Annotated in this window: 51 protein-coding genes (2 of these 51 cut by a window edge); 27 read left to right on the forward strand and 24 right to left on the reverse strand. The window is 59.7% G+C overall.

The features are described from left to right. Together GTQ55_RS00250 and hexR are read right to left on the reverse strand one after the other, a co-directional pair. Positions 1–447 carry the beginning of a multidrug effflux MFS transporter gene (locus GTQ55_RS00250; protein ID WP_161856897.1) on the reverse strand. It extends 801 nt beyond the left edge of the window, so 447 of the gene's 1,248 nt are visible here — the first part of the coding sequence; the start codon lies at positions 445–447; its stop codon lies beyond the left edge, outside the window. Between the two features lie 266 nt (positions 448–713). Beyond that, the gene (gene hexR, locus GTQ55_RS00255; RefSeq protein ID WP_161856898.1) at positions 714–1,568 is read right to left on the reverse strand and encodes a transcriptional regulator HexR; all 855 of its coding nucleotides are present in this window, start codon (positions 1,566–1,568) and stop codon (positions 714–716) included. Between the two features lie 281 nt (positions 1,569–1,849). Here hexR and uvrD point away from each other — a divergent pair, with 281 nt between their 5' ends. From uvrD to pbp4b, 5 genes are all read left to right on the forward strand, one after another. Then, entirely contained in the window at positions 1,850–4,078 is a 2,229-nt protein-coding gene (uvrD, locus tag GTQ55_RS00260) for a DNA helicase II (protein ID WP_161856899.1), read from the forward strand. Positions 4,079–4,144: 66 nt separating this feature from the next. Next, positions 4,145–5,278, forward strand: a complete 1,134-nt coding sequence (locus GTQ55_RS00265) for a TRAP transporter substrate-binding protein (RefSeq protein ID WP_161856900.1) — start codon at positions 4,145–4,147, stop codon at positions 5,276–5,278. A 326-nt stretch (positions 5,279–5,604) separates the two neighbouring features. Then, a complete protein-coding gene (locus tag GTQ55_RS00270; RefSeq protein WP_161856901.1) occupies positions 5,605–6,039 on the forward strand; it encodes a DUF6795 domain-containing protein in 435 nt (144 codons plus the stop codon). Positions 6,040–6,427: 388 nt separating this feature from the next. Next, positions 6,428–7,288 carry a PA4780 family RIO1-like protein kinase gene (locus GTQ55_RS00275; protein ID WP_161856902.1) on the forward strand — a complete coding sequence of 287 codons (861 nt, stop codon included), beginning with the start codon at positions 6,428–6,430 and terminating at the stop codon, positions 7,286–7,288. A gap of 366 nt (positions 7,289–7,654) precedes the next feature. Then, positions 7,655–9,055, forward strand: a complete 1,401-nt coding sequence (gene pbp4b, locus GTQ55_RS00280) for a penicillin binding protein PBP4B (RefSeq protein ID WP_161856903.1) — start codon at positions 7,655–7,657, stop codon at positions 9,053–9,055. Between the two features lie 11 nt (positions 9,056–9,066). On the opposite strand, the gene groL is transcribed toward pbp4b, so the two are convergent. Next, positions 9,067–10,695 carry a chaperonin GroEL gene (groL, locus tag GTQ55_RS00285; protein WP_161856904.1) on the reverse strand — a complete coding sequence of 543 codons (1,629 nt, stop codon included), beginning with the start codon at positions 10,693–10,695 and terminating at the stop codon, positions 9,067–9,069. Continuing rightward, on the reverse strand, positions 10,692–11,012 hold the full coding sequence (gene groES / locus GTQ55_RS00290) for a co-chaperone GroES (protein WP_161856905.1): 321 nt from the start codon (positions 11,010–11,012) through the stop codon (positions 10,692–10,694). Before groES ends, groL begins: the two co-directional genes overlap by 4 nt. Positions 11,013–11,245: 233 nt before the next feature. Here groES and GTQ55_RS00295 point away from each other — a divergent pair, with 233 nt between their 5' ends. Next, positions 11,246–11,842 carry an MLKL N-termimal domain-containing protein gene (locus tag GTQ55_RS00295; protein ID WP_161856906.1) on the forward strand — a complete coding sequence of 199 codons (597 nt, stop codon included), beginning with the start codon at positions 11,246–11,248 and terminating at the stop codon, positions 11,840–11,842. Between the two features lie 40 nt (positions 11,843–11,882). Here GTQ55_RS00295 and GTQ55_RS00300 read toward each other — a convergent pair whose 3' ends face one another. Beyond that, entirely contained in the window at positions 11,883–12,272 is a 390-nt protein-coding gene (locus tag GTQ55_RS00300; RefSeq protein WP_161856907.1) for an acyl-CoA thioesterase, read from the reverse strand. Positions 12,273–12,482: 210 nt separating this feature from the next. Here GTQ55_RS00300 and GTQ55_RS00305 point away from each other — a divergent pair, with 210 nt between their 5' ends. The 4 genes from GTQ55_RS00305 (at position 12,483) to GTQ55_RS00320 (ending at position 18,977) form a co-directional block, all read left to right on the forward strand. Further along, the gene (locus GTQ55_RS00305; RefSeq protein WP_161856908.1) at positions 12,483–12,851 is read left to right on the forward strand and encodes a hypothetical protein; all 369 of its coding nucleotides are present in this window, start codon (positions 12,483–12,485) and stop codon (positions 12,849–12,851) included. Between the two features lie 106 nt (positions 12,852–12,957). Then, complete coding sequence (locus GTQ55_RS00310; RefSeq protein WP_161856909.1) at positions 12,958–14,253, forward strand: TolC family protein; 1,296 nt, start codon at positions 12,958–12,960, stop codon at positions 14,251–14,253. 18 nt (positions 14,254–14,271) lie between these two features. Then, on the forward strand, positions 14,272–15,852 hold the full coding sequence (locus GTQ55_RS00315) for an efflux RND transporter periplasmic adaptor subunit (RefSeq protein ID WP_161856910.1): 1,581 nt from the start codon (positions 14,272–14,274) through the stop codon (positions 15,850–15,852). Next, complete coding sequence (locus GTQ55_RS00320) at positions 15,849–18,977, forward strand: efflux RND transporter permease subunit (protein ID WP_161856911.1); 3,129 nt, start codon at positions 15,849–15,851, stop codon at positions 18,975–18,977. Before GTQ55_RS00315 ends, GTQ55_RS00320 begins: the two co-directional genes overlap by 4 nt. 78 nt (positions 18,978–19,055) lie before the next feature. Here GTQ55_RS00320 and GTQ55_RS00325 read toward each other — a convergent pair whose 3' ends face one another. After that, the gene (locus GTQ55_RS00325) at positions 19,056–20,417 is read right to left on the reverse strand and encodes a TRAP transporter large permease (protein ID WP_161856912.1); all 1,362 of its coding nucleotides are present in this window, start codon (positions 20,415–20,417) and stop codon (positions 19,056–19,058) included. Then, positions 20,414–21,049: a TRAP transporter small permease subunit gene (locus tag GTQ55_RS00330; protein WP_161856913.1), complete on the reverse strand. Its 636-nt coding sequence runs from the start codon at positions 21,047–21,049 to the stop codon at positions 20,414–20,416. The genes GTQ55_RS00325 and GTQ55_RS00330 overlap by 4 nt, the downstream gene beginning before the upstream one ends. 253 nt (positions 21,050–21,302) lie before the next feature. Here GTQ55_RS00330 and GTQ55_RS00335 point away from each other — a divergent pair, with 253 nt between their 5' ends. From GTQ55_RS00335 to GTQ55_RS00360, 6 genes are all read left to right on the forward strand, one after another. Next, positions 21,303–22,370 carry a PstS family phosphate ABC transporter substrate-binding protein gene (locus GTQ55_RS00335; RefSeq protein WP_183946624.1) on the forward strand — a complete coding sequence of 356 codons (1,068 nt, stop codon included), beginning with the start codon at positions 21,303–21,305 and terminating at the stop codon, positions 22,368–22,370. A gap of 173 nt (positions 22,371–22,543) precedes the next feature. Then, positions 22,544–23,923, forward strand: coding sequence for a phosphate ABC transporter permease subunit PstC (gene pstC / locus GTQ55_RS00340; protein WP_161856914.1), 1,380 nt, complete (start codon positions 22,544–22,546; stop codon positions 23,921–23,923). Beyond that, entirely contained in the window at positions 23,916–25,202 is a 1,287-nt protein-coding gene (gene pstA, locus GTQ55_RS00345) for a phosphate ABC transporter permease PstA (RefSeq protein ID WP_161856915.1), read from the forward strand. Before pstC ends, pstA begins: the two co-directional genes overlap by 8 nt. Before the next feature lie 48 nt (positions 25,203–25,250). After that, positions 25,251–26,153, forward strand: a complete 903-nt coding sequence (pstB, locus tag GTQ55_RS00350; RefSeq protein ID WP_375791542.1) for a phosphate ABC transporter ATP-binding protein PstB — start codon at positions 25,251–25,253, stop codon at positions 26,151–26,153. 25 nt (positions 26,154–26,178) lie between these two features. Further along, complete coding sequence (phoU, locus tag GTQ55_RS00355) at positions 26,179–26,874, forward strand: phosphate signaling complex protein PhoU (protein WP_161856916.1); 696 nt, start codon at positions 26,179–26,181, stop codon at positions 26,872–26,874. A 449-nt stretch (positions 26,875–27,323) separates the two neighbouring features. Further along, a complete protein-coding gene (locus GTQ55_RS00360; RefSeq protein ID WP_161856917.1) occupies positions 27,324–28,124 on the forward strand; it encodes a putative porin in 801 nt (266 codons plus the stop codon). 79 nt (positions 28,125–28,203) lie between these two features. Here the strand turns inward: GTQ55_RS00360 and GTQ55_RS00365 are convergent, their stop codons facing one another. Next, positions 28,204–29,496, reverse strand: a complete 1,293-nt coding sequence (locus GTQ55_RS00365; protein WP_161856918.1) for a M48 family metalloprotease — start codon at positions 29,494–29,496, stop codon at positions 28,204–28,206. A gap of 104 nt (positions 29,497–29,600) precedes the next feature. Here GTQ55_RS00365 and GTQ55_RS00370 point away from each other — a divergent pair, with 104 nt between their 5' ends. The 4 genes from GTQ55_RS00370 (at position 29,601) to GTQ55_RS00385 (ending at position 31,919) form a co-directional block, all read left to right on the forward strand. Next, a complete protein-coding gene (locus GTQ55_RS00370; protein ID WP_161856919.1) occupies positions 29,601–30,092 on the forward strand; it encodes a DUF4265 domain-containing protein in 492 nt (163 codons plus the stop codon). A 63-nt stretch (positions 30,093–30,155) separates the two neighbouring features. Then, positions 30,156–30,935 carry a peroxide stress protein YaaA gene (yaaA, locus tag GTQ55_RS00375; RefSeq protein WP_161856920.1) on the forward strand — a complete coding sequence of 260 codons (780 nt, stop codon included), beginning with the start codon at positions 30,156–30,158 and terminating at the stop codon, positions 30,933–30,935. Positions 30,936–30,941: 6 nt separating this feature from the next. Then, the gene (locus tag GTQ55_RS00380; RefSeq protein ID WP_161856921.1) at positions 30,942–31,538 is read left to right on the forward strand and encodes a DUF938 domain-containing protein; all 597 of its coding nucleotides are present in this window, start codon (positions 30,942–30,944) and stop codon (positions 31,536–31,538) included. A 21-nt stretch (positions 31,539–31,559) separates the two neighbouring features. After that, complete coding sequence (locus tag GTQ55_RS00385) at positions 31,560–31,919, forward strand: hypothetical protein (protein WP_161856922.1); 360 nt, start codon at positions 31,560–31,562, stop codon at positions 31,917–31,919. Between the two features lie 67 nt (positions 31,920–31,986). Here the strand turns inward: GTQ55_RS00385 and phoR are convergent, their stop codons facing one another. The 4 genes from phoR to GTQ55_RS00405 all read right to left on the reverse strand — a co-directional run bounded on the left by phoR (position 31,987) and on the right by GTQ55_RS00405 (position 35,771). Beyond that, positions 31,987–33,300 (reverse strand): phosphate regulon sensor histidine kinase PhoR, encoded by a 1,314-nt coding sequence (gene phoR, locus GTQ55_RS00390; RefSeq protein WP_161856923.1) that lies wholly within the window; start codon positions 33,298–33,300, stop codon positions 31,987–31,989. Positions 33,301–33,435: 135 nt separating this feature from the next. Continuing rightward, positions 33,436–34,140, reverse strand: a complete 705-nt coding sequence (gene phoB, locus GTQ55_RS00395; RefSeq protein ID WP_161856924.1) for a phosphate regulon transcriptional regulator PhoB — start codon at positions 34,138–34,140, stop codon at positions 33,436–33,438. 132 nt (positions 34,141–34,272) lie between these two features. Continuing rightward, the gene (gene ubiA / locus GTQ55_RS00400; protein ID WP_161856925.1) at positions 34,273–35,154 is read right to left on the reverse strand and encodes a 4-hydroxybenzoate octaprenyltransferase; all 882 of its coding nucleotides are present in this window, start codon (positions 35,152–35,154) and stop codon (positions 34,273–34,275) included. A gap of 29 nt (positions 35,155–35,183) precedes the next feature. Beyond that, the gene (locus tag GTQ55_RS00405; RefSeq protein WP_161856926.1) at positions 35,184–35,771 is read right to left on the reverse strand and encodes a chorismate--pyruvate lyase family protein; all 588 of its coding nucleotides are present in this window, start codon (positions 35,769–35,771) and stop codon (positions 35,184–35,186) included. A gap of 212 nt (positions 35,772–35,983) precedes the next feature. Between GTQ55_RS00405 and GTQ55_RS00410 the strand changes: the two genes are divergently transcribed. After that, positions 35,984–37,294 (forward strand): dicarboxylate/amino acid:cation symporter, encoded by a 1,311-nt coding sequence (locus GTQ55_RS00410; RefSeq protein ID WP_161856927.1) that lies wholly within the window; start codon positions 35,984–35,986, stop codon positions 37,292–37,294. Between the two features lie 67 nt (positions 37,295–37,361). Here the strand turns inward: GTQ55_RS00410 and GTQ55_RS00415 are convergent, their stop codons facing one another. The 4 genes from GTQ55_RS00415 to GTQ55_RS00430 form a co-directional block, all read right to left on the reverse strand. Continuing rightward, the gene (locus GTQ55_RS00415; RefSeq protein WP_161856928.1) at positions 37,362–38,042 is read right to left on the reverse strand and encodes a chorismate mutase; all 681 of its coding nucleotides are present in this window, start codon (positions 38,040–38,042) and stop codon (positions 37,362–37,364) included. A 294-nt stretch (positions 38,043–38,336) separates the two neighbouring features. After that, entirely contained in the window at positions 38,337–39,011 is a 675-nt protein-coding gene (locus tag GTQ55_RS00420; RefSeq protein WP_161856929.1) for a hypothetical protein, read from the reverse strand. A 280-nt stretch (positions 39,012–39,291) separates the two neighbouring features. Next, positions 39,292–41,397: an ATP-dependent DNA helicase RecG gene (gene recG / locus GTQ55_RS00425; protein WP_161856930.1), complete on the reverse strand. Its 2,106-nt coding sequence runs from the start codon at positions 41,395–41,397 to the stop codon at positions 39,292–39,294. Then, on the reverse strand, positions 41,394–42,317 hold the full coding sequence (locus GTQ55_RS00430) for a hydrogen peroxide-inducible genes activator (RefSeq protein WP_161856931.1): 924 nt from the start codon (positions 42,315–42,317) through the stop codon (positions 41,394–41,396). Before GTQ55_RS00430 ends, recG begins: the two co-directional genes overlap by 4 nt. 235 nt (positions 42,318–42,552) lie before the next feature. On the opposite strand from GTQ55_RS00430, the gene GTQ55_RS00435 reads away from it, so the two are divergent. Both GTQ55_RS00435 and GTQ55_RS00440 read left to right on the forward strand, forming a co-directional pair. After that, on the forward strand, positions 42,553–42,810 hold the full coding sequence (locus tag GTQ55_RS00435; protein ID WP_161856932.1) for a GlsB/YeaQ/YmgE family stress response membrane protein: 258 nt from the start codon (positions 42,553–42,555) through the stop codon (positions 42,808–42,810). A 210-nt stretch (positions 42,811–43,020) separates the two neighbouring features. Then, the gene (locus GTQ55_RS00440; protein WP_161856933.1) at positions 43,021–43,899 is read left to right on the forward strand and encodes an NAD-dependent epimerase/dehydratase family protein; all 879 of its coding nucleotides are present in this window, start codon (positions 43,021–43,023) and stop codon (positions 43,897–43,899) included. A gap of 59 nt (positions 43,900–43,958) precedes the next feature. Here the strand turns inward: GTQ55_RS00440 and GTQ55_RS00445 are convergent, their stop codons facing one another. The 5 genes from GTQ55_RS00445 to GTQ55_RS00465 all read right to left on the reverse strand — a co-directional run bounded on the left by GTQ55_RS00445 (position 43,959) and on the right by GTQ55_RS00465 (position 49,406). After that, positions 43,959–44,342 carry a RidA family protein gene (locus tag GTQ55_RS00445; RefSeq protein WP_161856934.1) on the reverse strand — a complete coding sequence of 128 codons (384 nt, stop codon included), beginning with the start codon at positions 44,340–44,342 and terminating at the stop codon, positions 43,959–43,961. Positions 44,343–44,658: 316 nt separating this feature from the next. Beyond that, positions 44,659–46,776, reverse strand: coding sequence for a RelA/SpoT family protein (locus GTQ55_RS00450; RefSeq protein ID WP_161856935.1), 2,118 nt, complete (start codon positions 46,774–46,776; stop codon positions 44,659–44,661). 69 nt (positions 46,777–46,845) lie between these two features. Further along, positions 46,846–47,109 carry a DNA-directed RNA polymerase subunit omega gene (gene rpoZ, locus GTQ55_RS00455; RefSeq protein ID WP_161856936.1) on the reverse strand — a complete coding sequence of 88 codons (264 nt, stop codon included), beginning with the start codon at positions 47,107–47,109 and terminating at the stop codon, positions 46,846–46,848. 210 nt (positions 47,110–47,319) lie between these two features. Further along, positions 47,320–47,940 carry a guanylate kinase gene (gmk, locus tag GTQ55_RS00460; protein ID WP_161856937.1) on the reverse strand — a complete coding sequence of 207 codons (621 nt, stop codon included), beginning with the start codon at positions 47,938–47,940 and terminating at the stop codon, positions 47,320–47,322. A 221-nt stretch (positions 47,941–48,161) separates the two neighbouring features. Further along, the gene (locus tag GTQ55_RS00465; RefSeq protein WP_161856938.1) at positions 48,162–49,406 is read right to left on the reverse strand and encodes a sterol desaturase family protein; all 1,245 of its coding nucleotides are present in this window, start codon (positions 49,404–49,406) and stop codon (positions 48,162–48,164) included. A gap of 174 nt (positions 49,407–49,580) precedes the next feature. Here GTQ55_RS00465 and ahr point away from each other — a divergent pair, with 174 nt between their 5' ends. From ahr to GTQ55_RS00480, 3 genes are all read left to right on the forward strand, one after another. Further along, a complete protein-coding gene (gene ahr, locus GTQ55_RS00470) occupies positions 49,581–50,588 on the forward strand; it encodes an NADPH-dependent aldehyde reductase Ahr (RefSeq protein ID WP_161856939.1) in 1,008 nt (335 codons plus the stop codon). 144 nt (positions 50,589–50,732) lie between these two features. Next, positions 50,733–52,463, forward strand: coding sequence for a hypothetical protein (locus GTQ55_RS00475; RefSeq protein WP_161856940.1), 1,731 nt, complete (start codon positions 50,733–50,735; stop codon positions 52,461–52,463). Beyond that, positions 52,464–52,832: a hypothetical protein gene (locus GTQ55_RS00480; protein ID WP_161856941.1), complete on the forward strand. Its 369-nt coding sequence runs from the start codon at positions 52,464–52,466 to the stop codon at positions 52,830–52,832. A 124-nt stretch (positions 52,833–52,956) separates the two neighbouring features. Here GTQ55_RS00480 and GTQ55_RS00485 read toward each other — a convergent pair whose 3' ends face one another. Next, positions 52,957–55,038: a S8 family peptidase gene (locus GTQ55_RS00485; RefSeq protein WP_237567754.1), complete on the reverse strand. Its 2,082-nt coding sequence runs from the start codon at positions 55,036–55,038 to the stop codon at positions 52,957–52,959. A gap of 401 nt (positions 55,039–55,439) precedes the next feature. On the opposite strand from GTQ55_RS00485, the gene GTQ55_RS00490 reads away from it, so the two are divergent. Then, positions 55,440–55,982: a DUF805 domain-containing protein gene (locus tag GTQ55_RS00490; RefSeq protein WP_161856942.1), complete on the forward strand. Its 543-nt coding sequence runs from the start codon at positions 55,440–55,442 to the stop codon at positions 55,980–55,982. 71 nt (positions 55,983–56,053) lie between these two features. On the opposite strand, the gene GTQ55_RS00495 is transcribed toward GTQ55_RS00490, so the two are convergent. Together GTQ55_RS00495 and GTQ55_RS00500 are read right to left on the reverse strand one after the other, a co-directional pair. After that, positions 56,054–57,289, reverse strand: coding sequence for a glycosyltransferase (locus GTQ55_RS00495; protein ID WP_161856943.1), 1,236 nt, complete (start codon positions 57,287–57,289; stop codon positions 56,054–56,056). A 6-nt stretch (positions 57,290–57,295) separates the two neighbouring features. After that, positions 57,296–57,671, reverse strand: the 3' portion of a protein-coding gene (locus GTQ55_RS00500; RefSeq protein ID WP_183946622.1) for a YicC/YloC family endoribonuclease. Its footprint extends 494 nt past the window's final position; 376 of the gene's 870 nt are visible here — the last part of the coding sequence; its start codon lies off the right edge, out of view — the gene reads right to left on this strand; it ends in the stop codon at positions 57,296–57,298.

Below are 57,671 nucleotides of genomic sequence, written 5' to 3' on the forward strand. Positions count from 1 at the left end.
CAGCATCATGGTGGCGATCATCGACATGATCCGTGCCGCCTCGCGGCCGTGGTACAGGTCGCGCACGATGGCCCCGCAGATCACCGTGGCAAAGCCGCCACCCACAGCCTGGAAGAATCGCAGTGCCACCAGCAGCTCTACGTTATTGACGAGCAGGATCAGGGCGGTGCTGAGGATGAAGATACTGAGGCCGATGGTGCCGACGAGGATTCGACCCCAGCGATCCGATAGCGGGCCACCGAAGATCTGCCCTACCGCAAAGCCGAGCAGGTAGCTGGACACCGAGTGCTGCACCTGTGCCACGTCGACACCGAGCGCCGCAGCCATGGCCGGAATGGCCGGCAGGTAGGTATCAATGGCAAAGGGTGTCAGCGCTACCAGCGCAGCGAGACAGGGAGCGAGCCAGCGCGGCGGCTTGCCGTTGGCGTCGAAGAAGTTCGGGGGCATATCAGCTCGAATACAGCGGTCAGGACTGGAAAAAATCCGGTGTCGGCCCGTTACAGCATCGCCATTCACCGGTGGGCCGCGGCATGGTAACGGGCCAAGTCGGTAGTTTCCATGAAAGCGGAGATAAAAGCGGTCAGTGGCCTATCGGGCGGGGGCTAATAGACGCCCGTGACCGATCACAGGCTTGGCCAGCGGGAGGGCGATACCCTGTATTTCAGGGACGCTACCGTCCTCCGGCCCCTTCTGCGGTGCGTTTAGGCTCCGGTTTAATGCTTCTCTTCGCGCAGGTTGTACAGGCCCTTCTTCAGCTTGAGCAGGTGTTCCTGCAGCTGGGGCCCCTTGCGCTGGGCGACGCCGATGGCGAGCACATCAATCACCACCAGGTGGGCGATACGGGAAGAAAGCGGGGTGTAGAGTTCGATGTCTTCTTCCACGTCCACTTCCAGGGGGATGCTGGCCTGGCGGGTCATGGGAGAACCGCTGGGGCCGAGGCCGATCACGGTGGCACCCTGCTGTTTGGCCATTTCCATGGAGCGCAGCAGCGATGAGGTGCGGCCGCTCTGGGAGATGGCGACCACCACATCCCCGGGCTGCATGCTCATGGCGGACATGCTCTGCATATGGTGGTCCGAGTGGGCCGCGGTGGCCATCTGCAGGCGAAAGAACTTGTGCTGGGCGTCGGCGGCGACGGCGCCGGAGGCACCGAAGCCGAAGAATTCCACCCGCTTGGATGCCGCGATGGCGGCCACGGCGGCCTCCAGCGCGCGTCCGTCGATCTTGTCGCGCACGTTGAGCAGGGTATCGACGGTAGAGTCGAAGACCTTGCGCTTGTACTCGGCGATGGTGTCGGTTTCGGTGACTGCGATCTGGCCGAAGCTGGGGCTGGAGGCCAGCTGCTGCGCGAGGTTGAGCTTGAATTCCTGGAAGCCGGAGCAGCCCACGGCGCGACAGAAACGCACCACGGTAGGCTCGCTCACCTGGGCTTCGGTGGCGAGATCCACGATCCGCATATGAATGATTTCGCCGGGGTTGGCGAGGATATATTCGGCGACCTTGCGCTCCGATTTTCGCATGGCACTCAGCTGCTCGCTGATCCGCTGCGTGACTTCCGCTGGCTTCACGACACTACCTTCTATGGTTCAAGTTGTGCAGTTTAGCGGCATGGCGGGGTGCTGGCGAGCCTTGGGTTATTTTCGGGACCTTGGCAGTGGCGGCACCGGTGGGCCTATGCGGGACACGCCGTGGACCCATCCATGGGGGCTCGGCTGCGGCCGTCCTGGCCGCAGACGGTCCCGCAAAGCTCTACCCGGTAGCAGGCCCGCCACAGGACGTGGATTGGACGGACCACAAAACCCTGTTTATATACCCAGTTATCCCAAAACCCCTGATACAATCCGCCCCCATGGACGTATCTGAACTCTTAGACCCCCTCAACGACCCCCAACGCGAGGCTGTGGCCGCGCCGCCGGGCAATCAACTGGTTCTCGCCGGTGCCGGCTCGGGCAAGACCCGCGTGCTGGTGCATCGCATCGCCTGGCTGATGCAGGTAGAGGGGGCGTCGCCCTACTCCATCATGGCAGTGACCTTTACCAACAAGGCCGCGCGCGAGATGCGCGGGCGCATTGAGGAGCTGCTGGGGGTAAATACCTTTGGCATGTGGGTGGGCACCTTCCACGGTCTCGCCCACCGCCTGCTGCGCGCCCACTGGCAGGAAGCGAAGCTGCCGCAGAATTTCCAGATCCTCGACAGCGACGATCAGCTGCGCCTGATCAAGCGGGTGCAGAACGGGCTGGGGCTCGACGAGAAGAAGTGGTCCCCGCGGGAGACCCAGTGGTGGATCGGTGCGCAGAAGGATGAGGGCATCCGCCCGCAGTATATCCAGCTAACTGGCGATCCCTGGCTGCAGACCATGGTGCGTATTTACAGCGCCTATGAAGAAGCCTGCCAGCGCGCCGGCGTGGTGGATTTTGGTGAGCTGCTGTTGCGCGCGCACGAGCTGCTGCTGAACAACGACAGCATTCTCGCCCACTACCGCCGCCGCTTTCCGTACATCCTGGTGGACGAGTTCCAGGACACCAACACCATTCAATATGCCTGGCTGCGCCTGCTGGCCGGGGATCAGTGCTGCATCACCGCAGTGGGCGACGACGACCAGTCGATCTATGGCTGGCGCGGTGCCAAGATCGAGAATATCCAGCACTTCGAGGCGGACCTGAAAGATGTGCAGACGGTGCGCCTGGAGCAGAACTACCGTTCCACCAGCACCATCCTGAACGCGGCCAACGCGGTGATCGCGCACAATTCCGGCCGCCTCGGCAAGGAGCTGTGGACCGAGGGCGACAAGGGCGAGCCCATCGCGCTTTACTCCGCGTACAACGAGCAGGACGAAGCGCGCTTTATCGTCGAGCGCATCAAGGACTGGGTGCGCGACGGCAACCGCCGCGACAGCATTGCCATCCTGTACCGCTCCAACGCCCAGTCGCGGGTGCTGGAAGAAGGGCTGCTGCGGGAGCAGGTGCCCTACCGCATCTACGGCGGCCAGCGCTTCTACGAGCGCATGGAGATCAAGAATGCGCTGTCCTACATGCGTCTGATTACCAACCGCCACGATGACACCTCCTTCGAGCGGGTGGTGAACACCCCGACCCGCGGCATCGGTGCGCGCACTGTGGAGCTGGTGCGGGAATTCGCCCGCGAGCACGGCAGCTCCATGTGGGACGCCGCGGCGAAAATGCTGCAGCAGAAAGTCCTCGCGGCCCGCGCCGGCAACGCGCTGGCGAACTTCCTCAGCCTGATCGACGCACTGGACGAAGAGAGCACCGACAAGAGCCTCGATCACATCGCCGAGATGGCCATCGAGCAGACCGGCCTGATCGACTTTCACGGCAAGGAAAAGGGCGAGAAGGGCCAGACCCGGGTGGAAAACCTGCAGGAACTGGTCAGTGCCTGTCGCGCCTTCGACGGCATACCCACGGTCGATGCCGATGGCGAGGCGGTGGACGAGGAAGAAATTCCACTGATTAACCAGTTCCTCGACAGCGCCGCGCTGGACGCCGGCGAGGGCCAGGCGGACGAGTTTGAAGATGCGGTGCAGCTGATGACGCTGCACTCGGCCAAGGGCCTCGAGTTCCCGCTGGTATTTATGGCCGGTGTGGAGGAAAACCTCTTCCCGCACAAGATGTCGGCCCAGGAGCCCGGGCGCATGGAGGAGGAGCGGCGCCTGTGTTACGTGGGTATCACCCGCGCGATGCAGAAGCTGTATATCACCTACGCCGAAAGCCGCCGCCTGTTCGGCAGCGAAACCTACAACAAGCCGTCGCGCTTCGTGAGTGAAATCCCGGTGGAATATATCCACGAGGTACGGCTCAAGAGCGAGATCTCCAAACCCCTGTTCCAGCCGAACTATGGCAAGTTCGGTGGTGGCGCCGGCCAGTTTTCCGACCCGGCCCCCGAGTTCGACGACGACGTGCCACCCCTGGCGCTCGGAGGCCGTGTGGATCACGCCAAATTCGGCGAGGGCACGGTGGTCCAGTTCGAAGGCTCTGGCCCGCGCGCGCGAGTGCAGGTCAACTTCGACGACGCCGGCAGCAAATGGCTGGTAGTATCCATGGCCAAGTTGCAGCCGCTATAAACGTCGACACTGCCATCCCGGCATGCGCCAGGGTGGCGAAATAAAACAATAAAAACTCAAACGGACATGAAAAAAATAAACTGGTATCCCCCTGTCATTCTTGGCTTGCTCGCCCTGCTGGTCGTTACCTTCGGCGCGCTGGTGGTGTCCCGCTCGGACCAGGAGCAGACGGTTACATCGATCGAAAACACTGGCCAGCAGACCTTTGAGTGGAAGCTGGTCACCACCTGGCCGAAAAATTTCCCCGGCCTTGGCAGTGCGCCCGAGCGCTTTGCCAAAAATGTGTCAGAGATGTCCAACGGCCGCCTGAAGATCAAGGTCTACGGTGCCGGAGAGCTGGTGCCGGCCATGGGCGTGTTCGGGGCGGTATCTGATGGCGCTGCACAAGTAGGCCACGGTGCGGCCTATTACTGGAAGGGCAAGGTGCCCGCCGCGCAGTTTTTTACCGCGGTACCGTTTGGATTAAACGCCCAGGAGATGAATGGCTGGCTGCACTATGGCGGCGGCCTGGAACTGTGGGAAGAAATCTATGCGCCGTTTGACCTGATTCCCATGGCCGGCGGCTCCACCGGCGTACAGATGGCGGGCTGGTTCAACAAGGAAATCAACACCGTCGACGACCTCAAGGGGCTCAAGATGCGCATCCCGGGCCTCGGAGGCGAGGTGCTGAACCGCGCCGGTGGTACCGCGGTCACCATCCCCGGTGGCGAACTCTACACCGCCCTGCAGACCGGTGTGATCGACGCTACCGAATGGGTGGGCCCTTACAACGACCTCGCCTTCGGTTTCCACCAGATCGCCAAATACTACTACTACCCGGGCTGGCACGAGCCGGGTTCGATCCTCGAAATCATCATCAACAAAACCGCCTTCGAAAAGCTGCCAAAAGATCTCCAGGCCATCGTGCGCACCGCCGCCCGCGATGCCAACCAGGACATGCTCGATGAATATACCGCGCGCAACAACCGCGCACTGAAAGAGCTGGTGGAAGAGCACGGGGTAGAGCTGCGCCGACTGCCGGACGAGGTCATCGCCCACCTGAAAACGATCAATCAAAACATCATGGAAAAAACCGCGGCGGAGGATCCGCAGTTTCATCGTGTGTACGAGGCGTTCAAGGAATTTGAATCCCAGGTAATTCCCTACCATCGGATCAGTGAAGAGGCGTATTACCAGACGCGCGATGTCGCGCCAGAGTAATCGTTACGAACTTCTTATTCCTTTTAAATTTCTGTGTCGACGTTAAGCCGTTCATGCTTTGCGTCGATGCCCTCCTCTCTTTGGCTTCATCCCCTTTAGCGCCCCGCGAGCTGCCTTCTTATCTGGCACATCTGTACTCAATTTGGAAATTGAGTCTGACACTATTTTATATTTTTGACATTGCCCAGTGGGTTATTAATATGCAGTCCTAGTTTGGCGTGCATAGATTGCACAAGTCAGTTCTTCTCGCACAGGTTCTTATAACAATGCTGCGCAATTTATCACTGTGCGTTTTCTTGGCGTTTATCTCGGGTACAGCGTTCGCTATGTCTATTTTTGATGCAGGTAAGGTTTGCACTTTTTCACCAATTTCCGGTGTCGTTCTATACGAGGGGAAACCCGTCGCCGGCGCCAGGATAGTGAGAACAACGGATTACCAGAAAAAGAGCCAAGACGAGGCGGTGACAGACGGTAACGGGTATTTTGAAATGCCCGGCATCTATGAACGGCATATTGTGAATTTTCTGCCGCAGGAGTTTGTTGTAGGCCAGTTGATCAATGTCTCGTTCAATGACAAGGAATACAAAATCTGGTCCGGTGTAAAGCGCAAATGGGAAGAAAACGCAGAATCGCGTGGTAAACCGTTGGTGGTAACCTGTGAGCTGACGCAGGAAGATGAGGTTATCAACGTAGATCGTCAGCCTTTTATTGCCAAGTGTAAGTGGGATGTAGATCCAAATATCAAGGCAGATATTTTTTAATAATAGAACAAGGATTTTCAGAATTACGCAAGATTTCCCTCGCAATCTGCTACCGAAGCTTTCATCCAGAGTAAACGAAATCAGTAAACCGGCACTGAGCGCAACCCTCGCAGAGGGCCGTGGCGTTTAGCAGGAGGCAGCACCGTCGTGCCGCCGGCGCAGTCGATGCCAACCAGGACACACTCGACAACCCCTCCTGACATATAAGAACCGCGACGCAGCGATACTGGAATAATAATCCAATAATGTTTATTTTCCGGGGACACTGGACTACTGGTGACTGGGTGTCCGAATCATCCCCATATGACTACCGGTGAAAACTGCTTATTTTTCCCGCGATTTTGGTGTCATAATGCCGGCCTGCCCTCCCCCAAATTAGTTGAAGCCCGTGAAACCCCCGAAACGCCTGCAGCCCCTTGTCGACGATGGTCTGATCGATGAAGTGATCAGCCGCCTGATGAGTGGCAAAGAAGCTGATATTTTCATCGTCCGCTGCGGTGACCAACTTCGCTGCGCCAAGGTCTACAAAGATGCGATCAAGCGCAGCTTCAAAAAGGCCGCCCAATACCAGGAGGGTAGAAAAGTACGCAGTGGTCGCCAGGCGCGCGCCATGGAAAAGCGTTCCAACTATGGCCGCAAACAGCAGGAAGAGATTTGGCAAAATGCCGAAGTCGATGCCCTGTCCCGCCTGGCCCGCGCCGGTGTCCGCGTGCCGGAAACCTACGGTTGCATCGATGGTGTATTGTTGATGGAACTGGTTACCAATGAAGCGGGTGATGTCGCTCCGCGACTCGGCGATGTGATCATGTCGGCAGAGCAGGCGATAGAAGATCATGCACTCGTGATGCATTACATCAACCTGATGCTGTGCGCGGGCATTGTCCACGGCGATCTCTCTGAGTTTAACGTGCTGGTGGATGATTACGGCCCGGTGATCATCGACCTGCCGCAGGCGATCAATGCCGCAGCCAACAACAGCGCACAAGAATTGTTCGCTCGCGATGTCAACAATATGCGTCGCTATTATGGTGCATTCGCCCCCGAGCTATTACACACGCAGTACGCCAAAGAAATCTGGGCATTGTTCGCCGAAGGTAACCTGACACCAGACTCGATACTCAGCGGGAAGTTTGAAGATGACAGTGACAGTGACGGTGTCGATGTGGACGGCGTTCTGGAAGAGATCCAAGCGGTGATGCGGGAGGAGCAGGAGCGGCAGCAGCGCGTTCTCGAAGCCGAGGTAGATTAGAATCCTCTCGCCCCCCCGCGTCGGCTTGATTCGGTTGACAAAAAAAGGGGCCTTGCGGCCCCGAAAAGAAAAGCACTGGGGTTGGATTGAGGGAGGGAGAATCAGAAGTCGTAGGCTTCCGCCCCCGCGTCTGATTTTTTCTCCTCGGGCTTGTCCGCCACCATCACTCGTCAAATTCATCCTCAACAAAACGGCGTTTGAAAAACAGCACGAAGACCTTCAGGTGATCGTGCGCATCGCCCCCGCGATGTAGCGCCAGAGTAATCGTCCCGCCCCTCAAGTTCGCTGGCGCAGAAATCGCGCATCTGCAACAATGCTGGCTTGCATTGGATTCTTAATGACGATAAATAGCGAGTGGAGATAGGGATGAGACATCTGGCCAGGAGCGCGATTTACTGGGCATTTGCCTATACCCTGCTGTGCACAGCACTACCGAGCCTCGCTGATTCAGCAGAAGCGATAAACTTCCCCGAATTGCGTGCAGTGACATCGCCGGAAGAAGCCGGGTTTTCCGCGCACAAGCTGAAGGAACTGGATAGCCTGATTTCGCGCGATGTGGCCGCCGGATTCCCTGGTGCAGTCCTGTTGATTATCCGCGATGGGAAAATCGTCAAAAACACCAGTTACGGTTACCGGCAGAAGTTTGCCGGTACCGCGGCCCTCAAAACATTTGTGCCGATGACCACCGGCACGCTGTTTGATCTGGCTTCCAACACCAAAATGTACGCAACCAATTTTGCACTGCAGAAGCTGGTGAGCGAAGGTAGGCTGGATCTAAAGGCACGAGTGCGTGATTACCTGCCGGAATTTCGCGATCACGATAGCGACAGTATTCGCGGGAAAGATGACCTGACCGTGGAGGACGTGCTGCGCCACCGCGCGGGCTTTATGGCCGACCCGCAATATCACAATCAGAAGGTTGCAAAAGGTCTGTACTCTCAGGTGAGAGACCTTACGCATAAAATGATTGTGCAGACGCCGCTGGTGTACCCACCGCGCACCGATAGTATTTACAGTGACGTGGACTATATGTTGCTCGGTCTGATTATCGAGCGGGTTACCGGCCAGAGGCTTGACGAGTACGTCGGGAAAACCATTTATGCCCCGCTGAAATTGACGCAAACCCACTTCAATCCCCTGCAAAAGGGTTTTGAGTCGACTGCGTTCGCCGCCACTGAACTTCAGGGCAATACCCGCGGGGGTATCATCTCATTTCCCAATATCCGCACTGATACGCTGCTGGGCCAGGTGCACGATGAAAAAGCCTACTATTCGATGGCGGGTGTTTCAGGTCATGCGGGGCTTTTTTCCACTACGGGTGATCTGGCGGTACTGCTGCAGGTAATGCTCAATGGCGGTGGCTACGGTGACATCGCCCTGTTCGATGCTGAATCCATCCGTGCGTTCACCGAGCCATCAGAAAAGGATCCAACGTTCGCGCTGGGTTGGCGGACCAATGGTGACGACAGTATGAAGTGGATGTTTGGCGAGCACGCCAGCAACCGCGCTTATGGCCACACCGGTTGGACCGGCACCCTCACCGTGATAGACCCGGAGTATGACCTGGGCATCGTTTTGCTCACCAATAAAAAGCACTCGCCGGTGATCAAGACCGGTAAGAATACCGGCCGGTTTATCGGTGATTTCTTTGCGGTTGGGCGCTACGGTGAAGTGGTGTCCGCGGTATACGCGGCAATGGAACAAAAGCCGATGGAACAAAAAAGGGGCCTTGCGGCCCCGAAAAGAAAAGTACTGGGGTTGGATTGATGGAGGGTGAATCAGAAATCGTAAGCACCTGCCGCCGCTTCTGATTTGTTCTCCTCCGGCTTGTCCGCCACCATCACTTCGGTGGTCAGCATCAGCCCGGCGATAGAGCCCGCGTTCTGCAGCGCGGAACGGGTGACCTTGGCGGGGTCGATGATGCCGAATTCCAGCATATCGCCGTAGTCGCCGGTCTGGGCGTTGTAGCCGTAGTTGGCGCTGTCATTGGCGCGCACCTGGTTCAGCACCACGCTGCCTTCCACACCGGCATTGGCGACGATCTGACGGAAGGGTTCTTCCATCGCGCGCAGGGCGATATTGATACCCACCTGCTGGTCGTCGTTGGTACCTTGCAGGCCGTTCTTGCGCAGGCTGTCGGCCACCCGCACCAGGGTCAGGCCACCGCCGGCAACAACACCTTCTTCTACCGCCGCGCGGGTCGCGTGGAAGGCGTCGTCCACCAGGTCTTTCTTCTCTTTCATTTCCACTTCGGTGGCCGCGCCCACCTTGATCACCGCAACACCGCCGGCCAGCTTGGCCACGCGTTCCTGCAGTTTTTCCTTGTCATAGTCAGAACTGGAGGCTTCGATTTCCGCGCGGATCTGTTTCACGCGGCTGTCGATGGCGCTCTTGTCACCGGCGCCGTCCACCACCACGGTGGTGTCCTTGCTGATGACCACACGCTTGGCACTGCCCAGCTGTTCCAGCTGCACCTTCTCCAGCGTCAGGCCGACCTCTTCGGAGATCACGGTGCCGCCGGTGAGGATAGCGATATCTTCCAGCATGGCTTTGCGGCGGTCGCCGAATCCCGGTGCTTTTACCGCGGCGACCTTGATGGTGCCGCGCAGACTGTTCACCACCAGGGTGGCCAGGGCTTCGCCTTCAATATCCTCGGCAATCAGTACCAGCGGGCGCCCGGCCTTGGCCACGGATTCCAGTAACGGCAGCAGATCGCGGATATTGCTGATCTTTTTGTCGAACAGCAGGATGTAGGGGTTATCCAGCTCCGCCTGCATCTTTTCCTGGTTGGTGATGAAGTACGGAGACAGGTAGCCGCGGTCGAACTGCATGCCTTCCACGACTTCCAGCTCGTTGTTGAGGGACTTGCCCTCTTCCACGGTAATCACCCCGTCGCGGCCAACTTTTTCCATCGCCTCGGCGATAATCTGGCCGATGTCCTCATTCCAGTTGGCTGACACGGTGCCCACCTGGCCGATTGACCTGGTGTCGTCGCAGGGCTTGGCCAGTTTCGCCAGCTCTGCCACCGCCGCCTTTACTGCAGTGTCGATGCCACGTTTGAGGTCCATGGGGTTCATACCGGCGGCGATGGACTTGTGCCCTTCGCGCACCAAGGCCTGGGCCAGCACGGTGGCGGTGGTGGTGCCGTCACCGGCCACGTCGGCGGTCTTGGAGGCCACCTCTTTCACCATCTGCGCGCCCATATTCTGGAATTTGTCCTTGAGCTCGATTTCCTTGGCCACGGACACGCCGTCTTTGGTAATGCGCGGTGCACCGAAGCTTTTGCTCAGCACCACATTGCGGCCTTTGGGGCCGAGGGTGGCTTTCACCGCGTCGGCGAGAATGTTCACGCCCGCCAGCATGCGTTCGCGCGCGTCGTCGGAGAATTTGACTACCTTGGCACTCATGCGGCTTTCTCCTCTGTTTTCTGTTCCGCTGCTTCCAGTACGGCGAGGATGTCGGACTCTTTCACGATCAGATAGGTCTCGCCGTCGTGTTTGATTTCCGTGCCGGCGTACTGGCCAAACAGCACCCGGTCTCCCACCTTGACGGCCAGCGGGCGCAGTTCGCCATTGTCCAGCGGTGAGCCGCTACCGGCGGCAATCACTTCTCCCTGAGTGGGTTTTTCGGCAGCCTTGTCCGGAATGACGATCCCACCCTTGGTGGTGGTCTCGGCGGCAAGACGTTTCACAACCACCCGGTCGTAGAGCGGTTTGATACTCATCGGATTTCCTCCCAATAAGCATTTGGATGTTTCAATGGTTAAAGGTTGGTTTGCCGGGGAGGGTCTGGGTTGCCCTTCCGACAATCGCGAAAATAGGAGCGGCCCGGGGATTTTCAAGGGGGGTAAAAACCCATTTTTTATAAAAAATTTTTATAAAAATCCGGGGTCGAAAAATAGAAGCGGGATAAAGGCGGATTTATAGTTGTAGTGACCGATGTGTAAAGGAGGAGCAGATGCCGTCCGTATCGCAAACCACCTTTGAAAGTACGCTGGCGGACTTTTTCCGCGAGCGTCTGCAGGCCGGTGCCGAAGATCTCGACCCGCGCCCGCAGGAGGAAACCCTCTGGTACCTGGGCAGCCTGCTGGCGCGGTTTGGCGACAGTGGCCAGGTGTTCAGTTTTGATGAGGGCGAGCTCTCCATCCGTCCGCTCGCCTTGCTGTACCGGGACGCGGTGGAAGTGGACAGTCACTACCATCGCTGCCTGATCCTGCGCCAGCTGGGTGACCTGGCCCTGTTTATGGGCGCACTCTTTCCGGAAAACTACAGTCGTCGCGGGATAGGCCGGGATTACTTTATCGGCATGGGCGGCGGCGCCTACGACTATCTGGGGGAAAACGCCCGGCATAACCGGCGCGTATTCAGCGAACTCGCCGACCGCTTCGCCCGCTTGCTGGAACTGGTGGCGGCGGTGTGCGGGCGCGGGCGGGAGATGGATGCGACAGACATTCTGCAGCTGTTCCAGCGCTGGCGGGAATCCGGAGATCCACAACTGGCGGCGCAGTTGCGCAGTTTGGGAGTAGTCCTGCCGGAGATAGGCGGACTGCATTGAGGCTGCGGGCGCAGCCTCACTCAGGCGTGGATTGCGGCGCTCAGGGCAGCGGCCGTGTACGCCCGCGATCGTCTATGGCAACGAACACGAATTCACCTTCGGTGACTTTTACCTGCTCACCGGTATCTACCCGGGTCAGCCACACTTCCACCAGGGTCTTGATCGAGGAGCGGCCCACTTCGAGGGTTTCTGCATAGCAGCTGACGGTTGAGCCCACTGTTACCGGGCGCAGGAAGACCATGCTGCCTACGGCGACGGTGGTAACACGGCCACGGGCAATGCTCTGGGCGAGGATGGCTCCGGCCACGTCCATCTGCGACATCAACCAGCCGGCAAAGACGTCGCCCTGCGGGTTGGTATCCCGTGGCATGGACTGGGTTTGCAGGGTCAGGGTACCGCTGGGTTGCGGTTCTTCATCTATGGCGGACATCGCTGGTGCTCACATTCTTAGATTTATTGATCCGAAGGGGCATCAGAAGGGGGATCAATGGTGCCTCGGTTCGGATGGCGCATTCTAACACAAGCTGGGTACTAATTAGCCAGTATGAGTCGCGCAAATTTTTGTGCTCCTTATGCGTGTTATCCAAGCATTATCCGCGCCAGCTTGTTTGCTTTTCGCGCATCTCCTAAACTGCGCGACATGCGTGCACTGATTCTGACCCTGATGCTGTTGTGTTTTGCCGCCCAGAGCCTGGCTCTGGCGGTGGGCCCTGCCTGCGATCCGGGCGCCGATGCCAGTGGGCACGCGAGCATGTCTATGGCGATGGAGGCAGGGACCCATGCCGAAGCCGACCACAGCAATATGCCCTGCTGTGAGGACTCGGCCGACACCGCCCACCAGGATCTGTGCCAGCTGACCTGTTCGGTCGGCGGCTGTGGTTCTATGGCGCTTGTCGCCCAGGATTGGCAGGTCATCGCCCTGCCGGCCACACCTCCGTTCCAGCCAATCTCCCCCTCTCCCCTCACCGCTTCACAGCGAAACCTGTTGCGCCCGCCCATCGGCGCCTGATGCCAAGCTAATTTGCGCCATCCGCGGCGTATAAATCGACGCTTAATTTTACGATCGCGAATGCTTCTAACGCCGTGATCGAGCATCTGTCATACAGGACTTATCCATGGGAATTGTTGCGCATGCCCTGGGCCGACTGGCCCCGGCGCTGCTGATTGCCACATTCACTGTGCCCGTATGGGCACAGCTCAACCTCGATGGTGCTATCCAGCTGGCCAGCGAACAGGATCCACAGACTGCCGCCGCGCTGGCGGCCGCGGATGCCGCGGCACAGGCCGCGGTGGCGGACAGCCAGTGGGCCGATCCGCAGGTAAAAGTAGGCATCGCCAACCTGCCTACCGACACCTTCGCCTTCGACGACCAGCCGATGACGCAGAAAGTCATCGGCATCAGCCAGAAGCTCCCGCGCGGGAATTCGGCGGCACTGGCCGGCGAGCGCGGCGCGTATACCGCAGAGGCCGGCTATGCCGGTGCCGCGAATACAGAGCTGGCGCTGGCGCGGGATGTGGGGCTCGCCTACCTCAGCGTGGCCGAGCAGTTGCGGGTGCGCGAACTGCTGGCGGAGAACCGGCGCTGGATGCAGGAACTGGTTGGCTACAACCGCGCACGTCTTGCCAGCGCACAGATCCAGTCCCAGCAGTTGCTGCAGTCCCAGCTGGCGCTGGCGAGGCTGGACGACCGCATCGCCGCGGTGGACGGGGAGATCAATCGCGCCCGCGGTACCCTGAGCCGCTGGATCGGCGGCGCTGCCTGGGGCGCGCTGGACACATCGCCGCCGGCCTGGCGAGACACCCGCGACTGGCTGGCAGGACAGACCCTGCCGGTGCCCCTGACCAGCGTTGAGCAGCACCCGGCGGTCGCCGCCAGTAGCGCCCGGGTGGCCGCAGAACGGGCCAATGTGGCACTGGCGCAGGAGGCCTACAAACCCCAGTTCGGGGTCGACTTCAGCTACGGCCAGCGCGATCGTACGCCTATGAGTGACGGCTCGGATTTCGCCAGCGTGATGGTGTCATTCGACCTGCCGCTATTCCGTCACAACCGACAGGACCGGCGCCTCGCCGCCAGCCGTGCGCGCGAGAGTGCCGGCATCCTGCAGCGCCAGAGCCTGTTGCAGCAATTGCACGCGGAACTGAACGGTGCCGTGGCCATGGCCCAGACTCTGGACCGTCGCCGCGCGGAATATCGCGAGGATCTGCTGGCCCAGGCCGAGGCAACCGCCGATGCAGTGCTCAAGGGCTACGCCAGCAATACCGCAGATCTCGAAGCGGTGATTGCTGCGCGTATGGACGCCATTGAGACCCAGATTAGCGCCGCCCGCCTTACCTACGACTACTTCCGCGCCCTGGCGCGCATCCGTTACTTCCGTGCCGTTGATCCGCGCATCGATGCCAACAGCAAATAACCAGCGGTTTCCCAAGTTATGAACAAAGTATTGATTGTTGTCCTTGCCCTTATTGCCCTGGTGGTGGGGATTCTTGTCGGCCGCGGCCTGTCCGGTGGCGACGACTCGGCGCAAAGCGGCGGCGATGAAAAGAAAATTCTCTACTGGGTCGCGCCCATGGATCCCAACTATCGTCGCGAGGGCCCGGGCAAGTCGCCCATGGGCATGGACCTGGTGCCGGTGTATGAAGGCGAGGAAGAAGAATCTGCGCCTGGCACGGTCTCCATCTCGCCGCAGGTGGAGAACAATCTGGGTGTGCGCACCGCCGCTGCGCAGCAAGGCCCGGTGGCCACACAGGTGGACACCGTGGGCCTGGTGCAACTGGACGAGGACAAGCTGCACCATGTGCACACCCGCCTGAGCGGCTGGGTGCACAAAAGCTGGGTAAAGGCCGTGGGCGACCGCGTACGCAAGGGCCAGCCGCTGGTCGAGATCTACTCGCCGGAACTGGTAAAGGCACAGAGCGAACTGGTGGCGGCACTGGAGAGTGGCAACCGCACCCTGATCGAGGCCACCCGCGAACGCCTGAATACCCTCGGGGTGCCCGCGGACCAGGTGCGGGAGGTCAGTCGCACCCGCGAGGTCAGCCAGACCATCACTCTCCACTCGCCCGCCGATGGCTATGTGAACGAGTTCGCGGCCCGCGACGGCATGTACATCACCCCCGCCACCACCCTGATGAGTATTGGTCCGCTGGACACCGTATGGGTCGAAGGCGAGCTGTTCCCGAAACAGGGCGGCCAGGTGCAGGTGGGCGATACCGCTACCCTGCAGGGCGACTTCGCCCCCGGCCGCAGCTGGACCGGCAAACTGGTGCACATCCTGCCGGACCTGGATCCCGAGACCCGTACCCTGCGCGTGCGGGTACTGGTGGAAAACCGGGACAAGTCCCTGCGTCCGGGCATGTTCGTGCGCCTGCAACTGGAGGGCCCCAAAGTGAACACGCTCACCGTGCCGCGCGGCGCGCTGATCCGCACCGGTGACATGGACCGGCTGGTGATTGCCGAGGGCGCGGGGCGCTACCGCTCGGTGCGGGTACGTGTGGGACGCGAGCTGGGCCAGCGGGTGGAAATCCTCGCCGGTATCGCGCCCGGCACACAAGTGGTGACCTCGGCCCAGTTCCTGCTGGACTCCGAGTCCAGTATCAGCGCCGATCTACAGCGAATAGAAGGGAAAAGTGCCGCTAAAACCGGTCAAAAATCGGCAAAATCCGATACCGCCTGGGCCGAAGCCACGGTGCTCAGCATGCCCGACGACAACCACTACGCGCGCCTCGATCACGGCCCGGTGCCGGAATGGGACTGGCCCGGCATGGTGATGGGTTTTTATGTGGCGGAGGCTGCACAGAATGACCTGCGCAAGGCGCTGGAAAGCGGCGCACCGCTGCGGGTGCAGATGCATCAGCGCGAGGACGGTAAATACGAGGTGATCGCCACCCGTGCCGTGGCCGGGGATGCCGGTGGAGACATGGACCATTCGCAGATGGGCCACGGTGACATGGATCACGGGGACACGGAGCCTGAAATGGATCACCACGGGCAGCAGGAGCCGCAGAAATGATCGCGCGCATCATTCAATGGTCCCTGCACAATCGCGCACTGGTGCTGATTGCCGCGGTGGTACTGGCCATTGCCGGACTCTATAGCCTGCGCAACACGCCGGTGGACGCGCTGCCGGACCTGTCTGACGTGCAGGTGATCGTCAAAACCAGCTACCCGGGTCAGGCGCCGCAGGTGGTGGAAGACCAGGTCACCTATCCGCTTACCACCGCCATGCTGAGCGTGCCCGGCGCGCATACCGTGCGCGGTTATTCCTTTTTCGGCGACTCCTACGTTTACGTCATTTTCGACGACGATGTCGACCTTTACTGGGCCAGATCCCGGGTACTGGAATACCTGAGTCAGGTGGCGCCGCGCCTGCCCGCGGCCGCCAGCCCGGAACTGGGCCCGGATGCCACCGGCGTGGGCTGGATCTACAGCTACACCCTGGTGGACCCCACCGGTAAACACGACCTGGCGCAGCTGCGCTCGCTGCAGGACTGGTTCCTGAAATACGAGCTGCAGACCCTGCCCGGTGTGTCCGAGGTAGCGACCGTGGGCGGTATGGTGCGGCAATACCAGGTGCAGGTGGATCCGCTGCGCCTGCGCGCCTACGACCTCACCCTGGCCCAGGTGCAGGATGCCATCGAGCGCGGCAACCGCGAGTCAGGCGCCTCGGTGGTGGAGATGGCCGAAGCCGAATATATGGTGCGCGCCAGCGGCTATATCCAGAGCGTGGAAGACTTGCGCCAGCTACCGCTGCTGGTCAACGACAGCGGCACCCCGCTGTTGCTGCGGGACGTGGCGGATGTCCACCTGGGCCCGCAGATGCGCCGCGGCCTGTCGGAACTCAACGGCGAGGGCGAGGCCGTCGGCGGCGTCATCGTGATGCGCTTTGGCGAAAACGCGCGCGCGGTGATCGATCGCGTGCGCGCGCGCTTGCAGGAACTCCAGCGCAGCCTGCCGGCAGGGGTGGAAATCGTGCCCACCTACGATCGCAGCGAGCTGATCGACAGCGCGGTGGACAACCTGTGGCACAAGCTGTTGCAGGAATTTATCGTGGTGGCGCTGGTGTGCGCGTTGTTCCTGTTTCACCTGCGTTCTTCGCTGGTGATCGCCATCAGCCTGCCGCTCGGTATCATCGGCGCCTTCGTGGTGATGCACCTGCAGGGCATCAACGCCAACATCATGAGCCTGGGCGGTATCGCCATTGCCATCGGCGCCATGGTGGACGGTGCGATCGTGATGATCGAGAACCTGCACAAGCATATGGAGCGCACCCCGCTTACCGAGGAGAATCGGTGGAAGGTGGTCGGCGAGGCCGCCAGCGAGGTGGGGCCACCACTGTTCTTCAGCCTGCTGATCATCACCCTGAGCTTCCTGCCCGTATTCGCTCTGGAGGGCCAGGAGGGCCGCCTGTTCGCACCCTTGGCTTACACCAAGACCTACGCCATGGCGGTGGCCGCCGGCCTTGCCATCACGCTGGTACCGGTGCTGATGGGCTATCTGGTGCGGGGCGAGGTGAAGCCGGAACAGGCCAACCCCATCAACCGCGCCTTTACCGCCGCGTATCGCCCGGCGCTGGAACTGGCGATCCGCTATCCGCTACTCGTGGTCGTTACCGCGCTGGCGTTGCTCGCCAGTGCGCTGTATCCGCTGTCCAGAACCGGCAGCGAATTCATGCCGCCGCTGGACGAGGGCGACCTGATGTATATGCCCAGCACCCATCCCGGCATTTCCATCGGCAAGGCCCGCGAGCTACTGCAGCAGACCGACAAGATGATCATGCAGGTACCCGAAGTGGCGCAGGTGTGGGGCAAGATGGGCCGCGCGGAAACCGCCACCGACCCGGCGCCGCTGACCATGGTGGAGACCATCATCCGCTTCAAGCCCCGCGATCAGTGGCGCGACGGTATGACCCCGGAAAAGCTGCGCGCGGAACTGGATGCGGCGGTACAGCTGCCCGGCGTGACCAACGCCTGGGTGATGCCGATCAAGACCCGCATCGACATGCTCGCCACCGGTATCAAGACTCCTGTCGGCATCAAGATCGCCGGCGCCGACCTGCACCGGATCGAAAAGATCGGCACCCGCCTTGAATCCCTGCTCAAGAACGTGCCCGGCACTGCGTCGGTGTTTGCCGAGCGCGTGGAGGGCGGCCGCTATATCGACATCGATATCGACCGCAGCGCGGCGGCACGCTACGGCCTGAATATTCAGGACGTGCAGACGGTGATCGACACCGCAGTGGGCGGCAAGAAAGTGGGTGAGACGGTCGAGGGACTGGAGCGCTATCCGATCAACGTGCGTTATCCACAGGCCTGGCGTGACTCACCGGAGAACCTGCGCTCCCTGCCGCTGGTGGCTCCCAACGGTACCCATCTGAGCCTCGGCGATGTGGCGACCATCGCGGTCGAGAGCGGCCCGCCGATGATCAAGACCGAGAACGCGCGCCCCAACGGTTGGATCTATATCGACATCGCCAATCGCGACCTGGGCTCCTGGGTGGCGGAGGCACAGCAGCTGGTGGCGAGTGAACTGGCGTTGCCGCCGGGCTACTCGCTGGCGTGGTCTGGGCAGTACGAATACATGGAGCGCGCCCGCGAACGCCTGGGTCTGCTGCTGCCGGTCACCCTCGGCATCATCGTGCTGCTGCTGTATTTCAGTTTCCGCCACTGGGGCGAGGTGCTGGTGATCATGGGCACCCTGCCAATGGCACTGATCGGCGGCCTGTGGCTGCTGTACTGGCTGGACTTCAACCTGTCGGTGGCAGTGGGCGTGGGCTTTATCGCACTGGCCGGGGTGGCAGTGGAGATCGGGGTGATCATGCTGGTGTATCTCAACCAGGCCTGGAAACGGGCGCTGGCGGAGTGCGAAGCCGCCGACCGCAAACCGGCCCTCGATGATCTGCTGGATGCAATCCGCCGCGGTGCCGGTCAGCGCATGCGCCCGGTGCTGATGACCACCGCCACGGTGTTTATCGGCCTGGTGCCGGTGATGATTGGTTCCGGTGTCGGCTCCGAGGTGATGCAACGCATTGCCGCGCCGATGGTGGGGGGCATGGTGAGTGCCATGCTGCTGACCCTGGTGGTGATCCCCTCGGTATATCGCCTGTGGAAAGGTCGGGGGTTGGCGAGCGCTTCGTAACTGGTGTTGTGGCGGCGGAGTACCGGGTGCGCTACCACCACCGGGCCAGCTAAAGAGCGATCCATGGGGTGGATTAGATTAGCTGGCCACGAACCCCGGCAGCCAGGTCGCCAGCGCCGGCCAAACCGCCAGCAGCAACATCACCAGCAACTGAATCGCAATAAACGGCACCACCCCGCTGTAAATAGCGCCGGTAGCCACTTCTGCAGGCGCGACCCCGCGCAGATAGAACAGCGCAAAACCAAAGGGCGGTGTCAGGAAGGAAGTCTGCAGGTTCAGCGCAATCATCACGCCCAGCCACACCGGATCCAGCCCCATCGCCAGCAGTACCGGCCCGACAATCGGCACCACCACAAAAGTGATTTCGATAAAGTCGAGGATAAAGCCCAGCAGGAAGATGATCAGCATCACCAGCAGGGTTGCGCCGACCACGCCACCGGGCAGGCTTTCGAACAAGTGGGTAACCACTTCCTCACCACCAAAACCGCGGAATACCAGCGAGAACAGCGAGGCCCCGATCAGGATGGCGAACACCATCGCGGTGACCTGCAGCGTGCTTTGTCCCACTTCCCCGGCACGGGCCCAGTTCAGTGCGCCGCGGCCCCACGCGAGGATGCCGGCACCGAGCGCACCCACGGCGGCCGCCTCGGTGGGGGTGGCCGCGCCGGTAATGATCGACCCGAGAACCAGCAGCATCAGTGCGATCGGCGGGAACAGGCTTTTCAGGGTCTGCAGCAGATCGACCTCCTCCCCTGAGGTACGCGACACCGCCGGCTCTCGCCGGGCGATGAACAGCAGGTACAGGATATACGCCGCCACCAGCAGCAGACCGGGAATGATTGCGCCCATAAACAGGTCGCCGACGCTTACCGGTTTGGGATTGAAGATCCCCTGCGACAGCTGCGCCTGTTGATAGGCATTGGACAGGGTGTCGCCCAGCAGCACCAGCGCAATAGACGGGGGAATGATCTGCCCGAGGGTGCCGGTGGCACAGATGGTGCCGGTGGCGAGTTTGGGGGAATAGCCGCGCTTCAGCATGGTGGGCAGGGACATCAGGCCCATGGTCACCACGGTGGCGCCCACGATACCGGTGCTGGCGGCGAGCAGTGCGCCGACCACCACCACGGATACCGCCATGCCGGCGGGAATACCGGAAAATACCCGCGCCAGGTTGACCAGCAGCTCCTCGGCGATACGTGCCCGCTCCAGCATCACGCCCATCAACACGAACAGCGGCACCGCCATCAGGGTGCCGTTCTGCATGATGCCGTAGAGGCGATCGGGGAAGGCCCTGAGGAGTTCCGCGTCGAACACACCGCCGACAATACCCAGGCCCGCAGCGATCAGCGCGGTGCCGCCGAGGGTGAAGGCCACCGGATAACCGAACATCAACGCGGCGCACACCGCCACGAACATCAACAGGGGAATCAGCTCCATCATGCGCTGGCCTCCCCGGCGGCTTCGCGCACCAGCGGGTGGGGTTTGCCGGAAGTCTGTTCTGCTGCCGCGGTATCCGGGGCCTTGCTGGGCTCGGCGGTAGCGGAACGGGATTCGACCTGCATCAGGGTGTTAAGCGCACGGGTGAACTGCGAGACACCTTGCAGCGCCAGCGTTGCCGCGGCCAGGGGGATCAGGCTTTTCAGCAGATAGACACCGCCCAGGCCGTCAGCACTGGCGCTCGATTCCAGTACCGTCCAGCTATTGGCGGCAAACTGCCAGCTGCCCACGGCAATGAACGCGCAAATCGGCAGCAGGAAAACAAGGCAGCCCACCGCGTCGACCCAGGCCTTGCCGCGGGCAGACATGGTGCGGTAGAAGACGTCCACCCGCACGTGGGCGCCGGCCTGCAGCGCGTAGGCGAGGCCGAGCATAAACGCGGCGCCGTGCAGGTAGGTGACAGTATCCTGCAGGGCCAGCGAGCCACCATCAAACCCATAGCGCAGGGCCACGATCAGGCTCTGGATGAGCACCATGGCCAGGGTGAGCCAGCCCAGCATGCGGCCGCTAAGGCTGGCAAAGCGGTCCAACCGCGCGGCGGTGCCCAGTAGAAGTGATTGCGGGGGGTACTTCATGGGGAATCTCTCAGATCATCTTTATTCTTGTACTGATGAAAGCAGAGCGTACCTGCTGGTCAAAGTTTGCGCCAGTACTGCCGCTGACCCGCCTGTATCGAGCTTTTCAGGGTGGCTGACCATGGTTTGCCACTTGGTCATTAAGTGCGCCGACGGCTGTAACCTGTTTGTAACTTTTCATTCATAGAATCGTCACCAGTTCGACATAGCATGCGTCGCGTGCAGATAAATCGACCACCTTTTGGAGATACCAATGAACAACCGTTCTGCGAGCAAAACTGTTCTGGCCTCAGCGCTGGCAGCCCTGACCATTGCTGCGTCCAGCGCGGCACTGGCCGCACGCGACCATATCAGCATTGTCGGCTCTTCCACCGTTTACCCGTTTACCACTGTGGTAGCGGAGCGCTTCAGCCGCGCGACCCAGTTCAAGACCCCGGTTGTGGAATCCACCGGCACCGGCGGTGGCATGAAGCTGTTCTGCCAGGGCGTGGGTGAGAATACGGCGGACATCACCGGTGCCTCCCGCCGTATCAAGCAGTCCGAGCTGGAAATGTGTAATGAAAACGGCGTTGACGTGGTGGAAGTCCAGATTGGCTTTGACGGTATCGTACTTGCCAACGCGAAGAGCGATCAGCGCTTTGAGCTGACGCGCAAGGATCTGTTTCTGGCGCTGGCGAAAGACGTGCCCAACCCGGATGGCTCTGAGACACTGGTTGCAAACCCGTACAAGACCTGGAAAGACGTGAACCCGGCGCTCCCTGCACACGAGATCGAAGTGCTGGGCCCGCCCCCGACTTCCGGTACCCGCGACGCCTTTGCCGAGCTGGCGATGGAAGGTGGCTGCAAGAAGTTCGACTGGATCGCGGCCAAGAAGAGCAGTGACAAGAATGCCTTCAAAGCCATCTGCCACAACATCCGTGAAGATGGTGCCTATATCGAAGCTGGTGAGAACGACAACCTGATTGTGAACAAGCTCGCGGCCAACCCGAATGCCCTCGGCATCTTCGGTTTCAGTTTCCTCGACCAGAATGCCGACAAAGTGCAGGGCTCACTGATTGAAGGCCAGGAGCCGACGTTCGACTCCATTGCGGATCAGAAATACCCGGTTTCCCGTCCGCTGTTCATCTATGTGAAAAAAGCGCATGTGGATGTGGTGCCCGGTATCAAGCAGTTCCTGGCGGAGTTCACCAACAACCGGGCCTGGGGCGAAGAAGGTTACCTGGCCGACAAAGGCATGATCCCGCTGCCCAATGCCCAGCGTCAGCAGGTCGCCAACAACGTACGCAAGCTGAATGCCCTGACCAACCTGGCCGCGAAATAAAAACGGCGGGTACTCGAGAGAAACTTCAGGTAGATGGAATTACCGGCCAAGCCCAGAGGGGCTTGGCCGTTTCCGTATAAAGACTGGCGTAATTTTCAGAGCGCCATGCAATTGCGGTCGCAAGTCCTGATAATAGTGGACGCTTCTACCCAAACAGATAACCGAGCAATTTGATGCAGACTCCCACGCTCTTCGCCCTGCTGTTGCTGCTGATACTGGTGGCTTATGGCACCGGCTTCAGTCGCGCCATCGGTACCGCCCGCAGCCGCGGTGGAATCCGAAGCTTGGCGTCACTGCCCAGTTATTACGGTGTGCATACTGCACTGTGGTGTGGCTTGCCCGCCCTGATCATCCTGGGGTGCTGGCTGGCTTTCGACGATTCCATCATCCGCACCCTGGTTCTGGGTGGGCTTGCCGACAAGCCGGAGTCCGTGTCCGGGCAGAACCTGCTGTACTCGCAGATCCAGAACATGGCCGCGGGCAATCTGGTCGGCGAGGCCACGCCGCAGTTGACCGCCGCCGCCGAACACCTGAGCAGCCTGCGCCAGAGTGGCCAGTGGCTGCAGACGGCGCTGATCCTGATCCTGTCGCTGGGTCTCGGCTCTTTTGCGCTGCTGCAGATATCCCCGGAAATGCGCGCGCGGGAAAAAGTGGAAAAGGTACTGCGGGCGATACTGCTGGTGTGTGCCTGCGCGGCCATCTTCACCACCATCGGCATCCTGATGTCGGTACTGCTCGAGTCGCTGCGCTTCTTCCAGGCGGTGCCGGTTAGCGAATTTCTGTTTGGCCTGCACTGGAGTCCGCAGATGGCAATGCGTGACGACCAGGTGGGCTCCAGCGGCGCGTTTGGTGCCGTTCCCCTGTTTACCGGCACCCTGATGGTGTCGGCCATCGCCATGTTGGTGGCGGTTCCGGTCGGGTTGATGTCGGCAATCTATCTGGCGGAATACGCCGGCAACCGGGTGCGCGCTTTTGCCAAGCCGCTGATCGAGATTCTCGCCGGTGTGCCTACCGTGGTTTACGGCTTCTTTGCCGCGCTCACTGTCGCTCCTTTTATCCGTGAACTGGCCGAGTCCATTGGCCTCGAAGCTTCCAGCGAAAGTGCGCTGGCCGCCGGTCTGGTCATGGGGGTGATGATCATCCCGTTTGTATCGTCCCTGTCCGACGACGTGATCAACGCGGTGCCCCAGTCCCTGCGCGACGGCGCCCTCGGCCTCGGCTCCACCAAATCGGAAACCGTGCGCAAGGTAGTGATTCCCGCTGCCCTGCCCGGCATTGTCGGTGGTGTGCTGCTGGCGGTATCGCGCGCGATTGGCGAAACCATGATTGTGGTGATGGCCGCGGGCCTCGCCGCAAACCTTACCGCCAACCCGCTGGAGTCGGTCACCACGGTGACCGTACAGATCGTGACCCTGCTGGTTGGCGACCAGGAATTTGATAGCCCGAAAACCCTCGCTGCTTTCGCCCTCGGTCTGATGCTGTTTATCAGCACGCTGATTCTGAACTTTATCGCCCTGCACGTCGTGAAAAAATACCGGGAACAGTATGACTGATCTGACTCAAACCCAGGTGCGCGAGCGCATTGCCGCGCGCCTTGCCAGCCGCCACCGCAAGGAAAAGCTGTTCCGCGGCCTCGGTATCGCGAGCATTGCGTTTGGCGTGCTGGCGGTGCTGGTGCTGTTTACCGACATCATCAGCAAGGGCGCCAGCGCCTTTGTGCAGGCGGATATCCAGCTACAGGTAACTTACGACCCGGCGGAACTGGGAATTGACAAGGTAGATGACGAGAGCCTGGCCTGGGCCAACTTTGACGGTGTGATCCGCGCAGCGCTGCGCGAGCGCTTTCCCGATGTGAGTGGTCGTCAAGACAAGCGTGAATTGTACTCCCTGGTATCGAACGGCGCCGGGTTTGAATTGCGCGAGCGCCTGCAAAACCACCCGGAACTGCTGGGGCAGACCGAAACCCTGTGGTTCAACGCCGATGACGATGTCGACACTTATGTAAAAAGCCTGTCCAGGACAGAAGAGGGATTCCTCGGGCGCACCTCCGAGCAGAAGGCCCTGTGGATCCAGGAATTACGCACATCCGGTGAACTGAAAAAGCGCTTCAACACCACCTTCTTTACCAACGGCGATTCCCGCGAGCCGGAGCAGGCGGGCATCCGCGCGGCGTTGGTGGGCTCCCTGTTCACTCTGCTGGTCACGCTGGTGTTGTCTTTCCCCATCGGGGTGGCGGCAGCCATTTACCTGGAAGAGTTTGCACCGAAAAACCGCTGGACCGACGTGATCGAGGTAAACATCAACAACCTGGCCGCGGTGCCGTCCATCGTGTTCGGCCTGCTGGGGCTGGCAATTTTCATCAACTTTTTCGAAATGCCGCGCTCGGCACCGCTTGTGGGTGGCCTGGTGCTGACCCTGATGACGTTGCCGACCATCATCATTTCCAGTCGTGCGTCGCTGAAGTCGGTACCGCCATCGATCCGTGAAGCGGCGATGGGCATGGGTGCCTCGCGCATGCAGGTGGTGCTGCACCATGTGTTGCCGCTGGCGATGCCCGGCATGCTCACCGGCGCCATCATCGGCATGGCGCAGGCCCTCGGCGAAACTGCACCGTTGCTGATGATCGGTATGGTGGCGTTTATCGTCGATGTACCCCACGGCATCACCGATCCGTCAACGGTACTCCCGGTGCAGATATTCCTGTGGGCGGACAGTCCCGAGCGCGCGTTTGTCGAGCGCACCTCCGCCGCGATCATGGTGCTGCTGGCTGTGCTGATCACCATGAATACCTGCGCAGTATGGCTGCGCAAGAAACTCGAGCGCCGCTGGTAACGCTCTGTGTTGTCGACGAATGCTAAGATTGCGAACCGAGATAGAGCCATGAACACCATGACCCTGAATGCCGGCGAAGCTGCACCGGCCACCAACGATGCCACCAAAAAGGTAGCGGAGACGACGTCAGTGAAAGCCAGAACCGGCAAACCCAATATCGAAGTGAGCGGTACCGTAGGATCGCCATTTTGTGAAGATGCCAAGTTGCGTATGCGCAACGTGAACGTGTTTTACAGCGAAACCCAGGCGATTCACGATGTCAGCCTGGATATTGGCCGCAACCAGGTGGTGGCCATGATCGGCCCGTCCGGTTGCGGTAAATCCACCTTCCTGCGCTGCCTCAATCGGATGAACGACACCATCGAAGGTTGTCGTGTGGAAGGTGAACTGAGCCTCGACGGAGAAGCCATCTACGGCCCCAAGGTCGACGTGGTACCACTGCGAGCGCGCGTGGGCATGGTGTTCCAGAAACCGAACCCCTTCCCCAAATCCATCTACGACAACGTCGCCTATGGCCCCAAGATTCATGGCATTGCCAGCCGCCGCGCGGAACTGGACGAGATTGTCGAGAACAGCCTGCGCCGCGCCGGCCTGTGGAATGAAGTGAAGGATCGCCTGGACAAGCCGGGCACAGGCCTTTCCGGTGGCCAGCAGCAGCGGCTGTGTATTGCCCGCGCGATCGCGGTCAGCCCGGAAGTGATCCTGATGGACGAGCCCTGCTCTGCGCTCGATCCAATCGCCACCGCACGCATTGAGGAACTGATCGACGAGCTGCGGGAAAATTACACCATCGCCATCGTCACCCACTCCATGCAGCAGGCGGCGCGGGTCAGCCAGCGCACCGCCTACTTTCACCTGGGCAAGCTGGTGGAGGTCAACGATACCGAGACCGTGTTCACCAACCCGGAACACGAGCTGACAGAAGCCTACATCACCGGCCGTTTCGGCTAAGGTTGGGGGGAGCCCACAAAAGATTATGGAAATGCATTTCGATCAACACATCTCCCGCCAGTTCAACGAAGATCTTGAGTCACTCAAGACGGAAATGCTGGAAATGGGTGGTCTTGTCACCCGCCAGGTAGCGGACGCTGTTGAGGCGCTCGCCAGTGCCGACAGCGAGCTTGCGGAAAAAGTCCTCAAAGTGGAAGAGGATATCGACCGCTTTGAAATGGAGGTGGATGAGCACGCGACCCTTATCATCGCCAAGCGCCAGCCCGCCGCGTCCGACCTGCGCATGGTCATGTCGGTTATCCGTATCGCCCGTGACCTGGAGCGTGTTGGTGACGAGGCGAGCAAGATTGCCAAAATGGCAATCGCGCTGACCGACGAAGGCACGGCGCCGCGCGGCTATACCGAGATCCGCCACATTGCCAACGCGGTGCGCAAGATGCTCAATGATTCCCTCGACGCCTACACCCGCTTCGATGTCAAATCCGCCATGGAGACCCTCGCCGAAGATGAGCAGGTGGATATGGACTACCGCAGCGCGGTGCGCGAGATGATCACCTACATGATGGAAGACCCGCGCAGTATTTCGCGGGTAATGAACGTACTCTGGACCCTGCGCTCACTCGAGCGTATCGGCGACCACGCGAAGAATATCTGCGAACAGGTCGTGTATCTGGTGAAGGGTGCGGATATCCGTCACGGCAATGAACAGAATATGCGTTAACAGGAAGAGCGCCTTCGGATTTTTATGAAGATCCCGAAGTAAGTTTTTTACACAAGGCCGCAAGTGCGGCCTTTTTATTGGTACCACATTCAATGGAGAATGCATTACGAAGAAAAAGGCCGGTAGTGATATAGCCAGTCAGTTATTCACCGCGCCTGTTCCATACGCCACTGCCTGGCCGAAACCCACCACACTCGGCGCAAACAGGAGCGTGTAGCACATTCAGTTATTGTTCAGTTCTGCTGAGACACAATGTGCGCGCAATTGTAGTCAAACTACCGAAATCAAACCGTAATTGGGACGGCCGTCACAATTAATTGTTTTCGTTGCACATAACTTTTCCTGCGCTTAGAATCCGCGCCGAATTTGTCCCGCACCCGGTAGGGAAGCATGGGGCAAGTCGGACGGGTACCACGCGTACAGATGTAAATTAAACAGGGAACACTTCCATGAAGTTCAAGTTTGCCGCACTTCCTCTTATGCTGGCCTCTGCCGTTGTTTCCGCAGAGCAGTACAATTCTTTTACCGACGTTGATTACACTGCTGCCGATTACGGCAGTGTCGACGTTGATACGCTGAGCTTTAATTCTCAGTACTATTTTGGCGCTCTGGAGACTCTGGGCCCGCGCAAGGAATTCAACTACATCCTGCCGGTTTCCAATATCTACGGTGGTTTCGATTACATCGATGTGAATGGCAACGATGAAGATGCGCTGACCATCGGTGGTGAATACTACACAGGACAGTGGAAACTGTTTGGCGAGCTGAACGATGTGGACTCCACCAGCGTATACAGCGCCGGTGCCGGCTTCCTGTTTACGCCGAACTTCCTCGCTGAAGTGGAAGCAGTCAAGGTCGAAGATACCGATACTGAGCTGTTCGTTCGCGGTAAATACAACCATCAGCTGAGCGGTACCGACTACATCGGCTTCACCGCTGAAGTGGATGATGATTTTGACTACCGCAGTGTATCCACCAAGTACTTCACTGCGCTGTCTGGTGGCCAGTACCTGTCCGCCCAGCTGGGCCTTGTTGATACCGACAATTCCGACCTGTACTGGGAAGGTGAAGTTGAGTTCTACTTCAACGAAAACACTTCCATCGGCGGTGGCTACTCCGAAGACGAAACCTACTTCCTGGATGCTACCCACTTCTTCAATCGCAATGTCGCCGGCAAGGTTGCCTATGCCTCCAACCGCGACTTTGACGAACTGGATGTATTCAGCATCGGTGTAACCGTACAGCTGTAATTTCTTTCACCGAAATTACACACAAAAAAAGCGGGCGAAGAAATTCGCCCGCTTTTTTGTTTTTTGGCAAGGGTGAAAATCAGCCCTTGTTGCTCAGCGCCTGCACCCGCGCCTGCGCCTTGGTGGCGATATCGCCAGAAGATTTCGCTGCGATCTGATACTGGCTCAGGGCATTTCTGGTATTGCCCTGTTGCTCGTACACCTGACCCAGGTAGTAATGGGCGTGCGGTGTATCGAGATAGCTGGTGGAACGCTGCAGATCGCGTTCGGCGGCGGTGTAGTTTTTCAGCTGGGCATTCAGCATGCCGCGCATCAGCCAGTTGGAAAACAGCGTGGGGTTTTTCTGCACCGCAGTCTCGTAGGACCTAAGTGCCGACTGGTACTGTTTCTTCTGCGCCAGCAGGTCTCCCTCCAGCGCATAGAACGCCGCTTCCTTGGGCTGCTGCTGCTGCGCCCTGCGGGTCAGCGTGAGTGCGCGATCGTACTGTTTGTCTTTCACCGCGGCCATAGCGTCGTCATAGCTCTTGTACGCATCCGCGTCGCGTTTCAATTGGGCGATGGCCTGCAGGTACTGGCTGCGGTTGACGCTGCCCTTGGGTAACTGCTTGGCGTGCTCGATATTCGCGTCCACCCGGGCCTGCGAAGGCGGGTGGCTGGCAAACAGTGCCTCCAGGCCCGCAGCCTGCTTGCCCTTGGACAACTTGACGAATTTTTCCTGCAAACGTACCGCACCGTAAGGGTCGTAGCCGGCGGCCGCCATGTATTTCATGCCGTACTGGTCGGATTCCAGCTCGTTGTCACGACCATATTTGGCGATATAGGCGGAGCCACCAAACTGGCTGCCAAGCGAAATCAGGTCGCCGTAGCCGGTGTCCTTGGTGGTAGCGCCGAGGATGGCGATGCCCGCGCCAAGGATCTGTTGCTGAGACATGGCGGCGGCAGAGTGACGCGCGGCCGCATGCACGATTTCGTGGCCGAGTACCGCGGCGAGCTCCGCTTCGTCTTCCAGTAGCACCAGCAGGCCACGGTTAACCGCGATCTTGCCGCCAGGCAGTGCCCACGCGTTGGGCGTGGAGTTGTTCAGCACCACAAATTCATACGGCAGTTGCGGCTGGTCGGAGACCCTTGCCAGCTTTTGCCCCACGCGGCTCACATAGGTCTGCAGCGATGGGTCCACCAGGTACTCGCCGCCCTGGGTCTGCTGCGCCTGCGGGTACTGTTGTTCTCCCAACGCCACCTCCTGCCCCTGGGACATCAGGGACAGTTCCTTCTTGCCGGTGACCGGGTTGACTGCGCAGCCGGCGATACCGGTGGTCATGGCCGCGGCGATGGCTGCGGCGAGCAGGCGGTTTGAGATTGAACGCGGAATCATAGATCACTCCCTGTATAATGTTCGATTCGAAGCTACCGCGCGGGCGGCAAATGCCTGCGCAGTAACGGATAGCCGCTATTTTACACAGTCCGGAGACCGAGGTTATGACGACCGCACTGCAGATTATCGAACTGTTCGCCGGCACCAATCCGGACGGCGAGCCGGTGGTGGAGCGGATGCAAGTACGGGTCAACGAGGATGACAGTGTGCAGCTGGTGCGTTCGCCAGCGTTTATCAAAGGGATTGCCAGCGGCGATACCATCAAGGTGGACCGTCAGGACCCTGAAAAGCCCAGTTTCGAGTTGATCAAGCGCTCCGGCAACCTGGCGGTGCGTGTGTTCTGCCGCGGCGACAGCACCAAGCTTTCCGATCAGCTTACCCCGCAGCTGGAAAAGCTCGGCGGCGAGCTGGACATGGAGAGCCCGCGCCTGCTGGTATACAGCATTCACGTGAGCTGTGGCTTTGCCGAGATTGAACAGATCCTCAACAGCGTCTGTGACGGTGCCAACAGTGTCTGGTACTACGGTAATGTCTACGATCCGGTGGATGGCCAGACCCCCCTCAACTGGTGGCAGGACATCCTCAAACCGGAATAAAGCTGCTGCGCGTGCGCTTTCTTTAGCCCCGAAAGGCTAGAAAAATTTATTAGAGTGAGCTGTATGCTGATCGTTATCTCCCCCGCCAAAACCCTCGACTACGAGAGCGAGATTCCCGAGCTGGATTCGACCCAACCGGACTTCCTCAAGGAGTCGGCGGCCCTGATCAAGGAACTCAAGGCGTTGAGCCCGCAGGACATCTCCAGCCTGATGAAAATCTCCGACAAGCTGGGTGTGCTCAACTACGACCGCTTCCAAAGCTGGAAGCGTCCCTTCACCGAAAAAAACGCCCGCCCCGCGCTGTTGGCGTTCAAGGGCGACGTATACACCGGGCTTGAGGCAGAAACCCTTGGCAAGCGGGATTTCGCATTTGCGCAAAAGCACCTGCGCATGCTTTCAGGTCTATACGGTCTGTTACGCCCGCTGGATCTGATGCAACCCTATCGGCTGGAGATGGGCACCAAATTCGCCAATGCAGGCGGCAAGAACCTGTATGAATTCTGGGATGGCAAGATCACCGATGCCCTCAACCAGCAGCTCAAGGCACTCAAGAGCCGGGAGCTGGTGAACCTCGCATCCAACGAGTATTTCAAGTCCGTGCAGCCGAAAAACCTTGAGGCGGAGATCATTACCCCGCATTTCAAGGACTGGAAAAACGGCCAGTACAAGATGATCAGCTTCTTTGCCAAGAAGGCGCGCGGCATGATGAGCCGATGGGCCATCGACAACCGGGTGAAAAAGGCCGAGCAGCTGAAAGACTTCGATGTGGCCGGGTACTATTACAGCGCCGAACACTCAACGGGGAATGACTGGGTTTTCCTGCGTGACGAGCAACCGGCCTGACCTGTGATGAGTGAACAACCCTTGCCCGACGCACCGTCCACCGGGCGCAACCGCGGGGCCATCCTCGGCCACCTGCAGCGCCTGCTGGCCGGTCGCCGCCGGGTGCTGGAAATCGGCAGCGGTACCGGCCAGCATGCGGTGTATTTCGCCCCCCGCCTGCCGCACCTGCAATGGCAGACGTCAGAGCGCCGGGAGAATCTGCACGAGGTACAGGCGTGGCTCAAGCAGTGTCCAGCGGACAACCTGCCGCCACCGTTTGAACTGGATGTCACCGGCCCCTGGCCAGCCATTTCGGTCGATACCGTATTTACCGCCAACACCCTGCATATCATGCCCGCTGCGGCGGTAGAGATGCTGTTCCAGCGGTTGCCGCGGGTACTTGCGGAAAACGGGCAATTTATTGTCTACGGCCCGTTCAAGATCGGCGGTGAGTACATAGGTCCGGGCAACGCCGGCTTTGATGATCGGCTCAGGGAGAAGGACGCCTTGCGCGGTATCCGTGACCTGGAGTGGCTGGACCAGCTGGCGGAAGCGCAAGGCCTGCGCAGAACCGAGAACAACTACCTGCCTGCCAACAACCAGTTGCTGGTGTGGCAACGCTAAACCAGAAAACAGGAGTGTCTTATGCCCCCATGGTTTGAAGTTACCGTTTCAATTGCCGCTGCGGTTGCGGCGGTGCTTTTTTTCGCCAAGTACCGCGAGACAGCGGCGGCGCTGCACGAGTCCGAGCGCATGAAACACAAGCTGTCGAAAGAGCTGGACCGCTATCGCGATGTGCCCCAGCTACGCGCCCTGCGCGATGGGCTTATTGGCGAGCGCAATCTGCCGGTGGACGACGAGGGCCGGGAGCACCTGCTGATCCGCAACAGTGCCCGCAAGCTGGTGCACATCACCGTGCAGAAAAACGCGCAGCCGGTGCCGGATGGTGAAGAGGTGAGTTATCGCGCGGGTGGTGAAGAGCGTCGCCTGCAGGAACTAGAGTAGCCGCGCCCTGCCCCCGCCCCCCAAGCCCCACCCGTGGGGCTTTTTGTTATCCGGTCAGGCAACAGGATCAGGCGGAACTGGCGAGGGTTAGCTTCTGGGGGGGGAAATTGAGAGTAAAAGTACTGCCGCGGCCGGGCACGCTGGCCACGCTCATGTTGGCATTGTGGCGAAGCAGCACATGCTTGACGATCGCAAGCCCCAGGCCTGTGCCACCACTTTCCCGCGATCGGCCTGCATCCACCCGGTAAAAGCGCTCCGTCAGCCGCGGGATATGCATCGGGTCAATACCGATTCCCGCGTCCTTCACCGAATAGTGACCGCCGGCAGCATCGGCTTTCCAGCGCAATTCGATGGGCCCGCCATCGGGGCTGTACTTCACTGCGTTGAACGCCAGATTGGCAAACGCGCTGTGCAACTCGCCCGCGTCGCCGGTAAGGATGCAGTCCTCTTCGCAGTGCACTGAAATTTCATGGCGGTCGGCGCTCAGTGAACGCGCTTCCCCGGCCACACGCTCCATCAGCTCCCGCACCGAAACCCGGTCGCGCCCGCTATCGCGCTCTGATGTTTCCAGCCGCGCCAGCAACAGCAGATCGTTTACCAGGCTGGTCATGCGCGCCGTCTGCTCGCTCATCTGTCCCAGCGGCCGGTCCCAGTTTTTTGGCGCCTGGCCACTGGCCTGCAGAGTTTCCAGGTACCCTGCAATCACCGTCAGCGGGGTGCGCAATTCGTGGGAAACGTTCGCCACAAAATCCCGGCGCATCTGCTCCAGATTATGCAGTCGTGTCACATCCCGTACGATCACCAGCGCCTCGTCCTGGCCGAAGCGGGTCACTTCCATTTGCAGTATGCGTGAATCGTCACCCGGCGCCGGCAGCGTAATCGGCTCTTGGTAACGGTCGAGTTGTCCCTGCATGCGTTGGTACATGTGCTCGACAAAGCGCGGGTCGCGCACGAAATTGATCAGTGGCTGGCCCGCATCGTCCGTCTGTAACCGCAGCATCTGCCCTGCCGCCGGATTCCACCACGCCAGGGTGCCTTCGTCTTCCAGCGCCACAATTCCCTCGCGCAGCGCACTGGTACTGTCCTGTACCCGGCGCAGCATGGAGTGCAGCTTCTGCTTTTCCTTGCGGTGGCGGCGCTGCAGGCGATAGAAATCGTCGGAAATATCCCCCCATACCCCGAAGCTGGTCGGTGCGGGACCGCGACGGCCGTTGGCAAGCCAGCGGTCGAACTGGCGTTGTTGCCAGAGCAACCAGAAGAGATAGACGCTGAGGCCGGCACAAAGCGCCAGCCACCAGTGGCCGGTCGAGAAACCGAAAATGGTGGTGCCGAGGGCGATGACGATAAAGCGCGAGAATTCGCCAATACTGCGATCGAGCATGATGGTTGGGCCATCTGTTTAGAGTTGGGAGTTGCGCGCAAAACAGAGCAGGTAATACGCGAAAACCTTAGCGAAGGCGGAGTGCCGGGTGCCTCCGGGCTCTAACGGAGCCCCAGATTCTTTCAGGGATTAGGATTACACCCTTTCCACGGTCTGTACAGAAAAGCGGTAACCGGTGCCGCGCACTGTCTGGATATAGCGTTCGTGACCGTCAATGGTCAGCGCCTTGCGCAGCCGGCGGATGTGCACGTCTACGGTGCGCTCCTCAACGTACACGTTGCCGCCCCACACATGGTCCAGCAACTGCGTGCGTGTATAAGCGCGCTCCTGGTGGGACAGGAAAAAGGTCAGCAGGCGAAACTCGGTGGGGCCCATTTCCACAGGGTTGCCGTTGATCGTCACCCGGTGGCTGACCGGATCCAGAACCAGACCGCCCGCGGTCAGCGGCTCTTCCGGCGTACTCGGGCCCGCACGACGCAATACTGCCTTCAGGCGCGCGACCAGCTCCCGGGGGGAAAATGGCTTGGTGATGTAATCGTCTGCACCCGTCTCCAGCCCCTTGATCTTGTGATCCTCCTCACCCTTCGCCGTCAGCATGATGATTGGCAGTGAAGCGGTCAGCTCATCCCGCTTCAGGCGGCGCGCAAGCTCGACACCGGAGACGTCTGGCAGCATCCAGTCCAGCAGAATCAGGTCCGGCTTCTCATCGATGATCAGGGCGTGGGCCGCCTGGGCATTCTCCGCCTCCAGGCAGCGGTAATCTGCCATCTCGAGGGCTACACGCAACATATCCCGTACCGGGGCTTCGTCGTCGACTATGAGAATCGTCTTGCTGTGCATCGTTCTGCCATACCCTAACTGATGAGTGCGCCATTCAACTGACACTTCCTAGAGTGGCCATTTAACGTCACTTTAATGACAAATATATGACAGGAGGGCGCCGATCACGACCCATCGGGGAACAGGCTCGAATCAGTTCGCCAGAAAGTGGAAAAAAATTCCCATGAAAATGGTTGCCCCAACCCAGTTGTTGTTCAGAAATGCCTTGAAGCAGTCATCCCGTTGCCGCTCCCGCACCAGCCACTGCTGATAGCCAAACAGCCCCGCGGCGACCGCCAGGCCACAGTAATACAGGGCACCCAGCGACTCGCGGCTGCCCAGCATCAACAGTGCCAGAATCACCATCACTTGCAGGCTGGCGGTCATTACCCGGTCCATGTCACCAAACAGGATCGCGGTGGATTTGACCCCGATCTTGAGGTCATCGTCGCGGTCTACCATGGCGTAAAAAGTGTCGTAGGCCACCGTCCACAACAGGTTGGCAGTGAACAACAGCCACGCCACCGCCGGCACCTCGCCGGTGGTCGCGGCAAACGCCATCGGGATTCCCATGCTGAACGCCGAACCGAGAACCACTTGCGGCAGGTGCGTGTAGCGCTTGGCGAAGGGATAACAGAAAGCCAGCGCCAGCGCCGGCAGTGACAGCAGGACGGTGAGCTTGTTGGTGGTGAGTACCAGCAGGAAGGCGAGCAACATGAGGCCGCCGAACAGCATCATCGCGCCTTTCGGGGTGGCTGCTCCGGTGGCGAGCGGGCGCTGGTTGGTGCGCTTTACATGGCCGTCTATGTTGCGGTCGGCAAAGTCGTTGACCGCACAGCCGGCAGCGCGAGTCAGGATCACACCGAGGGTGAAGACAACGAACAGGTGCAAGCCGGGCCAGCCCTTGGCGGCAATCCACAGCGCCCACCAGGTGGGCCACAACAGCAGCAGAGAGCCGATGGGCCGGTCCAGCCTGACGAGCTGCCAGTATGGGAGGGCGGCGGGCCAGCGCTGCTGGATCTGTTGGCTGATCATGGTTTCTCTCTTGTTATTGGCCGTTGTGTTCAGGCCAGGGGTGCTTTGTGGGGATTGAAGCTGCTTAGGAAGGTCTCCGCAACCAGTAGTGGTTTGTCGTGCAGCCAGAACGTGGAGCGGCGTCCCCAGGCCTGGGGCTCCATCGTATCCAGTTCCGCCTGTTGGCAGCGCGGGTTGCGCGCAAGGCGATTGAGGACGATGGGGCCGCGGCGGATGTCAGGCTGGCTAAACAGGAGTTCGCCGAGTGGGCGGTTATCGAGGTTGCGCAGGTAGCGGGATTTGCCGCCGAGGGTGCGTTCCGGGAGTACACTGCGGGCATACACCCACGGCTGTTCGTCGCTGCCGTAGAGGAGCACTTCGCGCACCAGCGCACGGGTTCTCTCTTTCAGGTTGAGGGCGCGGCGCTCTTCGAGGTTGGGTTGCTGCCAGCCCTGACTGAGTATCTGCACGCTAAACTCGCCGTGGCTCAGATGTTTGAGTGCGGCGGTGAGGGAGCCGGGATGCAGCAGCCACGGCAGCAGCTGCTCCGGGGGCGTATGTCCGTGGAGGCTTTCCAGGGGTTGTGGATGCCAGTCACCGATGGCCAGGAAAGGTGACTCGTAGGGGGCGTGGTACAACGCAGACTCCGCGCAGGTTCAAATAACCGCATTGTACCCGACCGGCGCTGCGGGGAAACGGGGGGAACTTTGCCCAGACCGGATGCGACCGATATAGTTGCGCGACTCCTTCGAATAAATTGGGGGCGGTGCCGGTTGCCGCACCTTCGCGTCACGTATAGTGGCCTAATTGAATAATTCCAGTATTTGCTGGAGCAATGACAGGATGGACCATGGGGCTCACCAAAAAAATTGTACTGGCCATGATCGCGGGGATCGCAGTCGGCCTGATCTGCAATGTTCTCAATACCAGCCAGGTGCTGGGGGCCGGGGTGACCGGTTTTATCAATAATTACCTGACCAATGGTCTGTTCGACATTATCGGCCGGATATTCATCGCCTCGTTGAAGCTGATGGTTGTGCCGCTAGTGCTGGTTTCGCTGATCTGTGGTTCCTGCGCCCTTTCGGAAGGTAGCCGTGTGGGGGTACTGGCGGGCAAGACGGTGCTGTTGTATCTGGTAACCACAGCTGCGGCCATTTCGCTGGCGCTGCTGCTGGCCATCGTGATTCAGCCCGGGGCGGGTATGGAGGGCATCGCCGGGGATGCTGCTTTTGAGCCGCAGCCCTCGCCACCACTGTCCGAGGTGCTGATCAATATCTTTCCCACCAACCCGGTGGATGCGATGGCAAAAGGCAACATGCTGCAGATCATCGTGTTTGCACTGTTGATGGGCTATGCAATTTCCCGCAGCGGCAAGCCCGGCCAGCGAATTGCCGGTTTCTTCAATGACCTGAACGATGTGATTATGCGCATGGTCGGTGTGCTGATGGCATTTGCGCCCTACGGTGTATTTGCGCTGCTGGCCACCAAGATTGCATCGCTCGGCTTCGATGCAATCCTGCAACTGATGAAGTACTTCATGGTGGTGTTGGCGGCACTGCTACTGCATGCCTTCGGGGTCTATTCCATCCTGCTGAAGCTGCTGTCCGGCCTGAACCCGGTGCAGCTGTTTAAGAAGATGCGCCCGGCGATGGTGTTTGCCTTCAGTACCGCCTCCTCGGCGGCGACAATTCCGGTGACGTTGTCCACAGTAGAGAAGCGCCTGGGCGTGGATAACAAGGTGGCGTCGTTCACCATTCCGCTGGGGGCGACCATCAATATGGATGGCACCGCGATCATGCAGGGGGTGGCGACGGTATTCATCTCCCAGCTGTACGGTATCGAGATCGGCCTGATGGGTTATCTGACCGTGATCCTGACTGCGACCCTGGCTTCTGTGGGCACCGCGGGCGTGCCCGGTGTCGGCCTGATCATGCTGGCCATGGTGCTTCAGCAAGTGGGCCTGCCGCTTGAAGGAATTGCGATTGTGATGGGTGTGGATCGCCTGCTGGATATGGTGCGCACGGCGGTGAACATTACCGGGGACTCGGTGGTGAGTGCGATCGTGGCGAAGAGTGAGGGTGCGCTGAATGTGGAGACCTTCAATGATGCCAACTACAGCAGTGTCGCGAACGGTAGTGAGGGTCGACAGGCAGCTTCCTGATCTGAAGTTGGCCCAGAAAAAAGGGCGAGCCGGTAGCCGGCTCGCCCTTTTTATTTTCTATGTGGTTTTACATTGCAGCCATGGCTCGCAACTCGTCGGGATCCAGGTTGTCTTCCATGGATTCCACCAGCTCATCTACCAGCTCGCTGAGCGCTTTCTTGATCGCCTCTTCGGTATTGTCCTCGCTAGCGCGGCCATCGTGGTAGGTGCGTACCAGGTATTTTTCCTGCACCTTGAGGTCGTCGATACTGACAAGCTGCTCGCGCAGGGGTGTGCCGCTGCGATTGGTCAGCGCGTAGCGGAATTCACCCGTCAGGGTCACTTTGCCCTGCTCTAGATCGTAATCGTCCTTCGGCTTCATTGCGTTGAGGTGTTTGATTACCTTGAGGTCGAAGCTGTTCTGGAGATTCAGCACCCCATCTTTATCAACCAACGGTATGTCTTCGTCGTTCAGGTATTCGTACAGTTCCCGAGCCAGTTCGCTGTGCAGGTACTGGGTGTAGCCGCGTACCGCCTGCTGTTTGAGCTCAGCAAGGCCGCCGCCAGCAGTTGCCTGGGCAAGCATAAGCTGCAGGTTGCCACTGGAAACCGGCATGGGGACATCTAGCTGGATGCTGGAGGGGGCTACGACAAGGCTGGGCGTGTGTTCTTCACCGCCCCAGAAACCACCCTGGGCCGCCGCCTGAGCGGACATACCGATACCGAGCAGACCGGCGATCGCCAGTCGGCACAATTTTGATGCTCTCATTCATCTATTCCGTGTTTTATTTTTATGCCGGGATTTTATTTATTACGGGCGAATAGGCTCGCCCTATATTTATGCGTTAACTGGCACAGGCTGCCATTATTTGCTGGGAAGGGCAAAATTTTTCCGTGACCTGTGCGTCGATAGCGGTCTTTTTTGTGCGCTGGGTCTCGGCGGAAAGCTTGCGTTTGGGGTAGGTCCGGCTGGGAGCCAGGGATTGGAGGGGGTGGGGAGGCAGTGCGGAAAAGATCCGGTTGGTGAACGCGTGCTAACGAGCAGGCTTTCCCGGCCGGGGCTTTAGCCCCGGCCGACAAGCTCGCGCAGGCTGTCTGCTTCGAGGTCGTCTTCGATGCGATCGATGATCCGTTTAACCAGGTTGTCCACCATCTTGTCCAACTCCGCTTGCGTGTTGTCTTCGGCCTCGCCGCTGCCCAGTGGTGTTTTGATCTGGTACTTGCCCTTTAACCTCAGGTCGGCGATATCCAGTCGCTTTTCCGCAAGTACCCGCCCGCTCGGTGCGTTGAGGCGAAAATGGTAGTCGCCGCTCGCGCTCAGGTTGCCTCGTTCCACTTCGTAATCACCACTGTTCTTGAGGCCGCTTAACTGCTTGACCACAGAGATGTCGACGCTGTTGTAGAGCGTCAATGAGCTGTTGTCGGTGATCAGGGGGACTTCTTCGTCGGCGAAGAACTCCCGCAGCGCCCTATCCAGCTTGCGGCGCAGCTGATCGCTGAAGGCCTGAATCGCCTTGTCCCGGGTGGCGCTGAGTCCTTTGTCTGATGTGGCCTGCGCGAGCAGGGCGTCAAAATCATTGCCCTGTAGTGGGGTGGGAATTTCAGCGGCGATTTCCATTTGCGCAAGGGTCAGGTGGGGAGCGGGGCTATCGCTACCGCCGAACAGGCCCTGGGCCCAGCACGGAGTGGTGAGCAGCAGCGCGATCAGTGCCGAGGAGCGCTTGATGAATGTGTTCAAGAGTGTTTTCCGGTGATGTTCGTTGTTCGTGTGAACAGGCTCTGGTGACGCCAGGGGTGGACTCATTGTCCGGTGTCCAGGTAATTGGAGTTACCGCTCTGGAATTCCCGTTAAGGCGGGCGTTCCCGGCCCTTTTTATTGAGGCTGCCACCACTGGAACGGGAGTGCAAAATTATTGATGACCGGCAATGACCAATTGGTCGTGGCAATAACAGGAGTCGCAAAAAAGCGCGCGGCGGTTCGCAAAATACGTGATCTGTCCGAAATGGAGGAGCCTGGATCAGGCCTCGGCGAAGCGGGGTTTGTTGTGTAGCCAGCGGCGTATCAGGCCCGCGCGGCTATCGGGGTCGAGCTGTGGTGCGGCCGCGATTTTCTGTACCTGTGGCAGCAGGTGGGCATCGCGCTGCAGGTCGGCGATGCGATGCTGTATCTCGCCGGTCTGGCGGGTGCCGAGGATTTCACCGGGGCCACGCAGGCGCAGGTCCTCCTCGGCAATGGCGAAACCGTCGGCATGGCTGCGCAGGGCCTGCAATCGGGCGCGGCCGTTTGCGGAAAGCGGCGTGCTGTACATCAGTACACAGTGGCTGGCGATACTGCCCCGCCCGACGCGACCGCGCAGCTGGTGTAACTGGGCGAGGCCCAACCGCTCGGGGTTTTCGATGATCATCAGGCTGGCATTGGGTACATCCACGCCCACTTCGATGACCGTAGTTGCCACCAGCAGATCGACCTCGCCGGCCTTGAACGCCTTCATCACGAGGTCCTTGGCATCCGGCTTCATGCGTCCGTGAACCAGTGCCACGCGTACCCCGTCGAGTGTGTCTGCCAGTTCCTCGGCGGTGGATTCTGCGGCCTGCGCCTGCAGGGTTTCCGATTCCTCGATCAGGGTGCAGACCCAATACGCCTGGCGTCCCTCACGTACCGCACCCTGCACCCGCGCCATCACGTCATAGCGGCGCTCGTTGGAGATGGCCACGGTATTGATCGGCTGGCGTCCTGGTGGCAGCTCGTCGATTACTGAACAGTCCAGATCGGCAAACGCGGACATCGCCAGGGTGCGGGGAATCGGGGTGGCGGTCATGATCAGCTGATGTGGCTGGGTACGTACTTCGCCGTTCGATGCGCCCTTCTCCCGCAACTGCAGTCGTTGGCGCACGCCAAAGCGGTGCTGTTCGTCGATGATCACCAGTGCCAGCCGATGGAACTCCACTCCCTCCTGGAACAATGCGTGGGTACCCACCACGAGCTGGGCTTCGCCGCTGTGGATGGCCTCCAGCTGGGCGCGGCGCTCCGCCGCTTTCATGCTGCCGGTCAGCCAGGCGACGGTGATACCGAGGGGTTCGAGCCAGCCACAGAAATTGATGCGGTGCTGCTCTGCCAGGATTTCCGTGGGCGCCATCACCGCGCATTGGAAACCGGCACCGATTGCCTGTAGTGCCGCGCGCGCGGCAACCAGGGTTTTGCCTGCGCCCACATCCCCCTGCAACAGTCGCATCATGGGACGCGATCCGGCCAGGTCTTCGGCGATCTCCTCGCCAACCCGTTGTTGCGCGTTGGTGGGGGTGAACGGCAGGCGCGCATTGAAATCCTGCTCGAGGGCAGCATTCGGAGCCAGTGCGGGTGCTGCGACTCTTGCGGCGGTGCGGCGCAGCTCCAGCAGACTGAGGTGGTGTGCCAGCAGTTCCTCGAGCGCGAGTCGCTGCTGTGCGGGGTGTTGCCCCTCGCCAAGCTGCGCCAGGTCAGCAGCCGCAGGAGGCTGGTGCAGATACATGAGCGCGCCCGCCAGCGGCATCTGCAGTTTCTTGGGCAGCAGTTCGGCGGGAAGCAGTTCGGTGACATGGCCATCGGCGAGCCAGTCCAGCCCCTGGCCGATCAGCGCGCGCAGGCGGCCCTGCCCCAGACCCTCGGTCAGGGGGTAAATGGGCGTGAGGGTATCCGCCGTGGGTGAAACATCTTCCCCCAATATTTCGGTTTCAGGATGATAAAGTTCTACGCCAGCGCTGCCGCGCCGGGCTTCACCGTAGCAGCGCACCCGGGTGCCGGGTGCCAGGCGGCTCTTCTGGGCGGCGGTGAAGTGAAAGAAGCGCAGAGTGACACTGCCGGTGGCGTCCTGCAGGCGGACCGCGAGACTGCGTCGGCGTCCGAATACCACGTCGGCGGCGCGCACTTCCCCCTCGATCACCGCATCCATGCCGGGACGCAGGCCCGCCAGTGGGATCACGCGGGTGCGATCCTGGTAGCGGGCGGGCAGGTGGAACAGCAGATCCTGCAGGGAGCTGATATGCAGTTTGGCGAGTGTCTCCGCCAGCTTGGCGCCTACGCCCTTGAGGGCAGTGACCGGGATTTCCGCCAGCGGTTTTTGCGATGGGTTGCGCGGTCGGTTCACGGACTCTGTAATTGGCACTGGTTGATGGCGTCGCGCAGCATGTCGATGGCGCGGTGACGGGGGAAGCTGGCGCGCCAGGCAAGGGCCACGGTGCGCTGGGGCGCCGGTGCAACGAACGGGCGGGTTACCAGCACGCCGGTGGCATACTGGGAGGCGGCTGCTGCGGACAGCGGCAGCACCGTGATGCCCAGGCGCGACGCCACCATGTGGCGCAGGGTTTCCAGCGAGCTGCCATCGGCAGCGGTGCGGATATGGCCGTTGCCGGCCTCTTTCTCGATGGACTGCTGCAGCTGCGGGCAGGCTTCCAGTACCTGGTCACGGAAACAGTGGCCCTCCCCCAGCAGCAGAACATTGTCTTCACACAGCTGTTCCGGTTTGAGTGCGTCGTACTGGGCCAGCGGGTGGTCCGATGGCATCAGCACCACAAAGGGTTCGTCATACAGCGGTTGGGTAACCACGTCCGGTTCGGTAAATGGCAGTGCGAGGATGACCGCATCCAGCTCACCCTTGCGCAGGCGCGCTCGCAGGGTGGAGGTATAGCCCTCTTCCACATACAGCGGCATCTGGGGCGCGCGCTGCTGCAGCTGGGGAATGAAGTGCGGGAACAGGTAGGGGCCAATGGTAAAGATGGCGCCTACGGACAGCGGGCTGCTCAGCTGGTCCTTGCCGGCGCTGGCGATGTCCTTGATTGCGGCGGACTGTTCCAGCACCAGCTGCGCCTGGGCAACAATGCGCTCACCGAGCGGCGTGGCCTGCACGCGGGTCTTGGAGCGTTCGAATAATGCGACACCCAGCTCCTTTTCCAGCTTTTTGACGGCGATGGACAGGGTCGGCTGGCTGACAAAACAGCGCTCGGCGGCGCGGCCGAAGTGCTGCTCCTGAGCCAGGGTGACAATGTAGCGCAATTCATTCAGTGTCATGACAAACGCAATCAGGTAAAACTTGGCGATAGAGTTTATTCATAAATACCCCCGGGCGGCCAGTAAAACTGAAATCACGGTGTATGAATGTCTCAATCTAGAAAAAAATGCTATTAGCTCTGTTTATGGTTAGTAATTTTTGCTATTAACATGCAATTGTTGTCGGTAGCATGGCGCTTTTTTTGCTATATGTGTAAAGGCAAGTGTTAAATCACACAAAGCGGAGAAACGCTCTATGGGAATCTTGTCTTGGATTATATTGGGCCTGATCGCAGGTGCGCTCGCCAAATGGATCATGCCCGGCCCCGACCCCGGTGGCTGGATCGTGACAATGGTGATCGGTATCGTCGGCGCATTTATCGGCGGTTGGCTCGGTTCACTCGTCGGGATTGGTGGTCCGGTAACCGGCTTTGCCATTGGCGACATCATCACGGCGGTCATAGGTGCTGTGGTGCTGCTGTTTATCTACCGGATGGTAAAGTCTCGTAGTTGACGTCCTGTTACTTCATTAGTTGTGTGCGGGGCGCGCAAAGTGCTGCGGGCCCCGTTCACAGATTGCGGTTGGCAAACAGGTTATAAAGTGGTTTGCTGACTGAAAATTCGCGCAGTTCATAAAAACTATTCGCTAACGGGGTTGGGTTTTACCTGACACCGTGTATTGTGGGGCCGGCATTCGGTACCCCGGGGGTTGATTCAAGCGGTTATGACAAAGGAAAAAGTCTGGATCTTCGGTTGTGGTGATCTGGGGACTCGTCTGGCATTGAAGCTGGATCGCAAGGCGTACGACGTATTCGGCGTGCGACGTAATCCATTACAGGCACTCTCACGCAAGCGTCGCGCGGACGTGGTCAACTGGCGCCGTGGCGATGCCACCAAGCCGGAAGACATCCAGCGGCACCTGAGCAACGGTGCCGATATTGTCATCGCCACATTTACGCCGGGAGCGAGTTCGCCCCAGGCGTATCAGCGCGCTTACGTGGAAACCGCCACGGCCATGCGCACCGCCCTGGCAGCGATGGAAACCCCTCCCCGCCTGTTCCTGTGGATATCTTCGACGCGTGTATACGGCCAGAGTGGCGACCAGTGGCTGGATGAGCGCTCTCAACCGCTGCCCGGCAGCTATCAGGGCGAAGCCCTGCTGAGTGCGGAGAAGATTGCCCAGTCCTCTGTGACCGAAACCTGTGTGGTGCGCTTTGCCGGAATTTACGGTCCCGGCCGCGACCGCTTGCTTTCCCAGGTTCGCGCTGGTCGTTGTGCGCCGCCCTCCCCGCCGCAGTTCAGCAACCGGATCCATGTGGATGATGCGGTGGGCTTTCTGGCACACCTGATCGAGGGCCAGAAAAAAGGCATGGCGCTGGAGAAGCTGTATATCGGGGCCGACTGCACACCGGTGCCCATGTACGAATTGCAGAGCTGGCTGGCGAAATCCATGGGCTACACCAGCGCTCACCTGCGCGAGGAAGTGGCTACCAGCGAGCGTCGCTCCAAGAAGATGAGCAACAAGCGCATGCTGGATAGCGGCTATGAAATGTTGTATCCGGACTACCGGGCGGGCTACAGCACCCTGCTGGAAAACGACTGATCTTCTGAATCTGCGCCGCGCATTCGCGGCGGCGCAAGCTCTCTTTTCAATACGGTGGCTCAGATCACCAGTATCGCTTCGGCCTCAAACTGTGCCCCTTTGGGCAGTTCACTTACCCCGACCGCCGCGCGTGCGGGGAATGGCTTGGTAAAGACTTCCTCCATCACTTCGTTGACGGTGGCAAAGTTGCTCAGGTCCGTGAGGTAGAGGTTCAGTTTGACGATATCGTCCAGAGAACCATTGGCGGCCTCGCACACAGCCTTCAGGTTTTTGAAAACCTGTACCGCCTGCTCGCGGAAGTCGTCCGAGATCAGTTCCATGGTCTCCGGTACCAGGGGGATCTGGCCGGATAGATAGATGGTGTTATCAACCTTGACTGCTTGCGAGTAGCTGCCGATTGCGGCCGGTGCCTTATCGGTTTTTATCACGGCGCGATTGGGCATGGGTTACTTCTCTCCCGGCCTGACAAGGCCTGCTTGCTGAAAAACAAAGCGGGAGAATATAGCGCGGTTTGGAGGCCTTGGGGAGCAGGCGGGATCGACAAAACCCCAGATGCGGAATCTGTCCACAGTAAAAGAACTTTTAAGCAAAACCCCACCAGAATTCACAGCTTACCCGCAATAGACATCCGCCAATTGCCTGAAGGCCGAAGCAACCAATTAGGCCCGGCTCCGGGGTCCGGCCGACAAACGATTGCCGATGAGGTTGTTTGGCGGTCGGGCACCGGAGCCGGGCCGACCCCATCGAAGCTTACAAAGCTCAGGGGCGAGCGATCTTGATCACCGCCGGCAGGTTCCGCAGGCGCTTCATGACCTGGGCCAGATGCACCCGGTTGGCCACTTCCAGGGTCAGGGCGATCACGCTGTGCTGGGCATCTTTCTCGTCCACATGGATCTGCTCGATGCTCGCCCCCTCCTCGGTAATACGTGTGGCCAGGCGGGCAATGATGCCGCGTTCGGACTCCACCTCGACCCGCACATCGCCGAGGAACTCCCCTTTTACATCGGGAGACCAGGCTACTGCCATGATGTTCTCCGGGTGTTCACGCAGCTCCACCGCGTTGCGGCAGGTATCCCGGTGCACCACCACACCCTTGCCCGAACTGATATGCCCCATGATGGTATCGCCCGGGATCGGTCGGCAGCAGCGTGCAAAGCTGATCATCATGCCCTCCTGGGCGTCGATGGTCAGCGGTGAGGAGATACTGCTTGCCTCGGTTTCCGTCGTGCCCGGTGGCACCAGCAGCTTCGCCGCGGAGAAGGCCGCGCGATTGCCCAGGCCGATTTCTTCCAGGAGGTTTTCGAAACTGTCACAGCGCGCCTCTTTTACGCCGCGCTGAATCTGCTCCTCGCCCAGCTCGGAAAGCTTCAGGTGGAATTTCGCCAGCGCCTTTTCCAGCAGGCGCTGGCCCAGGGCAATGGAGTCGTGGTGGCGCTGGTGTTTCAGGTAGTGGCGAATCGCACTGCGCGCTTTCGCGGTCACCACAAAGTTCAGCCAGTTGGGATTTGGCTGTACGTTCTTGCTGGTGAGGATTTCCACCTTCTGACCACTTTCCAGTGGCTGTGACAACGGCGCCAGACGCTGGTTGATACGCACCGCCACACAGGAATTGCCCACGTCGGTGTGCACTGAATAGGCGAAGTCGACGGCCGTGGCACCCGCGGGCAGATCGATGATCTTGCCCTTGGGGGTGAACACATAGACCTCGTCCGGGAACAGGTCGATCTTTACGTTTTCGATAAATTCCAGTGAGTCACCGGCGCGCTGCTGCATTTCCAGCAGCCCCTGCACCCAGCGGCGCGCGCGCACCTGACTGGTACCGCCGGTATTGAGCACTTCGTCGCCGGAGGATTTGTACAGCCAGTGCGCGGCGATGCCGCTATTGGCCATCTCGTCCATTTCCTTGGTGCGGATCTGCACTTCGATGGGTACCCCGTGCATGCCGAGCAATACGGTATGCAGGGACTGGTATCCATTGGATTTGGGGATGGCGATGTAGTCTTTGAACTCGCTGATCACCGGCTTGTAGAGGTTGTGGATAACCCCGAAGGTGCGGTAACAGGTGTCCACGCTGTCGACGATGATGCGGAAGGCGTAGACGTCCATGATTTCCTTGAACGACTTCTTCTTCGAGCGCATCTTCTGGTAGATGCTGAACAGGTGCTTCTCGCGGCCGATCACCAGTGCATCGATGTTTTCACGCTGCAGGCGCAGCTCGATGGCGTTCTGGATTTTTTCCAGCAGCTCCTTGCGGTTGCCGCGCGCGGCGACCAGGGCCGCGCGCAGGCGACTGGCACGCAGGGGGTAAATCGCAAAAAAAGCGCGGTCTTCGAACTCGATCCGCACATCGTTCATGCCCAGGCGGTTGGCAATGGGTGCGTAAATTTCCAGGGTCTCGCGGGCGATGCGCGCGCGTTTTTCCGGCTTGAGGGAGCCGAGGGTACGCATGTTGTGCAGCCGGTCCGCCAGTTTGACCAGGATCACGCGAATATCCCGCGCCATGGCCAGCGCCATTTTCTGGAAGTTTTCCGCCTGCTTTTCCGCCGGGCTGTCGGTCTCGAACTGTGTCAGCTTGGAGACGCCGTCCACCAGGTCCGCGATCTCCGAACCGAACTGTTCCGCCAGCGCTGCCTTGGGGATGCCGGTATCTTCGATAACGTCGTGCAGCATCGCCGCGGCCAGGCTCTGGGCATCCATATGCATGCCGGCCAGGACGGTGGCAACCGCGAGGGGGTGGGTGATATAGGGTTCGCCGGAGCGCCGTTTCTGGCCCTCATGGGCCTGCTCCGCGTAGAAGTAGGCGCGGCGGACGAACTGGATCTGATCGGGGGGGAGGTAGGACGAGAGGCGATGGGCCAGACTGTCTATGGTATGCAAAGCCGCATTCGCCTCTTAAATTTCCAGCCCGATCTCAACGAGAAAGTGCATCGGTCGATCAAGTCGGGATTACATATCCTGTTCGGACAGGAATACCGGCGCCGGGGCGGCGCGCTGTACCGGCTCATCTTCCGGCTCGTCGAGGATGCTGGCGTCAACGAAGCCCTCTTCGATCTCGCGCAGGGCGATGACGGTGGGCTTGTCGTTTTCTTCCGCAACCATCGGGTCGCGGCCGCCGGTGGCGATCTGGCGTGCGCGCTTGCTACCTACGATAACCAGCTCAAAGCGGTTGTCTACGTGGTCGAGGCAATCTTCAACGGTAATACGTGCCATAAATCTTCTGTTCCAGTGTGAGTTCGCCCGGTTGGGCGAGATTGGCAAATTCTGGTGTCTGGCCGGTCAGTGCCGACACGGACGGGGGCTGACTATTCTACCGGACCGCGCGGTGTACGCAAATCGATCAGTGGACTTTTGGGCGATTCTGTGGCGGCTCCGCTACCGGCCCAGCCGCCTTCAACAGCGAATTTAGTAAGTCAGGGGCGTTTACTGCTTCCGCAAAAGCGACTGCAACAGTGCCCCGTGCAGTTCCTGCTGGCACGCCAGCCGCTGTCGCTCGGCCACCATAATAGCGCGCAGCTCATTCAGCGCGGTGGTGAAATCGTCGTTGATGATCAGGTAATCGGTCTCCACATAGTGGGACATCTCATCGATCGCCTGGGCCATACGCTTGTCGATCACCGCCTGGTCGTCCTGGCCGCGCCCGGTCAGGCGCTCGAGCAGAGCCTGCTGGGAAGGCGGCAGGATGAAGATTCCCACCGTTTCCGGCATCAGTCTGCGAACCTGTTCCGCGCCCTGCCAGTCAATTTCCAGGATGACATCGCGACCGCTGGCGAGGGTTTCCTCGACCCAGGCTCTGGACGTGCCGTAAAAATTGTCGAACACCTGCGCGTGCTCGAGAAACGCGCTCTGGCCCAGCATGGCCACGAACTCGTCGCGATCCACAAAATGATAGTTGATGCCCTCAATCTCACCGGGGCGCATGGGCCGGGTGGTGTGGGACACCGATACGGTGACCTGGGTATCCGCCTCAATCAGCGCTTTGACGAGACTGGTTTTACCGGCGCCGGAGGGCGCGGAGACCGTATAGAGAGTACCTGTAGACACGGCGAACCTTGCTGCTGTGTGAGTGAGTGGAAGTGCTGGGCGGGGATTATAAACGAAAGGAAGACAGGCAGTCCCCCGACCGGTGCTGGGGGCAAAGTGTTGGGCTTTTCCGGGCTGTGTACCTCGGGGAGGTAAACAGCCCGAATCCGGCCGGGAGTGCCTGCGGAATCTCAATCGGAACGCCTTGGGGAGGCGTGGCCGACTACTGCGGATCCCTGTTGCTAATTGCGAACGGGGGTGACTGTATCGTCTTTGTTGCCAAAAACCAACAGCCACCATACCGCACCGCTGGCAAGGCAGTACGCAACGGCCGGCAGCCAGACAACCGGGGGAAGCAGCGGCAGGGTCGCGGCCAGCAGCGCCAGCCGCGCCAGTTCCCAGTGTCGGCTGCGCGCCTCCCCGTCTAGGATGCGTCCGTTCACCACAAGCCCGACTACCAGCATTGATACCATCAGGGTGATCGTGCCGTAGGAAAGCTCGCTGGCGCCCGCCAGCAACGCCAGTGTGGCCGCGGAATAGATCAGGTGCTGGACCAGCGCGTACCAGCGCAGGCTGCGCGGGATCTGCGGATCGAAGCGGTGGAAATTATCCAGGTCACCACTGGGGACCGGCATTGCCGCCTCCGCGTCTGCCGGGCGATAGCCGGTGGCGCGGAACCACAGGGTGAGTTTTTCCTTCCAGCTTTTGGTGTGAAGGGCGTCGAGCCACATACGCTTGAAGTGCTGCAGGTTGGCCGCCAGCGGGTCAAACGTGTTCAGAGGCTTGCGTACCCCATAGATGCACGGCTCGTCGTCCAGCTCCTCCTGGTAGGTGCCAAACAGCCGATCCCAGATGATCAGCACACCACCGTAATTGCGGTCCACATACACCTTGTTCTGTGCGTGGTGTACCCGGTGGTTGGACGGCGTGACCAGAATCCACTCCATCCAGCGCACCTTGGGGAATTTCTGGGTGTGTACCCAGAACTGGTAAATCAGGTCGAGGGCGCCTGCAGTAACCAGGATTTCCCAGGGCATACCGATCAGCAGCAGGGGCAGGTAGAAAATCCAGCCCAGTGGTACCAGATCGCTGGACTGGCGCAGCGCGGTGGTGAGGTTGTAATCCTCACTCTGGTGGTGCACCAGGTGTTCCGCCCAGAAGATGTTGATCTCGTGACTGAAACGGTGTTTCCAGTAGTAGCAGAAGTCGTAGGCTATCACCGCCAGTACCAGGTGCCAGGGGTTGCCGATTGACCAGCTGATACCCAGTGCCAGGTAGGTGGGCTCCAACCACTGGTACAGTGGCGCATACACCAGTATCAGGATACCCACTCGCACCAGCCCGAGAATGCGGCTGAGAATACCGGCGCCGAGGCTGCCGATGGCATCGTTCAGGCGATAGAGCCCCCAGCCGCGCCAGCGGTCTAGGGCCAGCTCGATCAGCACGGCGAGCAGAAAAAATGGAATGGCAGCGGTGACGAGTCCCACGGTGACCTCGGAAGTTGTCTATATCGTTATGGTTGTTTTGACCTCGCGGGTAATGTTGCCACAGCCCGCGACATGAACAATGTCCTTGAAGACCGGATTCCGAAATCCGTGAGCATTTTGTCGACGTAAACCCACATTCGCTTCAATCCACTATCAATCCTAGCGGGAGCCTCCATGATCAATGCCTATGCCGCCGACGCCGCCGGTGCCGAACTCAAACCATTCAGCTACGACCCCGGTGCGCTCGAACCGGGACAAGTGGAGATTGCCGTCGAATACTGCGGCCTCTGCCACAGCGATGTCAGTGTGGTGAACGATGAATGGGGCATGACCGCGTTCCCGGTAGTGCCGGGGCATGAAGTGGTGGGACATATCGTCGCCCTCGGAGACGGGGTGACCCACTTGAAGGAGGGGCAGCAGGTGGGGCTCGGCTGGCATTCCGGATACTGTGGCCATTGCGGCGAGTGCGATACCGGCAACCACAACCTGTGCTCACAGGCGCAGCCGACCATCATCGGTCATCACGGTGGCTTTGCCGACAAAGTACGCGCCAGTGCTGCCAGTGTGGTCCCCATTCCGGACGGACTGGACCCGGCTGTGGTCGGCCCCCTGTTCTGCGCAGGTATCACTGTGTACAACCCGCTGGTGCAGTTCAATATCAAGCCCAACAGTCGTGTGGCGGTGATCGGCATCGGCGGCCTGGGGCATCTGGCGCTGCAGTTCCTCAACGCCTGGGGCTGCGACGTGACCGCCTTCACTTCCAGCGACAGCAAGCGCGACGAGGCGCTGGAGCTGGGTGCCCACCACACCCTCAACAGCCGCGACCCGAAAGCGCTCATGGCAGCCGCGGGCCAGTTCGACCTGATCATCTCCACGGTCAACGTCAAGCTCGACTGGAATACCTACCTCACAACGCTCAAGCCCCGCGGCCGTCTGCACTTCGTCGGTGCCACCACCGAGCCTCTGGATATCAATGTATTCAACCTGTTGCTGGCCCAGCGCCAGGTGTCCGGTTCACCCGTGGGCAGTCCGGCCACCATTGCCGATATGCTCGAATTTGCTGCCCGCCACAATATCGCACCGAAAGTAGAGAAGTTCCCCATGAGCGAGGTCAATGCAGCGTTCAAGCGACTGGAGAGCGGGGAGGCGCGCTACCGTATTGTGTTGACCGCTGGCGAGTAGCGGTCAACCGGGCTCGGAGTAGTGTGTGACTGGCACGGACGTGCCCGCACTGTCGCTTCCTGATGAATTTTGTTTTGCGATAGCATTTGCAGCAAACGCATTTACGGGCCCATCTTTGCGGACCCATATTCACGGGACAGGGAAATGCCCTACTTCGAGCTTACCGACAGGCAGGGAAGGCGATATCGCCTGTCGGCTGAAATTCGCTACTTCACCCTCTGGGCTGATCCAGAAGAGCTTGTGCTTGCCGAAAACCTGTTGGCAAGCACAGAGCCCAGCCAGTTGCTTATGGCTGAGCATCACTTTTTTGGTGCCGGGGGTGATTATCCCTATCTACACCGGTTGGGCCCTGGCACCCCTGGCAACGCTTCCGATCTGTTTCCTCTCACTCCAGCCGCTTCGCCGGAATCCGAACAAATATTGTTGGAGGCGATTCGTCGGGGACAGCTGACACTGGAGCCACTCGAAACCGGGAAGGCCAGGCAGTCGGGAGATGAGCGCAATGCACTGCGGGTGAAAATCCGTCTTGCACTGGCGGAGATCATCAGTCAGGAGCGGTTGGAAGCGACAAATCACTCCCGCTCCCTGGCTGCGGAGACCCGGGTGACTCGCGGGCTCATCTATACCGGTGCATTTTTCAATGGCCTTTGGAATGCGGGTACGGATTTCGCCAAGTGGTTGAAGGAAGTCAACGATGTGGTCAACCCTACCCAGCGCATACTGAGGACTCTTCAGGCAGGTGTTCGCGCCGAGCAGCGTAACAGCCAGACCGGTGAGGGGTACCTCAACGCATTTGTCGCCGAACAGTTGACCTCAGAAAAACGCCAACTGGTCGAGGCGCTTGGTTTTGATCCATCCAGTATCACTGTGGAGCTGTTCGAGCAGGCACTGCAAATTGCCGATATCGTGTGGCAGGACCAGGCATTGCGCGATGATATTCGCCGATTTGCGTTCGACTATGTCAATGCCCAGCATCCACTCGAGTTGACCGAGTTTTCCGGTACCGCGGCATTTGAGGTGCTGTTTACGATTGCCCTTGCTGCAGTAACCGCCGGTGCCGGTCTGGCTGCGGGCGCAGCCGGTCAGGCCCGACACTTTGCTAGGTTTCGCAAGGTCGGGGATCTGTTGCGGCGCTATGCGTCTGAAGCCGTTGAAGCGGCAAAGCGCAAAACAAAAACGCGGGCCGGCAGCAACACCGGTGCGAGCGATTTCAACACATTGCCACGGGACGAAGTGGTGGTGAAACCTGTTGCCACTCCGGAAAGCAAACCGCCGAATTCCAGATCGAAAGCTAACACTAAAAATGCCGATGAAAAGTCTACGGCACAAAATCGCAGCGAAATCCCCAAACGTGCGAGACCCGAGCCCGACAATTGGAAGACCTACAAAACCCACGGGGTTGATCAGACCCCGATGGCCAGTGCAGTCGGGCGTGAAATGGTTGCTGAACTGGAATCCCAGGGTATGTCGCGCGCTCAGGCGGTCATGAAGGCCCAGGAATATCTGGCTTCCGGCAGTGAACTTCCGGTAAAAAAGACGGTGAAAAAAGGGGAAACGCTTTACAAGCTGGTACCCGAGGGAGAAGCTCCGGGAAAATATTCCGCTTATTTCGCCGAACTTTCCGATATCAATGGCTTTGAGGGTGTGAGCTACGACGAAATAACCGATGCCATTGGGATACCGCTTGAAAGTCAGCAAACACCAAAGTTCGACCTGGTGGAGGTGGAGGCGCTGGAAGATGTTACTGTTTACCAATCTACCATCGCGCCAACCACGCAAAACGGGTATTCCCAGCCTGGCGGTGGGACACAGACATTGATCGTCAACCGATCCAGGTTTTCAGACCCGAAATCTACCGGCAGGAAGTTTCCCTAGATGAAAAAGCTCGTTCGCATTGACCCGAAAAGCGGTCGATACATTGATATCGATCCCAAGAAACTGGCGAGAGACGCAAAAAGCCTGGAAGCCTTTGTGCGGAAAAATATTGATCCCGCCAACGATTCGCTGGGTGTCTATTCAGAGCTGCTGCCGCTATGCAAGCAAGTAGCCGATCAACGACGAAATACCGCTATTCCGCTGGAAGACCTCCCCCTGCGATACCCATTCAGGGAGGGGTTGATGCCCCAGGGATTGGCAGCGCTGTACTCTGAATTTTCCGCGACCATTACCGGCACACCTCTGGATGTGATTCACATCGTTGACGTCAATGGGGCTCCCCATGCTGAAGTGGAATTTGAAGATTGACCTGTTAACGGAAAGCCTACTTCCCTCGATACTGAACCGGGTGCGCGGGGTATAAAAAAGGCCGGCGAATGCCGGCCAAACAAGGTGGGACGTTACGAAGTGAGAGATCTTGGTCCGATAAGGATCAGGGGGCCGCTTCGGCCTGCAGGGTAACCCCGGAGTAACTGTTATATCCGCGAACGCTGATATACCAGGTGCCCGCCTGTGGGTTGCTGATGCTGCAGCTCTCGTTGTTGCCCCACTTGTAGGGGCGGCAGTTGTAGCTGCTGGTGGTCGGCTGGGATCCGTAGCGCACGTACAGGTCGCCGTCGCCGCTGCCGCCACTCATCAACACCTCAAGCGATGCCATACCACTGTTCACGTCCAGGGTGAAATGCTGCCAGCTGCCGCTGGCACCAGACACGTTGGTTTCCGTCCAGCCGGTAGCGCCACCACCACTGCTGCCTTCATCGAAGCTGCCGACCAGGCTCACATTGGAGAAGCTGCTGTAGGCGCGGACCATCACGTAGTAGGTGCCGGCCTGCACATTGCTGATGGAACAGGTTTCGCTGTTACCGTTCAGGTACGGACGGCAATCGTAAGCCGAGGTGGTGGGCTGGCTGCCATAGCGGACGTAGAGGTCTGCATCACCGCTGCCACCAGACATCTGGAAACTGAGGTTGGATGCGCCTGCGGGCACTTCAAGGGTGTAGAAAAGTTCCTGGCCTGTGCTCCCAGAGAGGCCGGACTCCGCAACGCCATTAGTAAGCTCGCCGTCACCGGGTTCCGGATCGGGATTGCCGCCACCGTTGGCTGCGTTCACTGCTGCCGACGCATCGACGATACCGCTACCGCACTGGCTACAGGAACCGGGGAAACTGCGCGCAGTATTTTTCAGGATGTTTTCGACTTCGGTCGGCGTGATGCCCCCGTCCACGGCATACAGCAGCGCTGCGGCACCGGCGACATGGGGCGCCGCCATGCTGGTACCCTGGTAGAAGGCATAGTTGTCACTGCCCGGCCCCTGGGTACCACTGTTGAGGGTAGACAGCACACCGTTGGAGTTGGTTGAGGTCTCACCGCCTGGCGCCGCCAAATCCACCACACTGCCATAGTTGGAGTAGTAGGCACGGCTGCCGGCGCGGTTGGTGGACGCCACCGAGATTACCCCGGAGCAACTTGCCGGGCTGTAATTGCTAGCATTGTCGTTGGAGTTCCCCGCTGCAACCACCACGGTGGTGCCCAGGCTGCGCGCGGTATTGATTGCGTTCTGGGTTGTGGTATCACAGCTGCCGCCGCCACCAAGGCTCAGGTTCAGCACCTGTGCCGGGTTGGGGTTGGAAGGCACACCGCTGACATTGCCACCGGCACCCCAGATGATGCCATCGGCAATATCCGAGGTGTAACCACCACAACGGCCGAGCACGCGAATCGGCACAACCTTGGCCTTGTAGGCGACGCCGGCAACACCGGAGCCATTGTTGGTGACCGCAGCAATGGTGCCGGCCACGTGGGTGCCGTGCCAGCTACTGTTGCGTGCGGGCTGACCGGAACCACAGGCACCGGCGGGCGACCAGTCACCAGGATCGCTGGCGTCCGAATCGCGGCCGTTGCCATCCTGGGCCACGCTGGTGTCGGAGATCATGTCGTAACCGGGCAGGATATTGGCGTTCAGGTCGGCGTGCGGGCGGTAACCGGTATCGATGACACCTACTACCACGCCTTCGCCCTGGGTCACATCCCATGCGCTCGGCAGATTCAGGCCCCCTGTGGATTCAAAGTAATGCCACTGCTGGTTGTAGTACGAATCATTGGGGGTAGCCATGGGCTGCATCAGCCGGTCCGGTTCTGCGTATTCCACCTGTGGATCCTGCTGCAGGCGCGCGATGATTGCGTTGAGCTCTGCCTTGCTTGTGCGCTTTTCCAGCTTCATCAGTTGCGCGCCAGTGGCCAGACGGCGCATGTGCTTGAAGCGGTGACCGGCTGTTTGCGCGATGCGGTCGATGGCATTCTGCGACATGGCTGTGGCATTCGCGCCAGCCATGGAATTTTTGTATTTGACGATAATGCGGTCGGTTATCACTTCTTCCGGTGCTACCGCCATCGCGGACAACTCCGGCTCTACGGCCTGTGCGGAAAAGCTGACTCCGAACGTGGTACTGACAAGAAGTGTTGCGGCACCGAGCATGGCGCCGGGGCGTCTCTTCAATAATGCTGAAAATTTCATTGTTGCGAATATCTCCTTGATTATTTTTATCGGTGGAATTGGGTGGTTCCACCTTCATTACGCTGCGGAACCCCTGTGCAGCGTCCCCCGGAAAATCCCCACAATTTTGTTGCGGCTCTTACTCCTAAGGCTTGTGTTTAACGAGGAGGATCGTTCTTCCCCCATATAAAAACGGGGACAACTCTTTGGAATGCGCGCCAAAATTAGGAGCTAATTGGTACGATGGTGATGTTTTGGTTATGCATCGATAACCAGTTCACACTTGTGTGGCGTGCCATTCATGGGGCAAGGAGATTTTTTCGGAGGATGTTGTGGGGCGAGGGTGGTTGTTCATATGCAATGTCGTTGCAATAATCCTCCTGGTTAAATACCGGATTGGATAACTACAAAAAAGGATTCCTATGACTACCGCGGTAAATCCCTATGCTTCTCCACAGACCGCTGACCTCGATAATGACAAAAACTCCGAAGAAGTCAGCGCGCAACTCTTCTCATTCAGTGGCCGGCTAGGGCGACTGCGCCTGATTGCCTACGGCATCATTTCTGCTTTTGTCGTGATGTTTGTGGCGGGATTGGCTGCGGCTATCCTGATACCGGTAAATCCTGTTTTTGCAGGCTTCATTTATGGCGCCGTGGTGCTCTCGAGCGCGGTATATGGGTTTTCGCTTTATATACAGCGGCTGCATGATCTGAACCAGTCCGGTTGGTGGGCGCTGCTGATGTTCGTGCCGCTGCTGAATCTGGCACTATTAATTTATTTGCTGTTCTTTCCTGGGACCAAGGGAAATAACCGCTATGGTTCCCCGGTCAAGCGAAACTCCACTGGGGTTATAGTCGCATTTTTGTTAAGCGTGTTTCTCGGGATCGCCTATATCGGCATGGTTGTAGCGATAGCCATACCGGCCTATCAAGACTATGTGGAGAGAGCGCAGCAGGTTAACTGAAGACTTCAAACCAAAAAGGCCGCTGGGGAAAGCGGCCTTTTTTGATGGATGCATAACGTTATCGATGAAGTTTATCCATCGTTCCGCTTGTTTTTTTCTTCAATCCAGCGACTCATGAATTCCTCGGCGCGGTGCGCGGTGCGCCGCAGGATACGGCCCCAGATATTGCGGTTGCGGTGAGCATCCAGGTTGGCGGCGATGTCCTCGATTCGCTGGATAAATGCGGGGGCGTGGTCCTTGTGGCGAAACCCGGATTCGAGTGCGCGGGTGCCGGCATCGCGTACCGCGAGCCAGTCCGTTTTGTTTTGGTAGAGCTGCGCGGTGGTTGTCGCAAACTGTTGCGGGTCGTCGCTAAGGGGATAGCCCCAGAGATCTTCGGGCGCCATGGACTCGGCGCCGATGGGCGTAGTGACGGTGGGCGTACCGCTGAGCCAGCCTTCCAGTATCTTGCCTTTTTGCCCGGCACCGAAACGCAGCGGTGCCAGGTTCAGTCGGTAGCGCGCCAGCGTGGCCAGCGCATCTTCGGCGCGCCCATGCACCCGCAGCCCAGTCGCCGGGTCGCTGAGGCGATGCATGGCGTGATCGGAATAAGCACCGTAAATATGACACTCCACACCGGGCAGCAGTGCATGCAGCCGCGGCCAGACTTCCTGTGCAAACCAGGTGGTGGCATCGCGGTTGGGCGCGTGTTTGAAGCCGCCTATCATGACCAGATGCTGGCGCTCGTCGAAGCCCGGTAGTGCCTTTACATCGGGCAGCTGCCGCACCAGAAAAGGCAAATAATGCAGTTGCCAGTCGGGCAGGCAGAAGTGGCGCTGCAGCAGTTCTACCTCAATCTGAGAGATCATTACAGTGAGATCGCAGCGCGCCATCGCCGCGACCTCGCGCTCGGCAATGGGGTGAAACAGGTTCAGCGGTTGGCCGCTTTTAAGTGCCTGGTGGCGCGCCTCGCGCAGGCTGTGAAAATCGCTGGTATCGAGTAGCGTGATTGCTCCGGGGCATTGTTCGCGCACCCGCCAACCAAACTGCTCTTCCATCATGAAGCGGTCGTAGACCACGAGTGCAGGGTCAAGTGCATGCACCCAGGGGTCAAAACTGGAGTCATTGACTTCGATCTGGTGCTCGCCGTAGCCGCTCTTGGCCTGAAATGGCGTGGGCTGCGCCGGGCTTGCGATCTCTACACGATAGCCGGCGTCGGCGAGCAGATCGAGAATATCCAGCGTGCGCCGGCCAGCGGCGGTGGAGGTGGGCTCGGGCCATTGCTTGGCGATCAATAGCGCTGTTTTGTTGGACTCGTTGCGAACCATCTGCAACTACTCGATATTCTGGACCTGCTCCCGCATCTGCTCGATCAGCACTTTCAGCTCCACTGCCGCCTGGGTGGTGTCGGTCACCACGGCTTTGGATGAAAGCGTATTCGCCTCACGGTTGAATTCCTGCATCAGGAAATCCAGGCGGCGTCCGATAGGTCCGCCGTTTTTGAGTACGCGGCGGGTTTCGGTGATGTGGGCGTCGAGTCGGTCGAGCTCTTCGTCCACGTCGGCTTTCTGGGCCAGCAGCGCAATTTCTTGCTCGATGCGATCCTTGTCGATTTCTTCGAGCAATTCTTCCAGGCGGGTTTTCAGTTTCTCGCGCTGGTTTTGCAGAATCTGCGGCAATAGTGCGCGCACGGTAGTAACCTGTTCATTG

The sequence above is a fragment of the Microbulbifer hydrolyticus genome (genome assembly GCF_009931115.1).
Taxonomy (GTDB): domain Bacteria; phylum Pseudomonadota; class Gammaproteobacteria; order Pseudomonadales; family Cellvibrionaceae; genus Microbulbifer; species Microbulbifer hydrolyticus.

Coding starts and splice junctions, on each gene's coding strand:
- GTQ55_RS00300 (WP_161856907.1), bottom strand. CDS start 12,272: ATGTCCGCCATAGATGAAGAACCGCAACCCAGCGGTACCCTGACCCTG.
- GTQ55_RS00430 (WP_161856931.1), bottom strand. CDS start 42,317: ATGACACTGAATGAATTGCGCTACATTGTCACCCTGGCTCAGGAGCAG.
- GTQ55_RS00315 (WP_161856910.1), top strand. CDS start 14,272: ATGAACAAAGTATTGATTGTTGTCCTTGCCCTTATTGCCCTGGTGGTG.
- phoU (WP_161856916.1), top strand. CDS start 26,179: ATGGAAATGCATTTCGATCAACACATCTCCCGCCAGTTCAACGAAGAT.
- GTQ55_RS00365 (WP_161856918.1), bottom strand. CDS start 29,496: ATGATTCCGCGTTCAATCTCAAACCGCCTGCTCGCCGCAGCCATCGCC.
- GTQ55_RS00305 (WP_161856908.1), top strand. CDS start 12,483: ATGCGTGCACTGATTCTGACCCTGATGCTGTTGTGTTTTGCCGCCCAG.
- phoB (WP_161856924.1), bottom strand. CDS start 34,140: ATGCACAGCAAGACGATTCTCATAGTCGACGACGAAGCCCCGGTACGG.
- GTQ55_RS00360 (WP_161856917.1), top strand. CDS start 27,324: ATGAAGTTCAAGTTTGCCGCACTTCCTCTTATGCTGGCCTCTGCCGTT.
- GTQ55_RS00270 (WP_161856901.1), top strand. CDS start 5,605: ATGTCTATTTTTGATGCAGGTAAGGTTTGCACTTTTTCACCAATTTCC.
- GTQ55_RS00295 (WP_161856906.1), top strand. CDS start 11,246: ATGCCGTCCGTATCGCAAACCACCTTTGAAAGTACGCTGGCGGACTTT.
- GTQ55_RS00370 (WP_161856919.1), top strand. CDS start 29,601: ATGACGACCGCACTGCAGATTATCGAACTGTTCGCCGGCACCAATCCG.
- GTQ55_RS00325 (WP_161856912.1), bottom strand. CDS start 20,417: ATGATGGAGCTGATTCCCCTGTTGATGTTCGTGGCGGTGTGCGCCGCG.
- GTQ55_RS00410 (WP_161856927.1), top strand. CDS start 35,984: ATGGGGCTCACCAAAAAAATTGTACTGGCCATGATCGCGGGGATCGCA.
- uvrD (WP_161856899.1), top strand. CDS start 1,850: ATGGACGTATCTGAACTCTTAGACCCCCTCAACGACCCCCAACGCGAG.
- ubiA (WP_161856925.1), bottom strand. CDS start 35,154: ATGATCAGCCAACAGATCCAGCAGCGCTGGCCCGCCGCCCTCCCATAC.
- GTQ55_RS00495 (WP_161856943.1), bottom strand. CDS start 57,289: ATGGTTCGCAACGAGTCCAACAAAACAGCGCTATTGATCGCCAAGCAA.
- pstA (WP_161856915.1), top strand. CDS start 23,916: ATGACTGATCTGACTCAAACCCAGGTGCGCGAGCGCATTGCCGCGCGC.
- GTQ55_RS00385 (WP_161856922.1), top strand. CDS start 31,560: ATGCCCCCATGGTTTGAAGTTACCGTTTCAATTGCCGCTGCGGTTGCG.
- GTQ55_RS00440 (WP_161856933.1), top strand. CDS start 43,021: ATGACAAAGGAAAAAGTCTGGATCTTCGGTTGTGGTGATCTGGGGACT.
- GTQ55_RS00480 (WP_161856941.1), top strand. CDS start 52,464: ATGAAAAAGCTCGTTCGCATTGACCCGAAAAGCGGTCGATACATTGAT.
- groES (WP_161856905.1), bottom strand. CDS start 11,012: ATGAGTATCAAACCGCTCTACGACCGGGTGGTTGTGAAACGTCTTGCC.
- yaaA (WP_161856920.1), top strand. CDS start 30,156: ATGCTGATCGTTATCTCCCCCGCCAAAACCCTCGACTACGAGAGCGAG.
- GTQ55_RS00330 (WP_161856913.1), bottom strand. CDS start 21,049: ATGAAGTACCCCCCGCAATCACTTCTACTGGGCACCGCCGCGCGGTTG.
- pstC (WP_161856914.1), top strand. CDS start 22,544: ATGCAGACTCCCACGCTCTTCGCCCTGCTGTTGCTGCTGATACTGGTG.
- GTQ55_RS00265 (WP_161856900.1), top strand. CDS start 4,145: ATGAAAAAAATAAACTGGTATCCCCCTGTCATTCTTGGCTTGCTCGCC.
- ahr (WP_161856939.1), top strand. CDS start 49,581: ATGATCAATGCCTATGCCGCCGACGCCGCCGGTGCCGAACTCAAACCA.
- GTQ55_RS00435 (WP_161856932.1), top strand. CDS start 42,553: ATGGGAATCTTGTCTTGGATTATATTGGGCCTGATCGCAGGTGCGCTC.
- pstB (WP_375791542.1), top strand. CDS start 25,251: ATGAACACCATGACCCTGAATGCCGGCGAAGCTGCACCGGCCACCAAC.
- GTQ55_RS00415 (WP_161856928.1), bottom strand. CDS start 38,042: ATGAGAGCATCAAAATTGTGCCGACTGGCGATCGCCGGTCTGCTCGGT.
- phoR (WP_161856923.1), bottom strand. CDS start 33,300: ATGCTCGATCGCAGTATTGGCGAATTCTCGCGCTTTATCGTCATCGCC.
- groL (WP_161856904.1), bottom strand. CDS start 10,695: ATGAGTGCCAAGGTAGTCAAATTCTCCGACGACGCGCGCGAACGCATG.
- GTQ55_RS00335 (WP_183946624.1), top strand. CDS start 21,303: ATGAACAACCGTTCTGCGAGCAAAACTGTTCTGGCCTCAGCGCTGGCA.
- GTQ55_RS00320 (WP_161856911.1), top strand. CDS start 15,849: ATGATCGCGCGCATCATTCAATGGTCCCTGCACAATCGCGCACTGGTG.
- rpoZ (WP_161856936.1), bottom strand. CDS start 47,109: ATGGCACGTATTACCGTTGAAGATTGCCTCGACCACGTAGACAACCGC.
- GTQ55_RS00475 (WP_161856940.1), top strand. CDS start 50,733: ATGCCCTACTTCGAGCTTACCGACAGGCAGGGAAGGCGATATCGCCTG.
- pbp4b (WP_161856903.1), top strand. CDS start 7,655: ATGAGACATCTGGCCAGGAGCGCGATTTACTGGGCATTTGCCTATACC.
- GTQ55_RS00380 (WP_161856921.1), top strand. CDS start 30,942: ATGAGTGAACAACCCTTGCCCGACGCACCGTCCACCGGGCGCAACCGC.
- GTQ55_RS00310 (WP_161856909.1), top strand. CDS start 12,958: ATGGGAATTGTTGCGCATGCCCTGGGCCGACTGGCCCCGGCGCTGCTG.
- GTQ55_RS00485 (WP_237567754.1), bottom strand. CDS start 55,038: ATGAAATTTTCAGCATTATTGAAGAGACGCCCCGGCGCCATGCTCGGT.
- GTQ55_RS00490 (WP_161856942.1), top strand. CDS start 55,440: ATGACTACCGCGGTAAATCCCTATGCTTCTCCACAGACCGCTGACCTC.
- GTQ55_RS00445 (WP_161856934.1), bottom strand. CDS start 44,342: ATGCCCAATCGCGCCGTGATAAAAACCGATAAGGCACCGGCCGCAATC.